The 55,828-nt window shown below is 64.0% G+C and carries 56 protein-coding genes and 1 tRNA gene (2 of these 57 running past the window's edge); 21 read left to right on the plus strand and 36 right to left on the minus strand.

Features of this window, described 5'->3' with window-relative positions:
- The 3 genes from plsY to topA all read left to right on the plus strand — a co-directional run.
- Positions 1-275: the 3' portion of a glycerol-3-phosphate 1-O-acyltransferase PlsY gene (gene plsY / locus ACODR8_RS13475; RefSeq protein WP_489007721.1), read on the plus strand. The gene continues 325 nt to the left of window position 1, outside the view; the window shows 275 of its 600 coding nt (coding positions 326-600); its start codon lies off the left edge, out of view; the stop codon is at positions 273-275.
- On the plus strand, positions 272-1,354 hold the full coding sequence (dprA, locus tag ACODR8_RS13480) for a DNA-processing protein DprA (protein ID WP_489007722.1): 1,083 nt from the start codon (positions 272-274) through the stop codon (positions 1,352-1,354). The genes plsY and dprA overlap by 4 nt, the downstream gene beginning before the upstream one ends.
- A 180-nt stretch (positions 1,355-1,534) precedes the next feature.
- A complete protein-coding gene (gene topA / locus ACODR8_RS13485) occupies positions 1,535-4,123 on the plus strand; it encodes a type I DNA topoisomerase (protein ID WP_489007723.1) in 2,589 nt (862 codons plus the stop codon).
- A 242-nt stretch (positions 4,124-4,365) separates the two neighbouring features.
- On the opposite strand, the gene era is transcribed toward topA, so the two are convergent.
- From era to lepB, 3 genes are all read right to left on the minus strand, one after another.
- Positions 4,366-5,274 (minus strand): GTPase Era, encoded by a 909-nt coding sequence (gene era, locus ACODR8_RS13490; protein WP_217672363.1) that lies wholly within the window; start codon positions 5,272-5,274, stop codon positions 4,366-4,368.
- A gap of 156 nt (positions 5,275-5,430) precedes the next feature.
- The gene (rnc, locus tag ACODR8_RS13495; protein ID WP_489007724.1) at positions 5,431-6,102 is read right to left on the minus strand and encodes a ribonuclease III; all 672 of its coding nucleotides are present in this window, start codon (positions 6,100-6,102) and stop codon (positions 5,431-5,433) included.
- Positions 6,099-6,938, minus strand: a complete 840-nt coding sequence (lepB, locus tag ACODR8_RS13500) for a signal peptidase I (protein ID WP_489007725.1) — start codon at positions 6,936-6,938, stop codon at positions 6,099-6,101. Before lepB ends, rnc begins: the two co-directional genes overlap by 4 nt.
- Before the next feature lie 176 nt (positions 6,939-7,114).
- Here lepB and pgi point away from each other — a divergent pair, with 176 nt between their 5' ends.
- Together pgi and gor are read left to right on the plus strand one after the other, a co-directional pair.
- Complete coding sequence (pgi, locus tag ACODR8_RS13505) at positions 7,115-8,620, plus strand: glucose-6-phosphate isomerase (protein WP_489007726.1); 1,506 nt, start codon at positions 7,115-7,117, stop codon at positions 8,618-8,620.
- A 170-nt stretch (positions 8,621-8,790) separates the two neighbouring features.
- Complete coding sequence (gene gor, locus ACODR8_RS13510) at positions 8,791-10,137, plus strand: glutathione-disulfide reductase (protein WP_489007727.1); 1,347 nt, start codon at positions 8,791-8,793, stop codon at positions 10,135-10,137.
- Positions 10,138-10,140: 3 nt separating this feature from the next.
- Here gor and ACODR8_RS13515 read toward each other — a convergent pair whose 3' ends face one another.
- From ACODR8_RS13515 to dapA, 9 genes are all read right to left on the minus strand, one after another.
- Entirely contained in the window at positions 10,141-10,611 is a 471-nt protein-coding gene (locus tag ACODR8_RS13515; RefSeq protein WP_489007728.1) for a response regulator, read from the minus strand.
- Between the two features lie 56 nt (positions 10,612-10,667).
- Positions 10,668-11,375, minus strand: coding sequence for a 2OG-Fe dioxygenase family protein (locus tag ACODR8_RS13520; protein WP_489007729.1), 708 nt, complete (start codon positions 11,373-11,375; stop codon positions 10,668-10,670).
- 58 nt (positions 11,376-11,433) lie between these two features.
- A complete protein-coding gene (locus ACODR8_RS13525; RefSeq protein WP_489007730.1) occupies positions 11,434-12,849 on the minus strand; it encodes a helix-turn-helix domain-containing protein in 1,416 nt (471 codons plus the stop codon).
- A 322-nt stretch (positions 12,850-13,171) separates the two neighbouring features.
- A complete protein-coding gene (gene recA, locus ACODR8_RS13530) occupies positions 13,172-14,245 on the minus strand; it encodes a recombinase RecA (RefSeq protein WP_006959190.1) in 1,074 nt (357 codons plus the stop codon).
- 99 nt (positions 14,246-14,344) lie between these two features.
- Positions 14,345-14,701: a response regulator gene (locus ACODR8_RS13535; protein WP_489007731.1), complete on the minus strand. Its 357-nt coding sequence runs from the start codon at positions 14,699-14,701 to the stop codon at positions 14,345-14,347.
- 96 nt (positions 14,702-14,797) lie between these two features.
- A complete protein-coding gene (locus ACODR8_RS13540) occupies positions 14,798-17,227 on the minus strand; it encodes a hybrid sensor histidine kinase/response regulator (RefSeq protein ID WP_489007732.1) in 2,430 nt (809 codons plus the stop codon).
- A gap of 45 nt (positions 17,228-17,272) precedes the next feature.
- On the minus strand, positions 17,273-17,869 hold the full coding sequence (locus ACODR8_RS13545; protein WP_489007733.1) for a DUF2062 domain-containing protein: 597 nt from the start codon (positions 17,867-17,869) through the stop codon (positions 17,273-17,275).
- Positions 17,869-18,351, minus strand: coding sequence for an SsrA-binding protein SmpB (gene smpB, locus ACODR8_RS13550; protein ID WP_489007734.1), 483 nt, complete (start codon positions 18,349-18,351; stop codon positions 17,869-17,871). The genes ACODR8_RS13545 and smpB overlap by 1 nt, the downstream gene beginning before the upstream one ends.
- A 180-nt stretch (positions 18,352-18,531) precedes the next feature.
- Positions 18,532-19,410: a 4-hydroxy-tetrahydrodipicolinate synthase gene (dapA, locus tag ACODR8_RS13555; RefSeq protein ID WP_489007735.1), complete on the minus strand. Its 879-nt coding sequence runs from the start codon at positions 19,408-19,410 to the stop codon at positions 18,532-18,534.
- A gap of 99 nt (positions 19,411-19,509) precedes the next feature.
- Between dapA and ACODR8_RS13560 the strand changes: the two genes are divergently transcribed.
- Positions 19,510-21,597: a lytic transglycosylase domain-containing protein gene (locus ACODR8_RS13560; RefSeq protein ID WP_489007736.1), complete on the plus strand. Its 2,088-nt coding sequence runs from the start codon at positions 19,510-19,512 to the stop codon at positions 21,595-21,597.
- A gap of 163 nt (positions 21,598-21,760) precedes the next feature.
- On the plus strand, positions 21,761-22,246 hold the full coding sequence (gene greB, locus ACODR8_RS13565; RefSeq protein ID WP_489007737.1) for a transcription elongation factor GreB: 486 nt from the start codon (positions 21,761-21,763) through the stop codon (positions 22,244-22,246).
- A gap of 102 nt (positions 22,247-22,348) precedes the next feature.
- Here greB and ACODR8_RS13570 read toward each other — a convergent pair whose 3' ends face one another.
- The 5 genes from ACODR8_RS13570 to aspS all read right to left on the minus strand — a co-directional run bounded on the left by ACODR8_RS13570 (position 22,349) and on the right by aspS (position 28,376).
- Entirely contained in the window at positions 22,349-23,953 is a 1,605-nt protein-coding gene (locus ACODR8_RS13570) for a GMC family oxidoreductase (RefSeq protein WP_489007738.1), read from the minus strand.
- A 76-nt stretch (positions 23,954-24,029) separates the two neighbouring features.
- A complete protein-coding gene (locus ACODR8_RS13575; protein ID WP_006957563.1) occupies positions 24,030-24,215 on the minus strand; it encodes a hypothetical protein in 186 nt (61 codons plus the stop codon).
- A 74-nt stretch (positions 24,216-24,289) separates the two neighbouring features.
- On the minus strand, positions 24,290-25,603 hold the full coding sequence (locus ACODR8_RS13580; RefSeq protein ID WP_489007739.1) for a methyl-accepting chemotaxis protein: 1,314 nt from the start codon (positions 25,601-25,603) through the stop codon (positions 24,290-24,292).
- An 84-nt stretch (positions 25,604-25,687) separates the two neighbouring features.
- Positions 25,688-26,479 (minus strand): polyphosphate kinase 2 family protein, encoded by a 792-nt coding sequence (locus tag ACODR8_RS13585; RefSeq protein WP_489007740.1) that lies wholly within the window; start codon positions 26,477-26,479, stop codon positions 25,688-25,690.
- Between the two features lie 112 nt (positions 26,480-26,591).
- The gene (gene aspS, locus ACODR8_RS13590) at positions 26,592-28,376 is read right to left on the minus strand and encodes an aspartate--tRNA ligase (RefSeq protein WP_489007741.1); all 1,785 of its coding nucleotides are present in this window, start codon (positions 28,374-28,376) and stop codon (positions 26,592-26,594) included.
- 125 nt (positions 28,377-28,501) lie between these two features.
- Here aspS and rnd point away from each other — a divergent pair, with 125 nt between their 5' ends.
- From rnd to ACODR8_RS13605, 3 genes are all read left to right on the plus strand, one after another.
- Positions 28,502-29,668 (plus strand): ribonuclease D, encoded by a 1,167-nt coding sequence (gene rnd, locus ACODR8_RS13595; protein ID WP_294137900.1) that lies wholly within the window; start codon positions 28,502-28,504, stop codon positions 29,666-29,668.
- 114 nt (positions 29,669-29,782) lie between these two features.
- The gene (locus ACODR8_RS13600) at positions 29,783-30,064 is read left to right on the plus strand and encodes an I78 family peptidase inhibitor (protein ID WP_489007742.1); all 282 of its coding nucleotides are present in this window, start codon (positions 29,783-29,785) and stop codon (positions 30,062-30,064) included.
- A gap of 100 nt (positions 30,065-30,164) precedes the next feature.
- Entirely contained in the window at positions 30,165-30,554 is a 390-nt protein-coding gene (locus tag ACODR8_RS13605) for a nuclear transport factor 2 family protein (RefSeq protein WP_489007743.1), read from the plus strand.
- 80 nt (positions 30,555-30,634) lie between these two features.
- Here the strand turns inward: ACODR8_RS13605 and ACODR8_RS13610 are convergent, their stop codons facing one another.
- Positions 30,635-31,420 (minus strand): TerC family protein, encoded by a 786-nt coding sequence (locus ACODR8_RS13610; RefSeq protein WP_489007744.1) that lies wholly within the window; start codon positions 31,418-31,420, stop codon positions 30,635-30,637.
- A gap of 217 nt (positions 31,421-31,637) precedes the next feature.
- Between ACODR8_RS13610 and ACODR8_RS13615 the strand changes: the two genes are divergently transcribed.
- The gene (locus tag ACODR8_RS13615) at positions 31,638-32,642 is read left to right on the plus strand and encodes a class 1 fructose-bisphosphatase (protein ID WP_489007745.1); all 1,005 of its coding nucleotides are present in this window, start codon (positions 31,638-31,640) and stop codon (positions 32,640-32,642) included.
- A 659-nt stretch (positions 32,643-33,301) separates the two neighbouring features.
- Entirely contained in the window at positions 33,302-35,149 is a 1,848-nt protein-coding gene (locus ACODR8_RS13620) for an acyltransferase family protein (protein ID WP_489007746.1), read from the plus strand.
- Between the two features lie 3 nt (positions 35,150-35,152).
- Here the strand turns inward: ACODR8_RS13620 and ACODR8_RS13625 are convergent, their stop codons facing one another.
- The gene (locus ACODR8_RS13625; protein ID WP_489007747.1) at positions 35,153-36,046 is read right to left on the minus strand and encodes an N-formylglutamate amidohydrolase; all 894 of its coding nucleotides are present in this window, start codon (positions 36,044-36,046) and stop codon (positions 35,153-35,155) included.
- A 142-nt stretch (positions 36,047-36,188) separates the two neighbouring features.
- On the opposite strand from ACODR8_RS13625, the gene cpdR reads away from it, so the two are divergent.
- Entirely contained in the window at positions 36,189-36,566 is a 378-nt protein-coding gene (gene cpdR / locus ACODR8_RS13630) for a cell cycle two-component system response regulator CpdR (RefSeq protein WP_017182848.1), read from the plus strand.
- Between the two features lie 10 nt (positions 36,567-36,576).
- Here the strand turns inward: cpdR and ACODR8_RS13635 are convergent, their stop codons facing one another.
- Complete coding sequence (locus tag ACODR8_RS13635) at positions 36,577-37,908, minus strand: dicarboxylate/amino acid:cation symporter (RefSeq protein WP_489007748.1); 1,332 nt, start codon at positions 37,906-37,908, stop codon at positions 36,577-36,579.
- A 128-nt stretch (positions 37,909-38,036) separates the two neighbouring features.
- On the opposite strand from ACODR8_RS13635, the gene ACODR8_RS13640 reads away from it, so the two are divergent.
- Together ACODR8_RS13640 and ACODR8_RS13645 are read left to right on the plus strand one after the other, a co-directional pair.
- A tRNA-Val gene (locus ACODR8_RS13640) sits at positions 38,037-38,111 on the plus strand.
- A 64-nt stretch (positions 38,112-38,175) separates the two neighbouring features.
- Complete coding sequence (locus ACODR8_RS13645; RefSeq protein WP_489007749.1) at positions 38,176-38,814, plus strand: 5'-methylthioadenosine/S-adenosylhomocysteine nucleosidase; 639 nt, start codon at positions 38,176-38,178, stop codon at positions 38,812-38,814.
- On the opposite strand, the gene ACODR8_RS13650 is transcribed toward ACODR8_RS13645, so the two are convergent.
- From ACODR8_RS13650 to petA, 5 genes are all read right to left on the minus strand, one after another.
- Positions 38,809-39,348 carry a P-loop nucleotide/nucleoside kinase family protein gene (locus ACODR8_RS13650; protein ID WP_489007750.1) on the minus strand — a complete coding sequence of 180 codons (540 nt, stop codon included), beginning with the start codon at positions 39,346-39,348 and terminating at the stop codon, positions 38,809-38,811. The genes ACODR8_RS13645 and ACODR8_RS13650 overlap by 6 nt on opposite strands.
- The gene (locus ACODR8_RS13655) at positions 39,338-39,871 is read right to left on the minus strand and encodes an adenine phosphoribosyltransferase (RefSeq protein ID WP_489007751.1); all 534 of its coding nucleotides are present in this window, start codon (positions 39,869-39,871) and stop codon (positions 39,338-39,340) included. The genes ACODR8_RS13650 and ACODR8_RS13655 overlap by 11 nt, the downstream gene beginning before the upstream one ends.
- Before the next feature lie 78 nt (positions 39,872-39,949).
- Complete coding sequence (locus ACODR8_RS13660) at positions 39,950-40,819, minus strand: cytochrome c1 (protein WP_489007752.1); 870 nt, start codon at positions 40,817-40,819, stop codon at positions 39,950-39,952.
- Between the two features lie 15 nt (positions 40,820-40,834).
- Positions 40,835-42,127, minus strand: coding sequence for a cytochrome b (locus ACODR8_RS13665; RefSeq protein WP_119749072.1), 1,293 nt, complete (start codon positions 42,125-42,127; stop codon positions 40,835-40,837).
- Positions 42,128-42,138: 11 nt separating this feature from the next.
- Positions 42,139-42,705: a ubiquinol-cytochrome c reductase iron-sulfur subunit gene (petA, locus tag ACODR8_RS13670; RefSeq protein WP_006957600.1), complete on the minus strand. Its 567-nt coding sequence runs from the start codon at positions 42,703-42,705 to the stop codon at positions 42,139-42,141.
- Between the two features lie 196 nt (positions 42,706-42,901).
- On the opposite strand from petA, the gene ACODR8_RS13675 reads away from it, so the two are divergent.
- Genes ACODR8_RS13675 through ACODR8_RS13685 form a run of 3 tightly spaced genes read left to right on the plus strand, consistent with a single transcriptional unit; the run spans position 42,902 to position 44,875 of the window.
- Positions 42,902-43,372: a tRNA (cytidine(34)-2'-O)-methyltransferase gene (locus ACODR8_RS13675; RefSeq protein WP_489007771.1), complete on the plus strand. Its 471-nt coding sequence runs from the start codon at positions 42,902-42,904 to the stop codon at positions 43,370-43,372.
- The gene (gene hemF / locus ACODR8_RS13680) at positions 43,369-44,271 is read left to right on the plus strand and encodes an oxygen-dependent coproporphyrinogen oxidase (protein ID WP_489007753.1); all 903 of its coding nucleotides are present in this window, start codon (positions 43,369-43,371) and stop codon (positions 44,269-44,271) included. The genes ACODR8_RS13675 and hemF overlap by 4 nt, the downstream gene beginning before the upstream one ends.
- A gap of 4 nt (positions 44,272-44,275) precedes the next feature.
- Positions 44,276-44,875 (plus strand): GNAT family N-acetyltransferase, encoded by a 600-nt coding sequence (locus ACODR8_RS13685; RefSeq protein WP_489007754.1) that lies wholly within the window; start codon positions 44,276-44,278, stop codon positions 44,873-44,875.
- On the opposite strand, the gene ACODR8_RS13690 is transcribed toward ACODR8_RS13685, so the two are convergent.
- A complete protein-coding gene (locus tag ACODR8_RS13690; RefSeq protein ID WP_489007755.1) occupies positions 44,857-45,651 on the minus strand; it encodes a DUF7847 domain-containing protein in 795 nt (264 codons plus the stop codon). The genes ACODR8_RS13685 and ACODR8_RS13690 overlap by 19 nt on opposite strands.
- An 80-nt stretch (positions 45,652-45,731) precedes the next feature.
- Here ACODR8_RS13690 and lipB point away from each other — a divergent pair, with 80 nt between their 5' ends.
- From lipB to ACODR8_RS13705, 3 genes are all read left to right on the plus strand, one after another.
- Positions 45,732-46,427, plus strand: coding sequence for a lipoyl(octanoyl) transferase LipB (gene lipB, locus ACODR8_RS13695; RefSeq protein ID WP_489007756.1), 696 nt, complete (start codon positions 45,732-45,734; stop codon positions 46,425-46,427).
- Positions 46,428-46,476: 49 nt separating this feature from the next.
- The gene (locus ACODR8_RS13700) at positions 46,477-46,755 is read left to right on the plus strand and encodes a hypothetical protein (protein ID WP_489007757.1); all 279 of its coding nucleotides are present in this window, start codon (positions 46,477-46,479) and stop codon (positions 46,753-46,755) included.
- Positions 46,756-46,829: 74 nt separating this feature from the next.
- Positions 46,830-47,525 carry a hypothetical protein gene (locus tag ACODR8_RS13705; protein ID WP_489007758.1) on the plus strand — a complete coding sequence of 232 codons (696 nt, stop codon included), beginning with the start codon at positions 46,830-46,832 and terminating at the stop codon, positions 47,523-47,525.
- 7 nt (positions 47,526-47,532) lie between these two features.
- Here ACODR8_RS13705 and queE read toward each other — a convergent pair whose 3' ends face one another.
- The 10 genes from queE to ACODR8_RS13755 all read right to left on the minus strand — a co-directional run.
- Entirely contained in the window at positions 47,533-48,180 is a 648-nt protein-coding gene (gene queE, locus ACODR8_RS13710; RefSeq protein ID WP_489007759.1) for a 7-carboxy-7-deazaguanine synthase, read from the minus strand.
- Positions 48,181-48,193: 13 nt separating this feature from the next.
- Positions 48,194-48,886, minus strand: coding sequence for a 7-cyano-7-deazaguanine synthase QueC (queC, locus tag ACODR8_RS13715; RefSeq protein ID WP_489007760.1), 693 nt, complete (start codon positions 48,884-48,886; stop codon positions 48,194-48,196).
- Positions 48,887-48,932: 46 nt separating this feature from the next.
- Positions 48,933-49,337 (minus strand): DUF3617 domain-containing protein, encoded by a 405-nt coding sequence (locus ACODR8_RS13720; RefSeq protein ID WP_489007761.1) that lies wholly within the window; start codon positions 49,335-49,337, stop codon positions 48,933-48,935.
- Between the two features lie 146 nt (positions 49,338-49,483).
- Complete coding sequence (hslO, locus tag ACODR8_RS13725; protein ID WP_489007772.1) at positions 49,484-50,386, minus strand: Hsp33 family molecular chaperone HslO; 903 nt, start codon at positions 50,384-50,386, stop codon at positions 49,484-49,486.
- A gap of 193 nt (positions 50,387-50,579) precedes the next feature.
- Entirely contained in the window at positions 50,580-51,506 is a 927-nt protein-coding gene (gene argF, locus ACODR8_RS13730) for an ornithine carbamoyltransferase (RefSeq protein ID WP_489007762.1), read from the minus strand.
- Between the two features lie 199 nt (positions 51,507-51,705).
- Positions 51,706-52,902, minus strand: coding sequence for an aspartate aminotransferase family protein (locus ACODR8_RS13735; protein WP_489007763.1), 1,197 nt, complete (start codon positions 52,900-52,902; stop codon positions 51,706-51,708).
- Between the two features lie 162 nt (positions 52,903-53,064).
- Positions 53,065-53,460: a flagellar export chaperone FliS gene (locus ACODR8_RS13740; protein ID WP_489007764.1), complete on the minus strand. Its 396-nt coding sequence runs from the start codon at positions 53,458-53,460 to the stop codon at positions 53,065-53,067.
- Between the two features lie 17 nt (positions 53,461-53,477).
- Complete coding sequence (gene fliD, locus ACODR8_RS13745) at positions 53,478-54,881, minus strand: flagellar filament capping protein FliD (RefSeq protein ID WP_489007765.1); 1,404 nt, start codon at positions 54,879-54,881, stop codon at positions 53,478-53,480.
- Positions 54,882-54,960: 79 nt separating this feature from the next.
- Positions 54,961-55,422: a hypothetical protein gene (locus ACODR8_RS13750; RefSeq protein ID WP_489007766.1), complete on the minus strand. Its 462-nt coding sequence runs from the start codon at positions 55,420-55,422 to the stop codon at positions 54,961-54,963.
- Between the two features lie 33 nt (positions 55,423-55,455).
- A protein-coding gene (locus ACODR8_RS13755; protein ID WP_489007767.1) for a glycosyltransferase 87 family protein crosses the window boundary here: on the minus strand, positions 55,456-55,828 show its 3' portion. The gene runs 194 nt beyond the window's last position; 373 of the gene's 567 nt are visible here — the last part of the coding sequence; its start codon lies off the right edge, out of view — the gene reads right to left on this strand; it ends in the stop codon at positions 55,456-55,458.

The following is a 55,828-nucleotide window of genomic DNA, read 5'->3' on the forward strand; positions in this document are numbered from 1 at the left end:
TGGCGACGATGATGGGCGTGGTGACGGCGCTCCATTGGCCCGCCGGGTGCATCTTTGCTGCGGTGTGGCTGGGCGCGCTGTTTGGTACCAAATGGTCGTCGGTTGGCGGGATGGCGGCGGCGGTGAGTGCGCCGGTCGCCCTTTGGTTCATGGGACGGATCGAGCTGGTCCCGGTGGCGCTGGCCATGGCGCTGATCCTGCTGTGGCGGCATCGCGCCAATATCGCGCGGCTGATGCAGGGGACTGAACCGAAGATCGGGTCCAGCAAAGAGTGAGCGAGCAGGAGCGGTTCGACCGGCTGCGGCTCATCCGATCGCCGCGGATCGGCCCGGTCAGCTACCGGCAGTTGCTGGCGCGTTTCGGCACGGCGGGCGCGGCGTTGCGCGCTATTCCCGATCTGGCGGCGCGCGGGGGTGGCACGGCTAGCGTGGCTGACGCGGGCGCAGTCGAGCGGGAGATTGCCGCGTCGCGGGCTTTGGGCGCGCGCTATTTGTTGATGGGCGACGCGGACTATCCCGCTCTGCTCGACCAGTTTGAAGGCGCGCCGCCTGCACTGATCGTGCGGGGCGACGCGGCGCTGGCGGCGGGGCAGTGCATCGCCATGGTCGGCGCGCGCAATGCGTCGGCGGCGGCGGTGCGGTTCGCGCGGACGCTGGCGCAGGATCTGGGGCAGCGGGGCGCGGTGGTCGTATCGGGGCTGGCGCGGGGGATCGATACGGCGGCGCATCAGGGATCAGTGGCCAGCGGGACGATCGGCGTCATCGCCTGCGGGCTGGACGTCGTGTTTCCGCCCGAAAATCGCGATTTGCAGGCGCAGATTGCAGAGGCGGGCCTGCTGGTAACCGAGCATCCACCCGGCGTGCAACCGCTGGCGCGCCATTTCCCCGCGCGTAACCGCATCATCGCCGGACTGGCGGTAGGCACGGTCGTGGTGGAGGCTGCGCCCAAATCGGGATCGCTCATCACCGCGCGGCTGGCTGGCGAGGCCGGGCGGGAGGTGATGGCCGTGCCGGGATCGCCGCTCGACCCACGCGCGCAGGGCTGCAACCAGCTGATCCGCGAAGGCGCGACGCTGATCCAGAATGCCGACGATGTGCTGGAGGCGGTGGGCAGCATCGACATCCGCATGGTGCGGCAGGGCAGTTTCGACTTTGCAGGCGAACCGGTGTCCAGCGACGTTGCGGCGAGTGAGCGTAGCGCGGTCATCGCGCTGCTGGGCCATGCGCCGGTGCCAGTGGATGAACTGATCCGACTGAGCGGGTTTAGTCCGGCGGTGGTGCAGACAGTGCTGCTGGAACTGGAACTGGCCGAGCGGCTGGACCGGCTGGCGGGTGGAAGGGTGAGTTTGCGGTGATCATCAATCCCGTCGTGCCAGCGAAGGCTGCAATGACGGGATAGAGGCTGGCATGACGGCAGAGCCAAGGGGCTGGCGCTTGTTTCACATCTCCCCTAATCACACGCACCGCTTGACGCCCGCCGTCATCGCCTTCCAGACTCGCGCGTACGTGTGAGGCATCAAAGTTCGGGGCCGTAAATGCAGCTTGTCATCGTCGAATCGCCTGCCAAGGCCAAGACCATCGAGAAATATCTGGGCGGGGATTTTCATGTTCTGGCCAGTTACGGCCATATCCGCGATCTGCCCGCCAAGGACGGGTCGGTGGACCCGAATGACGGCTTTGCGATGCAGTGGGAAAATTATGGCGACAAGGGCAAGCAGCTCAAAGCCATCAGCGACGCGGCCAAGCAGGCCACACGCCTGATCCTCGCGACTGACCCTGATCGCGAAGGGGAAGCGATCAGCTGGCATGTGCAAGAGGTGCTGCGCGCCAAGAAGGCGCTGCCTGCGGTGGTGGACCGGGTGACGTTCAACGCGATCACCAAGGCCGCCGTGCTGGACGCAATGGCCAAGCCGCGCGCGCTGGACGAGGATCTGATCGACGCCTATCGCGCGCGCCGGGCGCTCGACTATCTGGTGGGCTTTACCCTGTCGCCGGTGCTGTGGCGCAAGCTGCCCGGCGCCAAGTCGGCGGGCCGGGTGCAGTCGGTCGCGCTGCGGCTGGTGGTGGAGCGGGAGCGGGAGATTGAGAGCTTCACCCCCCAGGAATATTGGTCGGTCGCGGCCGATATGGAGCAGGACGGCACTGCCTTTACCGCGCGGCTCGTCCGCTGGAAGGGCGAGAAGATCGAGCGGCTGACGATCGGTCGCGAGGGCGACGCGATGGCGGCCAAGGCCGATGTCGAGGCCGGGCGCTTTACGGTCGAGAAGGTCGAGACCAAGCCGCTCACCCGCAACCCGCCGCCGCCCTTTACGACATCGACCATCCAGCAGGAAGCCGCGCGCAAGCTTGGCTTTTCCGCCAGCCATACGATGCGGATCGCGCAGCAACTCTATGAGGATGGCGCGATCACCTATATGCGGACTGACGGCGTGCAGATGGACAGCAGCGCCATTTCCGCCGCCCGCGCCGCGATCGCGCAGCGCTATGATGGCGGCTATGTGCCGGACAAGCCGCGCATCTACCAGACCAAGGCGAAGAATGCGCAGGAAGCGCATGAGGCCATCCGTCCGACCGATTTTTCGCGCGACAAGGTGGGCAGCGGCGATCATGCGCGGCTCTATGATCTGGTGTTCAAACGGGCGCTGGCCAGCCAGATGGCGTCGGCGCGGCTGGAACGCACGACCATCGACATGAACGACGCCACCGGCACGCATACGCTGCGCGCAACGGGGCAGGTGGTGATCTTCCCCGGCTTCCTGGCGCTATATGAGGAAGGTCGCGACGATAGCGATGACGAGGACGGCAAGCTGTTGCCGCGCATGAGCGAGGGCGATGCGCCCGCCAAGAAGAAGGTGAGCGCCGAGCAGCATTTCACCCAGCCGCCGCCGCGCTATTCCGAAGCCAGCCTCGTCAAGCGGCTGGAGGAATTGGGGATCGGGCGTCCGTCCACCTATGCCTCGACGTTGCAGGTGCTGAAAGACCGCGACTATGTGCGGATCGAAAAGAACCGCTTTTTCGCCGAGGAAAGCGGGCGGCTGGTGACGGCTTTCCTGGAGCGCTTCTTCGAGCGCTATGTCTCCTATGACTTCACGGCGGGGCTTGAGGACGAGCTGGACGATATTTCCGGTGGTCGCGCCCAGTGGCAGGCGGTGCTGGAAGCCTTCTGGAAGGATTTTAAGCCCAAGACTGCCGAGGTTATGGAGCAGAAGCCGAGCGACATTACCGCTGCGCTCGACAAGTTTCTGGAGCCGATGCTGTTTCCGCCCAAGGCCGACGGCAGCAATCCGCGCGCCTGCCCGCTCTGCGCGGAGGGGCAATTGTCGCTGCGGGGCGGACGGTTCGGGGCGTTCATCGCCTGCTCCAATTATCCCGAATGCAAATATACCCGCAAGTTCGGCCAGCCGGGTGGCAAGGATGGCGAGGATACGGGGCCGGAGGTGCTGGGCAAGCATCCCGAAACCGGGCAGGATATCGTCAAGAAGTCTGGCCGCTTTGGTCCCTATATTGAAATGGGCGAGGGCAAGGAGGCCAAGCGCGGGTCTATCCCCAAGGATCTGCCCGATGGCGAGTTGACGCTCGACTGGGGCGTCAAGCTGCTCAGCCTGCCGCGCGAAATTGGCCTGCACCCCGAAACGGGCAAGCCGATCGTGGCGAATATCGGGCGGTTCGGACCCTATCTGCTGCATGACGGCAAATATGGGCGGCTGTCATCCACCTCGGAGATTTTCGAGGTCGGGATGAACAGCGCGGTGGTGAAGCTCGCCGAGGCCGCCAACCGTGGGCCGCGCAGCGCCGGGCGGGAGCCGCTCAAGGTGCTGGGCGCGCATCCGCGCACGGAGCTGGAGATCAAGCTGATGGAGGGCCGCTATGGCGCTTACGTCACCGACGGCACGACCAATGCGACCCTGCCCAAGACGGTGGACAAGGATCAGCTGACGCTGGAGGAAGCCGCGCAACTGATCGACGCGCGCGCGGCGGCGGCGCCGGCCAAGAAGGGCGCGAAGAAGAAAGCCGCGCCCAAGAAGGCGGCGGCGAAGAAGGCCACATCCAAGGCCGATAGCGCAGCGAAAAAGCCTGCTGCGAAGAAGGCGCCTGCGAAGAAGAAGGTGGCGGCGGCGGAGTAGATTCCTCCGCAATCGTCATCCTGACGAACGTCAGGATCCAGGGCGGCACGCACTGCGCGAGCCACCCTGGATCCCGGATCAAGTGCGGGATGACGGCGGTGGTGGGCGGAGCGAAGCTTGCCAGCGCGCACTCCGTCATCCCGCATTTGGTGCGGGATCCATTCGGGGCAGCGCTACGAGAATAAGCAGCGTAGCGCCGAATGGATCCTGACTTTCGTCAGGATGACGGTGGTGGGGAACTCTTACTCCACCCAGTCCAGCCCAATATCGCGGTAGATGCCGCGGTCATTTTCCCAATCTTCCTTAACCTTTACGTGCAGGTAGAGGTGGACCTTCACCCCCAGCAGGTTCGCCAGCTCCTCGCGCGCTTTTGAGCCTATTTCCTTCAATCGCTGCCCGCCCTTGCCCAGCACGATGGCGCGCTGGGTCGGGCGGCCGACCAGGATTTGCTGGTGGATTTCGACCGATCCGTCCTGCCGTTCCTTATATTGTTCGGTATCGACAGCGGCGGCATAGGGCAGTTCCGCATGGAGTTGATGATACAGCTGCTCGCGGGTGATTTCCGCCGCCAGCATCCGGTCTGTCGCGTCCGAAACCTGATCTTCGGGAAAATGCCATGGTCCCTGCGGCATGGCGGCGGCGAAGGCTGCTTTCAGTTCAGGCAGGCCATCGCCGGTCGCGGCGGATACGAAGAAGATTTCGTCAAAACCCAGCGTGTCGTTCAGCACCTGGGTATGGGTCAGCAGCTTTTCCTTGATGGCGATATCCACCTTGTTGAGGATCAGCCATTTGCGTTCGGTGCGATGCTTGAGCGCTTCGATGATCGGTTCCAGCTTGGGGCCACGGCCCGCCTTGCCATCCACCACCATCGCAATCAGGTCCGCGCCCTGCGCGCCGCCCCAGGCCGCTTGCACCATGGCGCGGTCCAGCCGCCGCTTGGGCGCAAAAATGCCGGGCGTGTCCACCAGCACCAGTTGCGCGTCGCCCTCTATCGCGACGCCCATCACGCGGGTGCGCGTGGTCTGCGCCTTGGCACTGGTGATCGCCACCTTCTGTCCCACCAGCGCGTTGACCAGCGTGGACTTGCCCGCATTGGGCGCGCCGACAACGGCAATGACGCCGCAGCGCTGATTGGTTTCTGAAACTTCCAACAAATATACTCCGTTTGCCTACGGCAATTTCGTCATCCCGGCGAAAGCCGGGATCCCGCTTCTTCGGTCCGGCGTGGAAGAAGAAAAGCGGGATCCCGGCTTTCGCCGGGATGACGATGATGTGTAGGCCTATTATGCCTTAAGCGAAAGCTGGCACTACCCCGTCAGCTTCTCCAGCAACGCCGCCGCTGCCGCTGTCTCGGCTTCCTGTTTCGATCCGCCGCTCGCGCTGGCTTCGCCCGCGCCCTTTATCGTCACCGATACGACGAAGCGCAGCGCATGGTGGGGGCCGGAGCGGTCCTTGACTTCATATTCGGGGGGCTTGCGCTTGTTGGCGGCGGCCCATTCCTGCAAAGCGGATTTGGGATGGCGGGGGGCGGCGGTCTGGGTGTCCACCCGGTCGGCCCAGAGGCGGCGCACCAACGTGCGCGCTTCCTCCAGCCCCGCCTCCAGATAGAGCGCGCCGATCAGCGCCTCCATGACGTCGCCCAGCACATTGTCGCTATTGGCCGCGCCATCGTCGCGCGCCTGCTTGCCCAGCACCAGATGGGTGGGGACGCCCGCGGCCCGCGCCACCTCTGCGCAGGTTTCGCCTGATACCAGCGCATTGAAGCGGCGCGACAATTTACCTTCGGGTTCGCCAGAAAAGCGCTCGAACACCCATTCGGATACCAGCAGCCCCAGCACCCGGTCGCCCAGAAATTCCAGCCGCTCATAATTCAACGGATTGGCGCTGCCATGGGTGAGCGCCTGCTGGAACGGCGCAGGATCGCGTGGTGGACGCCCGATCAGCGCCGCCAGCCAGCCCGCCGTGTCGGGTTTAGTCAAAAGCCTTCCCCGATCCGGTTCCAGCGCGCAGCCGAGAACCAGGTCCAGGGCAGCAGCCAGTTGGCGCTGCCATCGGTCGAAAATACCGAGATCATCGCCTTACCCACCAGATTTTCTTCGGGAACGAGGCCAATACCACCGCCATCGACCGCCGGGAAGCGGCTGTCGGCGCTGCGATCGCGATTGTCGCCCATCATGAACAAATGGCCCTGCGGCACCAGCACCGTGTCGCGATCATCCGCCGCGCCGTCCGGCACGAGGTCGAGGACATTATAGCTTTTCGCGGGCGCATCCTTGGTCGCTGGCAGGGTTTCGCGATATTGCGGATAGCGGCACTGCTTGCCACCGCCGGGTGCGGCTTCCTCGAAATCGGGGCGATAGCAGGGGGATTCCGCGCCTTCCTTGGCCGCCGCATCGGTCATGTTCCGCGTCACCGGAATGACGAGGTCGGCTACCTTCTGCTTGGGGATGGCCGCGCCGTTGAGGTAAACGGTGCCGCCGCGCACGGCGATCATGTCACCGGGCAGGCCGATCACCCGCTTGATATAGTCGTTCCTCTGGCTCGGCGGTGCCTTAAACACCACAACATCGCCCCGGTTGGGGGTGGACGCGAAAATGCGGCCGGGGATCAGCGGGATACTGAAGGGCAGCGAATAGCGCGAATAGCCATAGGGCCATTTGGCGACCAGCAGATAATCGCCGATCAACAGGCGCGGCTGCATCGATTCCGACGGGATATTGAACGGCGAAATGATGAAACTGCGCAGCACAAAGACGAACAGGCCCAGCCTGGCGAGGAACCAGATAAAGTCCCGCGTTTCCGATTTTGCAGTCATGGGTGGTCGTTCTATCCCTGTGAAATCGCCGATAAGGCGGCCGTCGCGGCTTTTGAGGCTTGCGCCCTGACACGTCAAGCGCGTCCTGACCGATGCAATTGGTCGAAACATTGGCTAAAGAGGCCAAGAATCGGCAGGTGCAGCGCCGGTTTCGATTTCATCGAAGAGGATATTCCATGCCGAGTCCTGCACTGGCGGCCATCGCCGCCCTGCCGCAAGCCGACCTCAAGTCGATTTTCACGACCGATCCCGATCGCCTGTCCAAGCTGGTGCTGACCCAGGGACCGATCCGGTTCGACTGGTCCAAGACCCATTTGACCGATGATCTGATGACCGGATTTCTGGCGCTGGCGGACGAGCAGGGCTTTGCCCGGCGGCGCGACGCGCTGTTTGCGGGCGAGGCGGTGAACAACACCGAAGGCCGCGCCGCCGAACATCCCGCCGAGCGCGGAGAGGGGAACCCCGACAGCGTTGCCCATGCCAAGATGCTGCATAACCGGATGCGCGGCCTGATCGACGCGATCGAAGCCGGGGCGCTGGGCGAGATTCGCCATATATTGCATATCGGCATTGGCGGGTCGGCGCTTGGCCCCGACCTGATCGTCGATGCGCTGGACGGCGACGGGGTGCGTTATGACGTGGCGATCGTGTCCAATGTCGATGGCACCGCGCTGGAGCGGGCGATCGAGGGGTTCGATCCCCATGCGACGCTGATCGCGATCGCCTCCAAGACCTTCACCACCAGCGAAACCATGTTGAACGCGGCGAGCGCGATCAACTGGATGGTCGAGGGCGGGGTGGATGATCCCTATGGCCGCGTCGTCGCGCTGACTGCCGCGCCTGACCGGGCGATGGAATGGGGCGTCGATGAAACCCGCATCCTGCCCTTTGCCGAGTCCGTGGGCGGGCGTTATTCGCTCTGGTCCTCGATCGGCTTTCCCGCCGCGCTGGCGCTGGGCTGGGATGCGTTTGAAAGCCTGCTGGAGGGCGCGGCAGAGATGGACCGTCATTTCCGCCTGACCGATCCAGCCCAGAATATCCCGCTGATCGCGGCCTTTGCCGACCAATATTATGCGCGTGTGCTGGGCTGCCAGACCCGCGCCGTATTCGCCTATGACGAGCGGCTGGCGCTGCTGCCATCCTATCTCCAGCAGCTTGAGATGGAGAGCAATGGCAAGGCGGTGAAGCTGGACGGATCGCCGGTCGATGGCCCGACCGCGCCGATCACCTGGGGCGGGGTAGGGACGGACGCGCAACATGCCGTGTTCCAGCTGCTGCATCAGGGGACGATCATCACGCCGGTCGAGTTTATCGCGTCGATCGAGCCGGGCCATGCGCTGGACCCGGCGCATCACCGCGCCCTGCTGGTCAACTGCTTCGCGCAGGGGGCGGCGCTGATGCGCGGCAAGGATAATGCTGCCGATCCCGCGCGCGCCTATCCCGGCAATCGTCCGTCCACCACCATCCTGATGGGTGATGTGACCCCGCACGCGCTGGGCGCGCTGATCGCCTTTTACGAGCATCGCACCTTTGCCAATGCGGTGCTGATGGGGATCAACCCGTTCGACCAGTTCGGCGTGGAGCTAGGCAAGGAGATTGCCAAGTCGATCGAGACCGACGGGGCGGTAGGCTTTGATCCATCGACCATGGCGCTGATCGAGATTGCGCTGGGGGCGGAATAAATCATTACAGCCGTTCGTTTCGAGCGCAGTCGAGAAACACTGAAGCGGCGCTGCACGCTTCTCGACACGCTCGAAGCGAACGGAGGTGGTTTGGCTACCAGCAGCAAGATTCCCGTTTGTAACTCCCGCGCCCAACCGCCATATCCCCCGCACCCAATCGGAGGCCAGGCATGAGCGAGTTTGATTTCGACCTTTTCGTCATCGGTGCAGGATCGGGCGGCGTGCGTGCGTCGCGCGTGGCGGCGGCGCATGGGGCGAAGGTTGCGGTGGCCGAGGAATTTCGCGTCGGCGGCACCTGCGTCATTCGCGGCTGCGTGCCAAAAAAGCTGCTCATCTACGGCGCGCATTTCGCCGAGGATCTGAAGGATGCGCGCCGCTTTGGCTGGAATGTCCCCGACTGCGGCTTTGAATGGACCACGCTGCGCGACAATGTGCTGGGCGAGGTCGATCGGCTGGAGGGTCTCTACAAGAATACGCTCAATAGCCATAAGGTCGAGATGATCCCCGAACGCGCGGTCGTGACCGGACCGCACAGCGTGAAGCTGGCGAGCGGGCGGGAAGTCACCGCCAAATATATCCTCGTCGCGACCGGCGCCTGGCCGATCATGCCGGAGATTGAAGGCGCGGAACATGGCATCACCTCCAACGAGGTGTTTCATCTGGACGAATGTCCCAAGCGCATCGTCATCGTCGGCGGCGGCTATATCGCCAATGAATTTGCCGGTATCTTCCACCAGTTCGGCAGCCATGTGACGATCGTCAACCGGTCCGGCACTTTGCTGCGCGGCTATGACGAACAGATACGCGACCGGCTGCTCCAGATTTCGATGAGCAAGGGCATCAATTTCCGCTTCAATGCGCAGATGGAGCGGATCGAAAAGACCGAGGATGGCACGCTGTGCGTCCACTTCCAGTCGGGTGATCCGGTGGCCGCCGATGTCATCCTGTTCGCGACCGGGCGCAAGCCCAATGTCGACGGGCTGGGGCTGGACAGCGCAGGCGTCGATCTGGACGACAAGGGCGCGATCAAGGTCGATGACTATAACAAGACCAGTTGCGAAAGCATCTATGCCGTGGGCGACGTCACCGACCGGCTGCAACTGACCCCGGTGGCGATCCGTGAGGGCCATGCCTTTGCCGACACGGTGTTTGGGGGGAACCCGCGCACGGTCGATTATGACTGCGTGCCGTCCGCCGTGTTCAGCCACCCGCCTCTCGCCGGTGTCGGCATGACCGAGGCTCAGGCGAAGAACAAGCTGGGGACGGTGAAAGTCTATACGTCCGACTTCCGCCCGATGAAATATGTGCTGGCGGGGCGCGAGGAGCGGGCGCTTTACAAGATGATCGTGGATGCGACGACCGACCGGGTGGTGGGCCTGCACATGATCGGTCCCGACGCGCCGGAGATATTGCAGGCCGCCGCCATCGCGGTGAAGGCGGGACTGACCAAGCAGGATTTCGATGACACGGTGGCGCTGCATCCGAGCATGGCGGAAGAGCTGGTGCTGCTCAAATAGGCGTTATTGTGGCGTGGTGGATTCGGTCGTCGCGGTCACGCGCGGTGGCAGCGTGACCGCGTCGCCCTTGTGACTGTTGCGACGAAAACGCTCCCTGGCGACTTCTTCGATCAGGGCGGTGAGTTCCGAACTTGCCTGGACGATCCGCGCCTTGTTGAAGCAGGCTTCCGCGCCATGGTCGAACGCTTCCTGACACTGGGTCGAATTTTTCACGGCGGACGACGACACCACGATCACATGCATTTTGTGCCAATGGTCATGGATCGCATCGAGAAATTCGATGCCATTTATCCCCGGAAGGCCCAGATCCAGGAGGATGACATCGGGCAGGGTACGATTGGCCATGGCCAGCGCTTCGTCGCCGCTGGACGCCATGCCGCAAATCTCGAAATGCACATCACGCGCCAGTATTTCCTCCAGCATCGCCCGGATGGTGAGGGAATCATCGACGATCAGTATCTTGAGCGTTTCCATATCTCGCCATCGCAGGTCGGACTCAATCAGCCGTTTCCAAACATGGTTAATCCCGGCTATCCGACAGCCGCAAAGGTCACCACCAGCGCATCGCGCCAGGCCGGTTGTGCGACATCCACCGCGTGGATTTCCGTAACCCCATGCAATATCCGCCGATCGTCGATCAGCATCGCGTCACCCGCCTGCGCCAGCATGAATTCACCCTGGGCCGTGCCGTCGGGCGCGCCGATGCGGGTCACGCCTTCGCGCACATTGCGCCGCTCGATCAGCATCACGAACACATGATCCACCCCGTCGCGGTGCAGGCCTTCGGGTGTCGGGCGACCGACTTCGCCGGGCTTTGCCTCGATACGGAATTGATGCATTTCGACATGAGCGGGGCCGCTCATCGGGAAATGGGCGGCGCAAAAGGCGAAGATCGCTTGGCAGACCGGATTGTCGACCGTGGCCTGCTCGACCGGATCGAACCAGCGCTGCACATCGCCATTCAGCGCATTATAGTCGCGGCTCTGATAATGGGGCTGGTGCGGCTGGCGCGTGAAGGCACCATCCTCACAGCGAAAGGTCGCATGGCGGCGGCGGCGATAGCGTCCGCCATCGGCCATATAGAGGTCCGGCCCCAGATCGTTCCAGCTGTCGGCGAAAGCGCGCCAGTCCGCCGCATCGATGCCCAGTTGCGCGAAACTTTCTTCGCCCGACAGGCGTGCATAGCCAGTCGTCGCGAGGGCGTCAGTTACCGGGTCGATCAGCGCGCTATCGGTCATCGTGCCTCCCTAATGCCCATCCGAAACGAGCGACAGGGCCGCTTTCCGCAGGCTGGCTTCACCCGATCCAGTAGGGGACGATCTGACGATTGTCCGGGTCGACATGGATCGGCCGGTCGGCGGGCGGGAAGGCGCGCTGGTCACAGCTTTGGCGCGAACAGAGGCGGCAGGTGATGCCGATCGGTGTCGCCGCACCCTCATCCTCCAGCCGCAGCCCGTCGGCATAGACGAAGTTGGCGGCATGGGCGGTCTCGCACCCCAGCACCACGGCAAAGCGGCGCGGGGTGCGGCTGTAGCTGCCCGATGGTTTCACCAGCCCCTTAGCCATCGACACATAGCGCACGCCATCGGGCGTTTCGCCCAGTTGCACGTTGATCCGGTCGGGGATGGCGACGGCTTCATGAACATTCCACAGCGGGCAGGCTCCGCCGAAGCGGGCGAATTGCAGCCGGGTGGCGCTGTGGCGCTTGGTGATGTTACCCGCCATATCGACGCGGCAGAAGAAGAAGGGAATGCCGCGCAAGCCGGGCCGTTGCAGGGTGGAGAGGCGATGGCAGGCCTGCTCGAAACTTACGCCGAACGTGCGCGCGAGCCGGTCGATATCGTGACGCATCACTCGCGCTGCTTCCCGAAACGGCGCATAGGGCATCAGCAGCGCGCCGGCCGCATAATTGCCAAGGCCGATCGCCAGAAGCCGGTCCGCGCCGGGAACGGGCAGGGCGGCCTTGGTCACGACATCGGCGATCACCGCCTGTCCCTCCAGCATCATCAACTGGTGGGCGAGCATGAATTTGCGACTTTCGGTCGGCAGCGCCGCGTTGACGAACAGCTTGCGCGTGACGCTGCTATAGGATCGCAGCGCGCTATCGGGCGTGTCGGCGATCAGCGTTTCGATGCCGTGTCGCCGCGCCAGCGCCTCGACCAGCATCCCTTCGTCCAGCGCCTGACCGGCGGTGAAGCTGGCGGCCATATCCTCGGCCAGGCAGTCGATGATATGGACATAATTGCCCGCCTCATGAAACCAGTCGCGCGCAGCCTCCCACGGCAGCCGCGCCTGCACCGTGCTGTCATTGGCGATCGCTTCCTCGATCATGTTGATGCGTTCATTGGCGCGGATATGGGCGTTGTAGAGGTCGAGATAGCGGGCCGCGAATTCGGGGAATTGCAGGTGCAATTTCTCGATCCGCTCCGGCTCCAGCGCGACGCCGGGCAGTTCGGGATGGCTGAGCGCGAAGGTGAAGGCGCCGAGCATCTGCTCATCCTCCCGCGCGTCGAAACTCGCCCAGTCGGTCGGAAAGGCATTGGCGAGCGCGGCCTTGACCTTGGCGGTCAGGGGGCGATCGTCATTTTCCATCTGGGACAGGTAGGACACGGATATGCCCAGCGCCTGCGCCATCGTCGCCTGGTCCATGCGATGGTCCAGCCGCAACTGGCGCAGCCTTGGTCCTGCAAAGATACGATTGCCGCGTGCCATGGTGGTTGCCTGTCTTTTGTCTAACCCAACCGCCGTTCGTTTCGAGCGAAGTCGAGAAACCGGTGTGGCACGTTTCTCGACTTCGCTCGAAACGAACGGATCAAGCTGACATGATCACGCTTAACTTCGCATATTTCCCGGTAAATCGGATATAATCTTGCGCTAGCCTGATCCTATCGGAAAGTCCTTGGCGCTGGACCAGGACGGTAAAAGGCCCGCTGCGCAAGGGTTACGCGGCGGGCCTTTTCAGTGCGTGAAGCGAGAGGCGGACGAGCCGCGTCAGAGGCTGTTCCGGCTGATCCGGCCGGACAGGCGTCTGCGCTTATTCGTCATCATCCTCCGCTTCGGGTCCGGCCATCAACGCTTCGGCGACCACATCGGTCTTGCCCCGGATCGCCTTTTCGAGACGGTCCGCCATTTCAGGATGCGTTTTCAGAAATGTCTTGGCGTTTTCACGACCCTGGCCGATGCGGACCGAGTCGTAGGAGAACCAGGCGCCCGACTTCTCGACGATCCCGGCCTTGACGCCCAGGTCGAGAATCTCGCCGATCTTGGAGATACCCTCACCATACATGATGTCGAATTCGACCTGCTTGAACGGCGGGGCGACCTTGTTCTTGACCACCTTCACGCGGGTCGCGTTGCCGACAATATCCTCGCGATCCTTGATCTGACCGGTGCGGCGAATGTCGAGGCGAACCGAAGCATAGAATTTGAGCGCGTTGCCGCCGGTCGTGGTTTCCGGGTTACCGTACATCACGCCGATCTTCATGCGCACCTGGTTGATGAAGATCACCATGCATTTGGAGCGCGAGATCGAGCCGGTCAGCTTGCGCAGCGCCTGGCTCATGAGGCGCGCCTGAAGGCCGACATGGCTGTCGCCCATCTCGCCTTCAATTTCCGCGCGCGGCACCAGCGCGGCGACCGAGTCGATCACCAGCACGTCGATGGCGTTGGAGCGCACCAGCGTATCGACGATTTCCAGCGCCTGTTCGCCCGTGTCGGGCTGCGACACGATCAGTTCGTCAATGTCGACGCCCAATTTCTTGGCATAGCCCGGATCGAGCGCATGTTCGGCGTCCACGAAGGCCGCGGTGCCGCCGCCCTTCTGCGCTTCGGCGATGACATGGAGCGCCAGCGTCGTCTTGCCTGAGCTTTCCGGGCCGTAAATCTCGATGATCCGCCCCTTGGGCAGGCCGCCAATGCCCAGCGCAATGTCGAGGCCCAGCGATCCGCTGGAGATGGCTTCAATCTCCAGCTTCTCCCGGCTGCCCAGCTTCATCGCAGAGCCTTTGCCAAATGCCCGGTCGATCTGGGCGAGCGCGGCGTCCAATGCTTTTTGTCTGTCCATAGTCCCGTTCTTCTTGGAATCGATGAGTGTGAGCATAGCGGACATCGGCCTATTCCCTGTCAAGCGGACTGCGCCGATTCTCTCGACGCCTGGCGATGATGTATCCTGTTTGTTCTAGTAGAACAAGGGGGGAACGGAAATTTCCTATTCGCCCAATATTTTTCCCAAGGCCCGCTCGACCGCGCCGATCGTGAAGGGCTTGGCCAGCGTCGGCCGATCGGCATGATGGGATGGCAGATCGTCGGCCATGCCGCCGGTCGCAAAGACGAAAGGCACGCCCTTCTGCACCAATATGTCGGCGACGGGCCAGCTTTTCTCGCCCTGCAAATTGCAGTCGAGCAGGGCCGCGTCAAAGCCACCGTCGCGGGCATGGGCGCAGGCTTCGTCGACCGAGGCGGCGACCGCGTGCAAGCGGTAACCCAGCGCGTCGAGATAATCCTCCAGCATCATGCCGATCATCGCTTCATCTTCGACGATCAAAATGCTCTTGCCACCCGACATGCCCTGGCGATCCCCTGTTGATACGCGCCTGCGCTAACCCATCGTTACGGGAATGGACAGGATAATCACCTTGATCGAGCGCAAGTTATTGGGGGGTCATTCCGCCACGGGCCGCATAGCCAGCGCGTCGCGCGCCGCTTCGGCCAGCTGGTTGACCGAGAAAGGCTTGGGCAGGAAGGCGACGTTGGCGATGTCGATCGACTTGCGCAGCTGCTCCTCGGCATAGCCGGACATGAACAGGACCGGCAGGTCGGGGAAAGCGCGACGCGCTTGCGCCACCATGGCGGGACCGTCCATATTGGGCATCACCACGTCAGAGATCAGCAGGTCGATCGCGACGTTCCCGGCCAGCACCTCCAGCCCCTGTTCGCCGTCGCTGGCGGTCAGCACGGTGTAGCCCTGCCGCACCAGCGCCCGTTCGGCGACGGCGCGGACCATATCCTCATCCTCCACCAGCAGCACCGTGCCGGTCCCCCATGTCTCGCTGCGCTTGACCGGCGGCTTGACCGGGGCGACATCCTTCGCATCGGACCCGGCATAGACCGGCAGGTAGATGACGAAGCTGGCCCCGCGCCCCGTTTCGGATTCGGCGAAGATATAGCCGCCCGATTGCTTGACGATGCCATAGACGGTGGAAAGGCCAAGGCCCGTCCCCTTGCCCAGTTCCTTGGTCGTGAAGAAGGGCTCGAAAATCTTGGCCAATATGTCGGGCGGGATGCCAAGCCCGGTGTCTGACACGCGCAGTGCGGTATAGTCGCCCACGGGCAATATCTGCTGGCGCATTTCGCGCACCTTGATCGCGGGGACGCCATAGGTCTGGATATTGAGCGTGCCGCCTTCGGGCATGGCGTCGCGGGCATTGACCGCCAGATTGACGATCACCTGCTCCAGCTGGCCGGGATCCGCGCGCACCGCGCCCAGATTGCGGCCATGGCTGACGTCCAGCTTCACATTTTCGCCGAGCAGGCGCTTCAAAAGATTGGAGACGTCCGCGACAATGTCCGGCAGCTGCAATATCTGCGGCCGCAATGTCTGCTGGCGCGAGAAGGCGAGCAATTGCCGGGTCAGCCCCGCGGCGCGATTGCTGTTCGACTTGATCTGCTGGATGTCGTCATAATCGCTGTCGCCCGGCGTATGGCGCATCAGCATCAGGTCGCAATGGCCGATGATCGCGGTCAGGATATTGTTGAAATCATGCGCGACGCCGCCGGCCAGCTGGCCGATCGCCTGCATCTTGGTCGCCTGCGCCACCTGCCGCTTGAGCTTGGATTCCTCGCTATTATCCTTGAGGGAGAGCAGCACCGCCGCCTCGCCAAGGCCGCGCACGCCCGCCAGGCTCAGCGCGATCGGTTCGTCGGGCTGGTCGCGCATCCTGACTGCAATGTCGCCCGACATTTGCGGGCCGACGGCAAAGCGCCGCACCGCGTCGGCGACCGCCGCCTGATCCTCCCGCACGACCAGATCGCCGGGATAGCTGGGCTTGTCGCCGGGTTTCAGGCCCGCCACCCGCGCAAAGGCATTGTTGACGAACAGCACCCGCCCGTCGCGGTCGGCCATGGCGAGGCCAAAGGGCAGCAGCGAGAGCAGCGTTTCGATATAGGAGAGCGCCGACGTGCCGCCGCCGCCCGCCGGTTCGTCGATCAGCAGCAGCAGCATCGGGCCGTCCTGCGCGCTGGCCTGCGCCGATACGCCATTGCCCTGGCTCGCGCGCTTCAACGGCACCTGCAACAGACGCAGCGGCAGGCCGCCCTGCTCCTCGCGCGCCAGGAACAGCCGCCCCTTGTCATCCACCCGCATATGGCTGGCGAAATCCCGGCCGGTAATGTTGGCGTCGATCCGCCCGGCGGCGCGCAGCAGGAAGGCGCCATTGGCGGCGCGGATGCGGCCCTCGCCCCCGATCATCACCGCCATCACGCCCGCCTCGCCCATCTGGCGACCTGCTTCGCCGGTCAGGAAGCGGTTGACGTCGTCCAGCGCGCTGGGCTGGCGCACCGGGGTGAAGCGCCAGAGCAGATAATCCTCCGCCCGGCCGGTGCGCACCACTTCGACGTCCAGTCGGAGCGCGCCCTGTACGAGCCCGCCCACCTTCGCCTCCCCATCGCGCCAGGCGGCACGGGCGGCGACGGACAGGCTTTCGGTCAGCGCTGCGTCGCCAGTGATGCCGGGGGGCGTGGGATAGCCGGGGAACCATTCGCCAAACAGATCGCTGGCGCAGACCAGCCGCCCGGCGCGATCGGTCACCGCAATCGCCATGCTGGAGGCGTCGGCGGCGGCGCGGGCGACGGTCCAGTCGGGAATCGCTTCCTTGTCAGAGAGTTGCGGCGGATAGAGCCGGCGATACCAGGCCATAAGCGCCGCGATGGTCAATATGGTCGCGGCGAATCCGCCAGCCAGCAACCAGTTGCCAATCGCATAGAAAACCAGCCCGGCCGACAGGGCCGCCGCCAGCAGCAGGAGCGGCAGGACCAGCCCCGATCGCGATTGGGTCAGCCACGCATCCCCATTGCTGTTTACCCGCGCGGCCATGGACGGCCTTCCCCCTGCATCGACACTGAATAGACCTAGCCTGCCTTAAAGGACAGAAGCGGCTTTCTCCAATGCGCTGCTTTCATGGACCTTGCCAATCCTCAATTTGCGCGCCTGCCATTTGCGGCCCATGCGGTGACGCCAGAACCAGTCGGCGATGACATAGCCGATGATCGCCGCCCCGACCGAGATGATCGATAGGCCAAGCAGCATGGCGGGCGCGGCTTCGGACACCAGCCAGGCGGTCCACTGGCCGATCGTGGCATGATGATCGACCAGCGTCATGAAGCCCGATGCGTCGGCGCTGCGGCCCAGCATCCAGTTGCCGATATAGACCGACAGCCACAGGATCAGCGGGGTAGTGGCCGGGTTGGACAGGAAGGTCATGGCGGCGGCGACCGGGATATTGGCGCGGAACGGCAGCGCCAGCAGCGCGGCCCCCGCAATCTGCACGCCGGGGATCAGCAGGAAGATGCCGACCAGCAGCCCCAGCGCCACGCCGCGCGGCACAGAGCGACGGGTAAAGCGCCACAGCGACGGCTCCAGCACGCGGTGGGCGACGGGGGCGAGGAACTTGTTATGCTCCAGGCTTTCGCGCGTCGGCGCATTGGCGTGCCACCAGCGGCTGAGGCGGTTGTCCATCAGCCCTTGTCCCGCATGATGCGCTGCTGGTCGCGCTTCCAGTCGCGATCCTTGATCGTCTCGCGCTTGTCGTGATTCTGCTTGCCCTTGGCCAGCGCCAGCTCGATCTTGGCGCGACCCTGGCTGTTGAAATAGACCATCAGCGGCACCAGCGTCATGCCCTGGCGCGACACGGCGCTGTGCATCTTGTGGATCTCCCGCTCATGCAGCAACAGCTTGCGGGGGCGTTTGGGCTCGTGATTTTCGCGGTTGCCATGGCTATATTCGGGGATGTTGCTGTTCACCAGAAACACCTGATTGCCCTTCACCTCGGCATAGCTTTCGGCGATGGAGCCTTCGCCGCCGCGCAGCGCCTTCACCTCTGTCCCCTGCAGGGCGATGCCTGCCTCGAACACATCTTCGATAAAATAGTCAAAGCGCGCGCGCCGGTTTTCGGCGACGATCTTTTTCTTGTCGAAGGTTATGGGACGAGGGCGGGCCATAAATTAATCTAACACCAAATATCTAAATTGCCGTTCGTGCTGAGTAGGGGCTGAGCGAAGTCGAAATGCCGTATCGAAGCATTGGCACGCCACTCAGTCCTTCGATACGGCATTTCGACAAGCTCAATGCCTACTCAGGACGAACGGAAGATGGGGTATGCACAGGCAATAACCAAATCCTCAAACCAGCCCCGCAATTTCCAGCGCGCGATCGACCGCGGCCCGGCTGGATTCCGACGGCCAGGTGATCGGCAGGCGGACGTCACCGGGCATGTCGGGCCGCACGCGCGTGAGCGCATATTTAACCGGGCCGGGTGAAGAATCGCTGAACAGGGCATCATGCAAGGGATAGAGACGATCCTGCAACGCCAAGGCACCATCCCAATCGTGGCGCGCGCAGGCCGTCTGGAAATCGGCGACCAGGCGCGGCGCGACATTGGCGGTGACGGAGATGCACCCCTTGCCGCCCATGGCGTTGAATCCCAGCGCGGTTTCGTCATTGCCCGACAGCTGGCAGAAATCCGGGCGGCAGGCGAGACGCTGTGCGGTGACGCGCCCCAGATTTCCGGTGGCGTCCTTGATCCCCACGATCGTCTGATATTCTTCGGACAGGCGGTGGATCACCGGCACGCCGATATCGGTGATGGTACGGCTGGGGACGTTATAGAGGATGATCGGCAGGTCGCAGCGTTCGGCCAGATAGGCGAAATGCTGATAGACGCCGTCCTGATTGGGCTTGTTATAATAAGGCGCAACCACCAGCGCGGCGTCCGCCCCCGCCCCTTGCGCAGCATACATATGTTCCAGCGCGATTCGGGTGTCGTTGGAGCCGCAGCCCGCAATCACCGGCACGCGCCCGGCGGCCTGATCGACACAGATGGCGATGACGCGATTATGCTCCTCGACCGTCATGGTCGCGCTTTCGCCGGTGGTGCCGCAGGGGACGAGCGCGCTCGATCCTTCGGCGATTTGCCAGTCGACCAGCGCGCGAAACGCCGCCTCATCCACCGATCCGTCGCGAAACGGGGTCACCAGAGCCGGAATCGAGCCGGAAAACATGATTAAACTCCTTCAATTCTCCGGCCGGCCGGGGCATGATCGGTCAAGCGGCGCGCTATAGCGCGTCATTCAGGCGCTGATAAGGATGCATTTGCGATAATGTCCAGCATGGCGACGCCCCGCATTGTCGAAAGTTATTGGATCCGTATGCCTCTTATTGCCCTTTTGCTGTTCACCGCTGGCGCGAGCGCCCAGACCGAAGGGCAGGCTCCTGCGGCCGCGCCTGCCTATCCGCCCGGTGCGGTGGTCCAGCCATTGCCGGGACAGGGTGCGCCGTCTGACCAGTGGAATCAGGTCGCCAGCCGCGTGGGCATGGCCAGCGATTCGGCGATCGGCGCGACCATCAGCCAGTGGCGCACGCTCCAGCAGAGCGATGGGCTGGGTTTTGCCACTTACGCCAATTTCATCACCGCCAATCCCGGCTGGCCGGGCGAGGACCGGATGCGGCGGCTGGCGGAAACCGGGATCAATCCCGACAGCTATGATCCGCGGCAGGTCAGCGCCTTCTTCGCCCGCTTCCCGCCGCGCACCGCGACCGGCCATGCCCGCAACGCCACGGCGTTGGTGCAGATGGGCCGGATGGACGAGGCGCGAGTCGCCGCGCGCAAGGCCTGGATCGGTGGATCGCTCAGCGTCGCGGACGAAGCGCGGTTGCTGTCCCTGTTCAGCTCCAGCCTGACGCCCGCCGATCATGACCAGCGCGCCGACATGCTGCTGTGGGGCAATGATACGACCGGCGCGGCGCGGATGCTGGCTTATGTCTCGCCCGGCAGGCGCGCCGTCTATCAGGCGCGCATCGCCTTCCGCCGCAAGGCACCCGACGCCGCGATGCTGATGCAGGCCGCCGAAGCGGTGGGCGCGAATGATGGTGGCTTCGTCGCCGACAAGGCGCTGTGGCTGCGCGACAGCGGCAACTGGGTCGCGGCGCGCCAATATCTGGCGAATCGCACTCCGCTCACCTACCGCCCCGCCAACGCGGAGAAATTCTACGAGGTGCTGCTGGGGCAGGCGCGCGCTGCCGCCAATGACAGCCAGTGGAGCTTTGCCTACGGCATTTCCAGCAAGATTGACGACGCCGTACCGCCGGGCATCGACCTGTCCGATCAGCCGATCGGCGTGCGCGATGATTATACGAGCCTCGCCTGGCTGGCCGGGTCCACGGCCTTCTACAACCTCAATCGTCCGACCGACGCGGTGACGATGTTCCGCCGCTATGCCGATGCGGCGAAATCGCCCCAGACCAAGTCGAAGGGCTATTATTGGGCCGGTCGCGCGGCGCTCCAGTCGGGCGATGCGGCGACGGCCAACAGCTATTTTGCGCAGGCCGGGGTCTATCCCGACCAGTTTTACGGCCAGTTGGCGCTCGAACGGCTGGGTCGCGCGATCCCGCCGCCCGCCACCGTCGAGCGCCCGGTGCCGATTTCCGCCGCCGAGCGGGCCGCGTTCGAGCAGCGGTCGGTCGTCCGCGCGGTCAAGGCGCTGGGGCAGATGGGTTATTGGGAGGATCAGGGCAAATTCGCCCGCGCGATTGCCAATGGAGCCGACAGCGACACCGACCATTATCTCGCCGCGGAACTGGCCGAACGGATCGGCCGCACCGACATGAGCGTGATGGTCGGTCGGCGCGCCGTGTCCAGCGGACTGACCGGCTATGGCACCAGCGCCTTCCCGCGCGTTCCCGTGCCGCCCACCGCGCAATATAATTGGACCATGGTCCACGCGATCGCCCGGCAGGAAAGCCAGTTCGACAAACAGATCGTCAGCCATGCAGGCGCACGCGGCCTGATGCAGCTGATGCCCGGCACCGCGCGCGAACAGGCGGGCAAGCTGGGCCTCAGCTACAATCCCGCCTCGCTCAATGAACCCAGTTACAATATCATGCTGGGCTCGGGCTATTTTCAGCGGATGCTCGATTATTATGGCGGCAGCTATCCGCTGGCGGTGGCGGCCTATAATGCCGGGCCGGGCAATGTGAACAAATGGATCGCCGCCAATGGCGACCCGCGCCTGCCAGGGGCCGACATGCTCCGCTGGATCGAACAGATCCCGATTTTCGAGACCCGCAACTATGTGCAGCGGGTGCTGGAAAATGCCGTCGTCTATGAAGCGATGAACCCGGAACGCGCGAAATTTCGCGGGACCAGCGCGGTGCTGAGCCGCTATCTGGGGAAACAGACGCCGGGGTAATCCAATATGTTCGCGCAGAGGCGCAGAGGCCGCCGAGGGTTTGGAGAGCCGCTGCGCGGCGGGTCACGCAAGACGACCGGAGGTCATCAAAAATCTCTGCGCTCTTTGCGTCTCTGCGCGAACAAAATTGCCTGACCCATAAAGCACAGGATAAGGGGATAGCATGACCATCCCCTATCCCAATTATATCTCGCCCGAAGGCTTTGCGAAGCTGCGCGCGGAATATGACCATCTGCTGGGTGTCGAGCGGCCCGCGATCGTCGAGGTGGTGAGCTGGGCGGCGGGCAATGGCGACCGGTCGGAAAATGGCGACTATCTTTATGGCCGCAAGCGGATGCGGGAGATCGACTTCCAGTTGAAGCGCCTGTCGAAGAAGATGAAGGACGCCAAGGTGGTCGATGCCCGCGCTCAGCCGGACAAAGCCCGCGTCTATTTCGGTGCGACCGTCACGATCGCCGACGAGGATGACAATCATCGCACCGTCACGCTGGTCGGCAATGACGAAACCGATATCGAAGCAGGCCGGATCGGCTGGTCCTCCCCCATCGCCCGCGCGCTGCGTGGCGCGGCGGTGGGCGATCTGCGCCGTGTGATGCTGCCGTCGGGCGAGAAGGAGTATGAGGTGATGGGGATTACATATCCGGGGTGAGAGTGTCCGTCATCCCAGCGAAGGCTGGGATCTCTCTTCTTCTGACGCAACACTCGCAAAGAAAAGAGAGATGCCAGCATTCGCTGGCATGACGGTGATATATCAGCCTCGCCCCAGCACCATCGCCGCTGCCTTTTCCGCGATCATCATCACCGGCGCGTTGGTGTTGCCGGACGTGATCGTGGGCATCACCGACGCATCGACCACGCGCAGGCCGTCAATGCCATGCACCCGCAACTGCGCGTCCACGACAGCGCGCGATCCGGCGCCCATCGCGGCGGTGCCGACGGGATGGAAGATGCTGCTGGCGATTGCGCCGACGCCTTCCAGTATCGCCGCGTCATCCTGCCGATCCGGGCCGGGGCGGAATTCGCGCGGGGCGTAGGGGGCCAGCGCCGCCTGGCCCACGATGGCGCGCGTTACCCACACCGCCTCCACCGCGACCTGTTGGTCCTCGGCTGCCGAGAGATAATTGGGCCGGATCGCGGGCGCGGCCATCGGGTCTGCTGACCCCACCCACACGCTCCCCCGGCTTTGCGGTCGTAAATTGCAGACGCTGGCGGTGAAGGCGGGAAAGGGATCGAGCGCGCCGCCGAACGCGGCCAGGCTGAGCGGCTGGACATGATATTGCAGGTTGGCCGTTTCAAAGCGCGGGCTGGATTTCACGAACAGCCCCAGCTGGCTTGGCGCCATCGCCATCGGGCCGGATCGGCGGGCGAGATATTCCATCCCCATCCATGCCTTGCCCAGCAATGACGACGCCCGCGCATTGAGCGTCACCGCGCCGGTGACAGCCCAGGCGCAGCGTATCTGGAGATGGTCCTGCAAATTCTCGCCCACGCCGGGCAGATGGTGGACGCTATCGATGCCCAGCGCGGCGAGTTTGCTGCCGTCGCCAATGCCCGACCGCTGGAGGATGGCGGGCGATCCGATCGCGCCTGAACTGAGCAATATTTCGCCCTCGGCCCGCGCCTCGCACACTCCACCGTCCAGCAGGAACCGCACGCCGGTTGCGCGCCGTTGCTCGATCATCACCCGGTCAATGCTCGCCCCGGTGACGACGCGCAGATTGGGTCGCTGCATTGCCGGGCGCAGGAAAGCATCCGCCGCGCTCCAGCGCCGCCCGCGCCGCTGCGTCACCTCGAAATAGCCCGACCCCAGATTATCGCCGCCGTTGAAATCGTCGCTATGCGGCACGCCATATTGCCGCGCGGCTTCGCGGAATTTTTCCAGCAAGTCCCAGCGCAGCCTTTGCCGTTCGACCCGTATCTCACCGCCTGCGCCATGCGCGTCGCTTGGCCCGCCGAAATGATCCTGCGCGCGCTTGAAATAGGGCAGCACATCGTCCCAGCCCCAGCCGATATTGCCCGCCTGCCGCCAGCCATCATAGTCGCGCGCCTGACCGCGCATATAGATCATGCCGTTGATCGATGAGGAGCCGCCCAGCACCCGGCCACGCGGATAGCCGATCGACCGGCCACCCAGCCCCGCCTCATTTTCGGTCTTGAGGCACCAGTCGGTGCGCGGATTGCCGATGCAATAGAGATAGCCGACCGGCACCCTGATCCACAGCCAGTCATCCTTGCCGCCCGCCTCCAGCAGCAGGACGCGGGTCGACGGGTTGGCGCTCAGCCGGTTGGCCAGCACGCACCCCGCGCTGCCCGCGCCCAGGATGATATAGTCATAGGCACCGAAATCGCGGGGCATCGCATCTCCCTCTCCGCCAGCGACCATGGCGCGAAAAGGTCGCCCGCCGCAAACCGGGCGGGCGATATGTCGCCCGCTAATCGTGCGGGCGCAGCGACCGGTTGAGGCTGTCCAGCACTTCGGCGATCGGTTCGGTCACTGTCACGCTGCGGCCTTCGCCAAAGCGGATGCGGGTGCCGTCATTGACCGACGAGACGAAGGTGACTTGCGACGCGTTGACGGCGGTTTCGGTGCGGTCAGTGCCCACGAACATGACGAGCATGGCTTCCTCTCCTTTTTATGGATGCACAGCCTATCGCCATTTGCGCGCGATGCCAGAGGGATTTCTGCCGATCGTCAGGTTGCGCGGATCGCCATGATGAAACCGCCCGCGCGCGCCTCCAGCCGATGGGCTTCCCCGGCCAGCCTCTGCGCGACCGATTGCATGGCCCGCGCGCCCAGCACGGTCGCATCCGCATTTCCGCTGATCGCCTGCGCCCCGGTACGGATATGATCGCTGGAGGACCCTGCCTCCGCCACGCTGTCGGCAATGGCGCGGCTGAAGGCCGCCTGCCGGGCAACCGCGTCGAACAGGGCGGCGGACAGTCGGTCGGCACGGGTCATGGCCGCGTCCATATGCATATGCCCCGCCGCCACATCGGCCACGGTCGCGCGGACATGCGCGATCCGCCCGGCAATGCCCGCGGCGGCATCGCGCGTCTGTTGCGCCAGCGACTTTACCTCGCGCGCGACGACGGCAAAGCCCTGCCCCGCCTCGCCCGCGCGCGCCGCCTCGATGCTGGCGTTGAGCGCCAGCATCGCCGTTGCGCCCGCAATGCTGTCGATCAGGGCGACGACCTCGCCAATATTCTCTGTCTCGGTTCGCAGCGCCTCACCCTGCGCCATGCCTGCGCGGCTGCGCGCGGCGGCATCGCGCATTGCCGCGCCTGCGTCGCGCGCCTCGCTCTCCATCGCCTGGAATATCTGGCCCAGTTCGACCCCGCCCGCTGCGATGCCCGCCAGACGATCGGCCGTCTGCGCAGCGGCCACCGCCATCGCCGTGCTGTCCGCGCCATCGCCCGCCGCGCGCTCGGCCGCCTGTGTCGCGAGCGCCGACAACTGGTCGGCCATCGCCACCATGTCCGCGATCAGCAGGGCGACATCGCCCTGAAAGCTGGCGCTTTCCCGCCGGATCTGTTCGATCCGTTCCGACCGCGCCAGCGCCACCCGCGTGTCGCGCTGCGCGGTCAGTCGCAGCAGCAGGGTGCCGTCCAATACCCCGGCATAGCGGCCATCATCGGTCACGATCAGCCCCTCGCACGCGGTCCCCTGCGCGGCATAGAGATCGACCAGCCTGTCCACGCTCGCGCGCCGGTCCACATGAGCGCAAGGGCGAACATGATCATCCAGCCGCCCGCCGAAACTCGGGTTGCGCAGCAGGGCATGGCCGAAGGGATTGAACAGGATGCGGCGCATGTCGCGCTCATAAATTGCGCCGACCGGCCTGTTGCGTGCGTCCAGCACCGGCAGCAGGCGCAGGGCGGAATCCTGCTGGAAACAATCCACCGCCTCACTGAGCGGACGCCCCAGCCGGATCATCGGCTTGTCCTGCGCCAATGGCAGCTCGGCCAGACCGGGTGCATCAGGTGGGGGCAAGGGGGCGTGAAACATGGCCAGAGCCTTAGCCGCCCAATGGTAAACGAGCCGTTAGAATTTCATGACACTTTTGTTACAAGTATCTGTTTTTGCTGTATTTTATTCGGACTCGCCGGGTCGGTAGCCAAAGGCCTGTTTCGCCAGTTTCACGACCGTTGGATCAGCGACCGGGAAATCCATCGGCACCAGCGCCTCCAGCCGCTCCGCCACATAGGTGAGCGCGGCGATGCGGCCGCCCTTGCGGTGATTATTGTCGATGACGTGCCAGGGCGCATGTTTCGTGTCGGTCTTTTTGAACATGGCGTGCATCGCGTCCAGATAGTCCGCGCGCTTGGCCCGATTGCGATAATCGTCCGCGCCGGTTTTCCAGCGCTTCCACGGCACATCAAGCCGCTCGGCCAGTTGTTTGTCCTGCGTTTCCTGGGTGATGTGGACGAAGAGTTTGACGATGTTCATGCCCGCGTCGATCTGCTGCTTTTCAAAGGCATTGATCTCGTCATAGCCGCGTTTCCAGTCGGCCTTTTTGGCAAAGCCCTCGACCCGCTCGACCAGCACCCGGCCATACCAGCTACGGTCGAAGATCGCGATATTGCCGCTAGCGGGCAGGCGGGTCCAGAAGCGCCAGAGGAAATGATGATCCCGCTCCACCTCATTGGGGGCGGCGATGGGATGAACCTGATAGTAGCGCGGATCCCAGTCGGCGGACATACGCTTGATGATGCCGCCCTTCCCCGCCGCGTCCCAGCCCTCCAGCAAGATGACGCTGCGGCGCTTGTGCAGGATATGCGCGACCTGAATCTTGGCGAGGCGCTGCTGGAGCGCGGCCAGCGTGGCGTCATAATCGCCGTCATATTTCGGCGCGGATTCGTGGGTCGCAAGGTCGATGGTCATGGGCAGCAATCCTCAATCGTCATGCCGGACCAGATCCGGCATCCAGGGCGACAGAGACTGTGTCCGACACCCTGGATGCTGAAGCAAGTTCAGCATGACGAAAAAGGAAAACTCACCCCTTGGCCTGTGGCTCCACCACGCGGACATGCAGTTCGCGCAGCTGCTTGAATTCGGCGGCGCTGGGCGCGCCCATCAGTAGGTCCTCCGCCTTCTGGTTCATCGGGAACAGCGTGATTTCGCGCAGGTTCTGCGCGCCGCACAGCAGCATCACGATGCGGTCGACGCCAGCGGCCATACCGCCATGGGGCGGCGCGCCATATTGGAACGCGCGATAGAGGCCGCCGAAGCGATCCTCGACATCCTGCTGCGACAGGCCGACCAGCTCGAACGCCTTGACCATCAACTCTGGCGACTGGTTGCGGATCGAACCCGACGCGATCTCGAAGCCGTTGCAGACCATGTCATATTGGAAGGCGTTGATGGTCAGCGGGTCCTGGTTGTTTAGCGCGTCAAGGCCACCCTGCGGCATGGAGAAGGGGTTGTGCGCGAAATCGACCGACTTTGTGTCCTCATCATACTCGTAAAAGGGGAAGTCGACGATCCAGCACAGGTCGAACCGGTCCTTGTCGATGAGGTCCAGCGTCTCGGCCACGCGGGTGCGGGCGAGGCCAGCCAGCTTGGCAGCCTGCGATTCCTTGCCAGCGGCGAAGAATACGCCGTCATTGGCGCCCAGGCCCAGCGCCGCGACCAGCTTGGCGGTCGCTTCCTCGCCATGGTTCTTGGCGATCGGACCGCCGGGAACGCCATCCTTGATGTTGATATAGCCAAGGCCCGAATAGCCCTCGCCCCGTGCCCAATTGTTCATCTCGTCGAAGAATTTGCGGCTGCCAGCGCCAGCGCCCGGCGCCGGGATGGCGCGGATCACGCTGCCGCTTTCGACCAGGCTGGCGAAGATGCCGAAACCGGACCCCACAAAATGGTCGGTCACGTCCTGAATGATGATCGGGTTGCGCAGGTCCGGCTTGTCGCTGCCATATTTCAGCAGCGCCTCGGCGTGCCGGATGCGCGGGAAGCTGCCTGCGGGCGTCACCGGCTTGCCGTCGGCAAACTGTTCGAACACCTGGGCGATCACCGGCTCCATGGTGTCCCAGACTTCTTCCTGGGTGACGAAGCTCATTTCCAGATCGAGCTGGTAGAATTCGCCCGGCAGCCGATCGGCGCGTGGATCCTCATCGCGGAAGCAGGGGGCGATCTGGAAATAGCGGTCGAAACCCGCGACCATCAGAAGCTGCTTATATTGCTGCGGTGCCTGCGGCAGGGCGTAGAATTTGCCCGGATGGATGCGGCTGGGGACCAGAAAGTCGCGCGCGCCTTCCGGGCTGGACGCGGTCAGGATCGGCGTCGAATATTCGGTAAAGCCTGCGCCTTCCATGCGGCGGCGCATGTCGGAGATGATCTTGGTGCGCTTGACGATATTGGCGTGCAGCGTCTCGCGCCGCAGGTCGAGGAAGCGGTAACGCAGGCGGATATCTTCGGGATAATCCTGCTCCCCAGCAACCGGCAGCGGCAGTTCGGCGGCGGTCGACAGCACGGTGACGGCGTCGGCGACGACCTCGATCGTGCCGGTTTCCATCTTGGGATTGGTCGCTTCGGGACCGCGCGCCACGACCGCGCCGTCGATCGTCACCACCGATTCGAGCCGCAGCCCCTCCAGCACGCGCAGCGCCTCGCTGTCCGCCTTCGCCACCACCTGGGTAATGCCATAATGGTCCCGCAGATCGACGAACAGCACCCCGCCATGGTCGCGCTTGCGATGCACCCAGCCGGACAGGCGCACGGTCGCGGCGACATCAGCTTCACGAAGGGCGCCGCAAGTATGGGTGCGATAGGCGTGCATGGCGTTTTGGTCTTTCAGCTTCGTTTTACGGAAATGACAAAGCCCTGACGGCAGGCTATGGGCATAAGGTCACTACGACCAGCCCGCCAGGGAGCGGGCCTGCCCATAATAAGATCGATGACCATATGCAAATCCATCCGCTGATTACCGACAGCAAGACACTTTCCGATTTTTGCGCCCGCATCGCCAAATCCCCCTACGTCGCCATCGACACGGAATTCATGCGCGAAAACAGCTATTGGCCCGAACTCTGCCTGATCCAGGTGGCCGACGCGGACGAAGCCGCCGCCATCGACCCAAAGGCACCGGGTATCGACCTGAAGCCTCTGCTCGACCTGATGGTCGATAATGAGGATGTGCTGAAAATCTTTCATGCCGGCGGGCAGGACATCGAGATTGTCCACAATCTGACCGGCAAGACCCCGCACCCAATGTTCGATACGCAGATCGCGGCGATGGCGTTGGGCCTTGGCGAGCAGATTGGCTATGGCAATCTGGTCGAGGCATGGCTGGGCGTGCAGCTGGACAAGGGCGCGCGCTTTACCGACTGGGCGCGCCGCCCGCTCGACAAGCGCCAGATCGACTATGCGATTGGCGACGTCACCTACCTCATCCAGATTTTCCCCAAGATGTTGGAAGAATTGCGCAAGACCGGGCGCGGCGACTGGCTGGACCAGGAAATGGAGCGGATCAGCGATCCCAGCCATTATGAAACGCTGCCCGAAGATGCGTGGAAGCGGGTCCGCATCGCCAGCAAGAAGGCCGACGTGCTGGGTCGCCTGAAAGCGCTGGCGGCGTGGCGCGAGATTGAGGCGCAGGAGAAGAATCTGCCGCGCGGCCGCATCGTCAAGGATGAGACGCTGGCCGACATCGCCAGCCATCCGCCGCGTAGCCAAGAGGATCTGGGCAAGGTGCGCGGCCTGTCCGCGACCTGGCGCACCAATGATATCGGCGCGCGGCTGATGGCGGCGCTGGGCAAGCAGCAGCCGCTGGCCAAGGACGAAATGCCCGACCGCGAGCCGCGCCGTCCGGGTCTGGGCAAGGATGGCGCGCTGGTCGCGGACCTGCTGAAGCTGCTGCTCAAGATCCGGTCGCGCGACATCAACGTCGCGTCGCGGTTGCTGGCGCGCAGCGACGATATCGAAGCATTGGCGGCGGGGGTGCGCAGCGACCTCTCGATTCTGGAAGGCTGGCGCTACGAACAATATGGTCGTGATGCGGTCGATCTGGTCGAGGGGCGGCTGGCCTTCGCGGTCAAGGGTGGGCGGCTGAAGATGACGCGGACGGAGTGATCCCCCACAGCCGTTCGGGCTGAGCCTGTCGAAGCCCTGCTCTTTACGTCAAGAAGAACAGCCCTTCGACAAGCTCAGGGCGAACGGGTTTTTATATGTTCGGAGAGAAGTCCCATGTACCGCATCCTGTCCCTGATCGGCGTGCTTGCGCTCACCGCCTGCGCCACCACCACTCCGCCCCCGGTCGCCATTGGCCAGTGCAGCCACGATGCCCTCGCCCGCTTCGTCGGGCAGAAGGCGAGCGCGGAAACCGGCGCGGCGCTGCTGACCGCATCGGGCGCCAGGACGCTGCGCTGGGGCGGCCCCGGCATGGCGATGACGATGGACTTCCGCCCCGACCGGCTGACCGTCAGCTATGACGAGGCGATGGTCATCACATCGGCGCGCTGCGGCTGAACCTGAGGGTGTTCCCGCGCAGGCGGGAACCCAGTCCCACGCTCCGAACTGGGCTCCCGCCTGCGCGGGAACACAATGTGATGACATCGAAAGCCTTGCCATGACCGCGACCGCCGACCTTGCCATCCGCATGACGCGCGCGACCTTCAACCGCGCGCTGGCCGATGCGAACCTCAGCGCGATCGGTCCGCTGCTTGCCCCCAATGCCGTGCTGGTCGCCGGCACCGACAGCGCCCTTATCACCGGACGCAAGGCGCAACTGATCGCCTGGAAAAGCGAATTCGCGGCCAAAGAGCGGCTGATCTACACCCGCACGCCCGACACGATCCTTGTCTCTCCGGTGGAGCCGATCGCGATGGAACAGGGCCATTGGCAGGGCGTGGCGACGGGCAGCGGCGCGATGCTGGCTTCCGGCACCTATAGTGCGAAGTGGCGCGAGACGGGTGGCGCGTGGATGATCGAGGCGGAGATTTTCCTGACGCTGGCCTGACCAGGATAGTGCATCTGCCCTTCTGTTCCCCGCCTACTTGCAGGACGGGGAACAGCGCGGCTCAAGAGCGCCCCATCCCCTTATTGCGCAGACTTTCGCGCCTGCGCCCGGCGGGCAAAGATGTTGAGGCACTCCACCAGCGTGGAGAAAGCCATCGCCGCATAGATATAGCCCTTTGGCACATGCACCCCGAACCCGTCGGCGATCAGCACCGCGCCGATCATCAGCAGGAAGCCGAGCGCCAGCATCACCACGGTGGGGTTGCGGGCGATGAAATTGGCGAGCGGGTCGGCCGCCAGCACCATCGCGCCCACCGCGACCAGCACGGCGATGACCATCACCGCCAGATTGTCGGTCATGCCGACGGCGGTCAGGATCGAATCGAGCGAGAAGATCATGTCGAGCAGGATGATCTGCACGATCGCGCTGCCGAAGGTGATCGTGGCCACGCTTTTCTTGTCCAGCACATCGTCACCGCCCGCCGGATCGACGCTGTGGTGGATTTCCTTGGTCGCCTTCCAGATCAGGAACAGGCCGCCCGCGATGAGGATCAGGTCGCGCCAGGAAAATTCCGTCTCGAACGTCGGCGCGCCATATTGGTTGGGCGGGCCGCTGAACCCCAGATCAAACACTGGCGCAGTCAGGCCGACGATCCAGGCGATCATCGACAGCAGGACGAGGCGCATACCGAGCGCCAGACCTATGCCGATGCGGCGTGCCCTTTGCCGTTGATGTTCGGGCAGCTTGTTGGTCAGGATCGAAATGAACACCAGATTGTCGATGCCCAGCACCACTTCCATCACCACCAGCGCGACGAGCGCGGCCAATGCGGTGGGATCGGTAAAGGCGGTAAGCAGGCTGTCCATGGTGATCCTTCTGTCCGGGTTTTCGGCACGCCATCGCAACGACAGGAAGGTCCGCCGGTTCCCGCTGACACACTTTGTCACATGGGCGCGCTATCATCGGCAAAACTGTCGCCCAATCGACTGGACGCGGCGGGTCCAGTCGCTTAGCGAAGGCGCGTTCTCCTTTTCATGCTGCGGCGATGGCTGCGGCGCTCCAGTCCCAAGCGAAAGGCAGCCCATGGCCAGAACCACCCTCACCCGTTTCCTGATCGAACAGCAGCGGCTGGCCAATGCGCTGCCCGCTGAATTGCGCCTGCTGATCGAAACCGTGGCGCGCGCGTGCAAGACGATCAGCCATTCGGTCAGCAAGGGAGCGCTGGGTGAAGTGCTAGGCAGTCTGGACAGCGAAAATGTGCAGGGCGAGGTGCAGAAGAAGCTGGACGTGATCGCCAATGAACTGCTGCTCGACGCCAATGAATGGGGCGGGCATCTGGCCGCCATGGCGTCCGAGGAGATGGAGACGATCCACCGCATCCCCAACCGCTATCCCAAGGGCGAATATCTGCTGCTGTTCGATCCGATCGACGGGTCCAGCAATATCGACGTCGACCTGTCGGTCGGCACCATCTTCTCCGTGCTGAAAGCGCCCGACGAATGTGCCGGACGCGAAGTGACGGAGGAGGATTTCCTCCAGAACGGCCGGGCGCAGGTCGCAGCGGGCTATGCCATTTACGGGCCGCAGACGCTGCTGGTGCTGAGCGTTGGCACCGGCGTGCATGAATTCACGCTGGACCGCGAAGTCGGCAGCTGGGTCATGACCGATCGCGACATGAAGATGCCGCAGGGCAAGTGCGAATTTGCCATCAACATGTCCAACCGCCGCCAATGGTCGCCGGGCGTTGCGCGCTATATCGAGGAGCGCGTGATGGGGGCCGAAGGGCCGTGCGGGGTGGATTACAACATGCGCTGGACCGCCTCCATGGTCGCGGACGTCCACCGCATCCTCAAGCGCGGGGGCATTTTCATGTATCCCGCCGACCATCGCACGCCAGGCAAGGCGCGGCTGCGCCTGATGTATGAAGCCAATCCGATGAGCTATCTGATCGAGCAGGCGGGCGGCGCGGCCACCGACGGCTTCATACCGATCATGGACGTGGACGCCACCAGCCTGCACCAGCGCGTCGGCGTGGTGCTGGGCGACAAGGCGGAAGTGGCAATGGTCACCGCCTATGGACGGGAGTAGCCGCCTGGCGGCATTCCTGTTCGGCGAAAGCCTTAGTCAGAAGCGTTTAAATCTGCACGTCACGGGAACATCCTCCCGTTTAAGGAAGGGTTATCGCATATGAACCCGCTCCCTCATTCACCGTCACCCTGAACTTGTTTCAGGGTCCATTTCTCCAGCTCAAGCGGCTGTTCATGACGAGAAATGGATGCTGAAATAAATTCAGCATGACGGTGAAAGGATAACTGAAAGTCATATGCGATAGCCCTGCCCTTAAAGGGGAGGACCAGGAACAGTGCAAAGCAGATCGATTGCGATTTGGGTAGAGAAAGTGGGGGAGAGCGAAGTGTCGCTCGATCCCCCTTGCTATGGCCTCGCCTTGCCGGTCTTACCGGCGGCCCCTCTCCAGAAACATGTTATATGGCGCGGCTGTAGCCCAGTCGGCCTAGCCCAAGCCGGCGCCAAAAAAAAGGGCTGATCCGCAGACCAGCCCAAAAAGTTTAGGAGAGGATGCCTGAAAGGCACAGTTCTTTTGTCCGCTGGCGATATTTTTCGCAAATGCGAAGGGTGGAAGCGCGATTGCACAAACTGCAATCGCTTGCCGACACTTTAACCATCCGCAGGCCGAATCGAGTCGCGGGTAAAGCAAATGTCAGGGCTTTGTCCCTAAGCGGGGGCCAATGCATTATCGCCGCGACATTGACGGACTGCGAGCCTTGGCGATTCTGCCAGTCCTGCTATTCCATGCCCATGTGCCGGGCTTTGGCGGCGGTTATGTCGGCGTCGACATTTTTTTCGTCATATCGGGCTATCTGATCACCGGCATCATCGCCCGCGAAGTCGATGAAGGCCGCTTCTCGCTGGCGCGCTTCTACGAGCGGCGCTTCCGGCGGATCGTCCCGGCACTGGGGCTGATGATCCTGGTGGTGCTGGGCCTAAGCGCCTTGCTCTATCTGCCCGGCGACCTGGAGGGGGTGCCGCGATCGGCGCTGGCCGCGACCCTGTTTGCGTCCAACCTGTGGTTCTTCACCGACACCGGCTATTTTGCGGGGGGCGCGGACGTCAAGCCGCTGCTCCACACATGGTCGCTGGCGGTGGAGGAACAATATTATATCGGCTTCCCGATCCTGCTGATGGCGATAGCCCGCTTCTTCCCGCGCTGGCGCACGGGGGTGGTAATGGCCATCGCGGCAGGATCGCTGCTGCTGTCGATCGCGATGCAGCGCGATACCAGCGGGTTCGCTTTCTACCTGCTGCCGACCCGCGCGTGGGAGTTATTTGCCGGGGCTTTATTGGCGCTGGGGGCTGTGCCAGCGTTGCGGGTCCGCTGGTTGCGCGAGGGGGTGGCATGGGGCGGGATCGCCGCGATTGCTCTGGCGGTGGCATGCTATGATCGCGACACTTTGTTTCCCGGCATCGCCGCCCTCGCCCCGGTACTGGGCGCGGCTGCGCTGATCCATAGCGCGCCGGGGACCAGCGCCGGGCGGTTGCTCGGCTGGCCGCCGCTTGTGGGCGTGGGGCTTGTCTCCTACTCGCTCTATCTGTGGCACTGGCCGGTCATCGTGTTCACCGAATATGCGACCGACATGGCGGTGGCGGGCTGGACGTGCGTGGCGGTGATCGCCGGGTCGCTCATCGCGGCGATCCTGTCCTGGCGCTTTGTCGAACGCCCGTTTCGCGATTCGCAGGCGATGCCGGCGCGGACGATCTTTCGCTTCACCGGCGCGACGATGGCTCTGCTGTGCGGCCTGTCGCTGGCCCTGCTGGCGGCGGGACCATGGCCGTCGCGATTTGCGCCGACGGTGCTGGCGCAGGCGGCGGGACGTAACGACATCAGCCCGGAGCGCAAACGCTGCCACGACATATTAGCCCGCGGCGCGCGCACCTGCGTGCTGGGCGCTGCGGCCCCGCCCGATGCGATGCTGTGGGGCGACAGCCATGGGGTGGAACTCGCCTATGCGCTGGCGCTGGAGGCGAAGGCGCAAGGGCGGGCGCTGGTGCAGCGCACGACGTCGAGCTGCCCGCCGGTGCTGGGCTATGATGCGCCCAAGGATGCGCGCTGCGCGGCGGCCAATCGCGCCGCCTTTGCGGCGTTGCGCGCCGATCCGGCCATCCGCCGCGTCTATCTGGCGGCCTTCTGGGCCAATGGTGATTTTGACGATCCGGCCTTTGTCGCCAAACTGGACCGCACCATCGCCGCGATCCGGGCGGAGGGGCGGGAGGTCGTGCTGATCGGCCCGGTGCCGCCGCAGCCCTTCGACGTGCCGCGCCGCCTCGCCCATCTGGCGCGCGCGGGGCAACTGGCACAGGCGGAGGGTGTGGCGCGATCCTGGGTGGACGGACGCACCGTCCATTTGCGCGCGCTATTTACGCGATGGCAGGCGCGCGGCGTCCGGCTGATCGATCCGGTCGCGGCGCTGTGCGATGCCCGGCACTGCGCGATCGAGCGCGACGGCAAGCCGCTCTACTTCGATTCGCACCATCTGAGCGTAGCGGGCGCGCGGCTGGTGATTGCACGCGGCGGCTGAACCCTATTCAGCGGCCATCGCATAATTCGCGCGCGGCAACTCGTTCGCCAGCGCTTGGGCGATCGCCGTGACGATCCCCTGCATCCGGGCCAGCCCCGGTCCCGGCTGGTCCAGCGCGTCATCCAGATAAAGGCTGCGATCCACCTCTATCTGAATCGCGTGCAGCCCGCTCGCAGGCCGACCATGGCGTTCGATCAGATGGTCGCCCGCATAGGGATGATTTTGCGCCGCGACGATACCATGGCCAGCGGCGACATCGGCTGCCAGCGTCATCAGCCGGGTGGAGGCGCTGCGTCCGAAACGATCGCCCAGCACGATGCTCGGCGCGGCCTGCCCGGCGGCAGGTGGCGGCAAAGGTGGCATGGAATGGAGGTCGATCAGGATCGCATGACCATGGGCGTCACGCGCCGCCGTCATCAACCGGGCCAGTTCGGCATGATAGGGCCGGTGGATCGTTTCGATCCGGCGTTGCGCCTCGCTCCAGGCCACCGGCTTGTGCCATAATTCATGCGCGCCGACCATGCGGCGTGGGATAAGGCCCAGTCCGCCGCGCAGCTTTACGCTGCTCTGAAGCGCGGCATCGCGCGGCACGCCGACCAGCATGGCAGGGTCGATTTCACGCTCATGGCGATTGAGGTCGATCAGCGCACGCGGGGCGCTGGCAACGACCACGGTAAAGCCCTGCACGATCAGCGGATGGACCAGCAGGTCGGCCCAGCGATCCTCCAGCCGCTGCAATTGTTGCCGCCGCACCCGTGCCTGCGCCAGCAGTTCGGACGGATATTCGCGCCCGGCATGGGGCACTGAAAGGATGATGGGTCGGTCAGGAATGGCGGAGCCAAATCGGTCGAAACCCGCCTCAGTCCGGGCGGGAGGATGCGGCGCGGGACGATCCAACGAGGCTCCTTTCACCAGCTTGCCCAAAAATGGTTACTCGGCTGGATAATATTTACACCTTGTCGCATATATCGGTCAGGGACGCCACCCTGACGGGGGCATGGGGGACAAGCCGGAAACGGCAACAAGAGTAGCTGGCGCAATGGTTCGCATATTACTGGCCGAAGATGATGAGAGTATGCGGGTCTATCTGGCGCGCGCGCTGGAACGGTCCGGCTATGAGGTCGTGGCCGTGGCGACCGGCACGGAAGCCCTGCCCCATATCGCGTCGGACCGGTTCGACCTGTTGCTGACCGATATTGTGATGCCCGAAATGGACGGGATCGAACTGGCGCAGCACGCCGCGTCCGTCGCCCCGGACATGCGGATCATGTTCATCACCGGTTTTGCCGCCGTGACGCTGAAAGCCGGGAAAGCGGTGCCGCAGGCCAAGGTGCTGTCCAAGCCGTTCCACCTGCGCGATCTGGTGCTGGAGGTCGAACGGATGTTCGGCAGCGAGAGCCTGACCGGGCTGAACTGAACCCCGCCCCTCAATCCTCGATCACTTCCTCCATATCGGGCGTGGGGTTGAGCGGGATGCCGGCCATGGCGGCGGCGAACCGCTCGCGGTCCAGCCCTTTCTCCCAGGCCGATACAACCACGGTCGCCACGGCATTGCCAACGAAGTTGGTGAGCGCGCGGACCTCGCTCATGAAGCGATCGACGCCCAATATCAGCGCCATGCCCGCCACCGGCACCGAAGGGACGATCGACAGCGTCGCTGCCAGCGTGATGAAGCCCGCGCCGGTCACGCCCGCCGCCCCCTTGGACGAGATCATCGCCACCAGCAGCAGCAAGACCTGCTGTTGCAGGGTCAGGTCGACATTGCACGCCTGCGCGATGAACAGGGCCGCCAGCGTCATATAGATATTGGTGCCGTCCAAATTGAAGCTGTAGCCGGTCGGCACGACCAACCCGACCACCGACTTGCGGCACCCGGCCCGCTCCATCTTCTCGATCAGGCTGGGCAGCGCCGCTTCGGAGGAGGATGTCCCCAGCACGAGCAGCAATTCGGCCTTGAGATAGCGGATGAGGTGCAGGATGTTGAAGCCCGCCAGCCGGGCGACGGTGCCCAGCACCACCAGCACGAACAGCAGCGAGGTCAGGTAGAAGGTCGCGACCAGCCCGGCCAGATTGGCAAGCGTGCCAACGCCATATTCGCCAATGGTGAAGGCCATCGCCCCGAACGCCCCGACCGGCGCCGCCTTCATCAGGAAGGCGACCAGCTTGAACACCGCATGGCTGGCCGATTCGAGGACCGCCATCAGCGGCGCAGCCTTGTCGCCGATCATGGTGAGCGCAATGCCGAACAATATGGCGACGAACAGGACTTGCAGGATATTGCCGTCCGCGACCGCCGACACCATGGTCGAAGGGATGATACTCATCAGGAAGCCGGTGAGCGTGGTTTCATGCGCCTTGTGTGCGAAGTCGGCGACCTTGCCCGCGTCAAGGCTGGCCGGATCGATATTGAGACCTGCGCCCGGCTGCACCAGATTGGCGACGATCAGCCCGACAATGAGCGCGAGCGTCGAAAAGGTCAGGAAATAGGCGAACGCCTTGGCCGCGACCCTGCCGATCGCGCCCAGCTCCTTCATCCCGGCAATGCCGGTGACGATGGTCAGGAAAATGACCGGGGCGATGATCATCTTCACCAGTTTGATGAAGGCGTCGCCCAGCGGCTTTAGCTGCACACCCATATCGGGGAAGAAATGGCCGATCGCCACGCCCAGCGCGATCGCGATCAGCACCTGGACATAGAGCTGGCGATACCATGGCAGACGCAGCGTCGTCTGGATCGGCGAGGATGGCGATGGCAGCATATGTCTTAGCGTCCCCCTGTTTGCACCGCAACATATGGGCCGTCCCCGCGCTGTCCAGAAGAATGTCGCACCCCTGCAATTTCCCGCTTGCGCAGGTCCAGTCCCCCGGCTATTGGCCCAACTCCCGTGGGCGTATAGCTCAGTGGTAGAGCACTGTGTTGACATCGCAGGGGTCGCAAGTTCAATCCTTGCTACGCCCACCATGACAAAGCCCGTCGCCTGTTTTCAGGTGGCGGGCTTTCTCTTTTGTCACAGGCGGAGGACCAGATGATCCCGGTTTGCGAGACGATTTCGAACCAGCGCCTGTTGTTCGTGATGGCGGCGGAGGCGGAATATGGGCCGCAGTTGCGCGCCCGATTCGCGCCGCTGATGACGGGCGTGGGTCCGATCGAGGCGGCACTGGCGACCGGCATAGCGCTGCACGACATGGCGCGGGCGGATGCCCTGCCCGATCTGGTCGTGTGCCTGGGTTCGGCAGGATCGCGCATGTGTGGGCTGGGCGAGGTGGTGCAGGTCGCCAGCGTGTCCTGGCGCGACATGGATGCGTCGCGACTGGGGTTCGTGAAGGGGGTGACGCCCTTCGTCGATCATCCGGTCGATCTGCCGCTGGTGACGCCATTGACGTTGCCGACCGCGCGACTGTCGACCGGTGCCAATATCGTGGGCGGCGATGACTATGCCGCGATCGACGCCGACATGGTGGATATGGAGACTTTCGCGGTGGCCCGCGCCTGCGCCCGTTATGGCGTGCCGCTGATGGGGCTGCGCGGCATTTCCGACGGGCCGGGCGAGCTGGCGCATATCCATGGCTGGACGGCGTTGCTGGGCCTGCTGGACGAACGGCTGGCGGTTGCGGTGGACGGACTGGAGACGGCGCTGCGTTCGCACGCGGGCCGCAACCTATAGCAGGGCGACAATACGCTCGGCAGCTTGTTCGGGCGACATCAGGCCGGTGTCGAGGGTCAGTGACGGCGCTGGCATGGCGGCCATGCAGCGATCGCAATCGGCGCGAATGGTGTGCAGCAGGTCGAGCGAGCGCAACTTGCCAAATGCAGCGCGGCCCGGATCGGCAATCCGCGCGTCCTGCACATCAGCGGCAACGGTTAGCGCGATGAAGCGCATTTCCCCGCCTGCCGCCTCCACCAGCGTTCGCAGGCGCTGCGGGAAATCCGGGGCAACGCTGGGTTCGGGCGCAAAGGTAAAGATCAACGAACGCCCCGCATCAATGGCGGCTACCATCGCCTCTATCCAGAATCGTTCCCGTAGCCGCACAAACTCCGGCGATCCGAACGGAAAGAGGGCCGCGACCGCGTCCACGACCAGATGGTTGTGAAACAGCGCAAGGCCGGTGCGGTCAGCAACGATCCGCGCAATCGTCAGCTTGCCGGCCGCTGCGGGGCCATAGAGAAAGACCAGGGTCGGGGTCGTCTCAATGGCCATCGAACGTCATGACCGCCTGTGCGACGATGCCGTCCGCTTCCAGCGCCGCCATGCCGCCGAGATCGGGCAGGTCGATCGCAAACAGCGCCATCAGGACGCTGGCCCCCTGTTCGCGCAACAATTGCGCCGCGGCCAGCGCCGTGCCGCCAGTGGCGATCAGATCGTCGACCAGCAGCACGCGCGCGCCCTGCGGCACCTGGCCCTCATGCAGTTCCAGCCGGTCGGTGCCATATTCCAGAACATAGTCGATGCCGACGGTCTTGCCGGGCAGCTTGCCCTTCTTGCGCACCGGCACGAAGCCTTTGCCCAGCGCAAGCGCCAGTGCCGCGCCCAGGATGAAGCCCCGCGCCTCGATACCGACGATCAGGTCCGGGTCGAGTGGCCGGGCGATATCGGCCAGCCGTGCGGTCAGGTCGCGCAGCCCTTCCCCGTCGGCCAGCAGCGTCGTGATGTCGCGAAACTGGATGCCCGGCTTGGGAAAGTCGGGGATGGTGCGGATGAGGTCGGTCAGGTCGCTGGTCATGGCGTCCCTATAGAGAAAGGGCGCGGCTTCCTCAAGAAACCGCGCCCTTTGCTATGCTTGTCCTGTCGGACGTGCCGGTCAGGCGGCCTTTTTCTTGTCCGCCCAGATATTCTGGTAGGACATATAGGCCAGGCCCGTGGCGATCAGCAGGAAGATCAGCGTCGCCAGGCCCGCACGGTGGCGGTTTTCCAGCTTGGGTTCGGCGGTCCAGGTCAGGAAGGCCGCGACGTCCTGCGCCATCTGGTCGACCGTCGGCTTCGTGCCGTCGCCATAGGTCACCTGACCGTCCGCCGTCAGCGGCGGCGCCATGGCGAGGTTCAGGTTGGCGAAATAGGGGTTGAAGTGCAGCCCCTCCGGCGTCTTGGCGTCCGGGAATTCCTTGAGAATTTCCATGCCCTTGTCGTTTTTATAGCCTGCCTGACTCGTGTAGCCGGTCAGCAGCGAATAGACATAGGCGCTGCCATGATGGCGAGCCTTGGTCATCAGCGACAGGTCTGGCGGGATCGCGTTGTTGTTCGCCGCCGCCGCCGCGACATTGTTCGCGAAGGGCTTGGGGAAATAATCCGACGGCACAGGTTCGCGCGTGGAGGCTTCACCCGTAGCTGGATCGACCGACGGGGTCTTGATCGCCCACTGCTTGGCGATCGCCTTCACTTCGGCTTCGTTATAGCCAAGCGCTTCGAGATCGCGGAACGCCACGAACTTCAGGCTGTGGCAGGCCGAGCAGACTTCCTTGAATACCTGGAAGCCGCGCTGCAGCTGCTGCTTGTCATAATGACCCAGCGGCCCGTCGAACGAATAGGCCACATGCTTGGGCAACTTGTGGAAAGCCTTTTCCACGGTCGGTACTGGCGGTTCGGAGACATAAGCCACCGCACCGATCAGGAAGGAGATGAACAGCCAGCCTGCAAAGAAGAGGCCGACGAGGAATGCGCCAATGCGAACCATGGTCTTATCTACCCCTTATTCGGCCGGGACCGCGACGGTTGCGCCGTCGGTCTTGCCATATTTTGCCAGCACGGCCTCAGTGATCGAGCCGGGCAGCGGCAGCGGCTTTTCAAAGCGCGAGATCAGCGGAAGGATGATCAGGAAGTGGGCGAAATAATAGGCCGCCGCGACCTGGCTCATCATCACGAACGGCTCTTCTGCCGGCGCGCCGCCCAACCAGCCCAGGATCAGCACGTCGATGACGAGGATCCAGAAGAATTTGTTGAAGGTCGGCCGATATTTGCCCGACCGCACCGGCGAGGTGTCGAGCCAGGGCAGGAAGAAGAGCAGCAGGATCGATGCGAACATCGCCAGCACGCCCAAAAGCTTTGCGGGGACGAAGAAGAAGTCCACGGTGAAGGCGCGCAGGATGGCGTAGAAGGGCCAGAAATACCATTCCGGCACGATGTGCGCGGGGGTCGAGAGCGGGTTCGCCTCGATATAGTTATCCGGGTGGCCCAGGAAGTTGGGGGCGAAGAACAGCAGCGCGCAGAAGGCGATCAGGAACACGCCCGCGCCGAAGCCATCCTTGGCGGTGTAATAAGGGTGGAAGGGTACAGTGTCCTGCGGTCCCTTCACTTCCACGCCGGTCGGGTTCGAGGAGCCCGGAATATGCAGCGCCCAGATGTGCAGGATGATGACACCGGCAATCACGAAGGGCAGCAGGAAGTGGAGCGAGAAGAAGCGGTTGAGCGAGGCGTTGCCGGGGGCAAAACCGCCCAGCAGCCAGGTCTGGATCGGTTCGCCAACCACGGGGATCGCGCCGAACAGGCCGGTGATCACCTTCGCACCCCAGTAGGACATCTGGCCCCAGGGGAGGACATAGCCCATGAAGGCGGTCGCCATCATCAGCAGGAAGATGACGAGGCCGAGCAGCCACACCATTTCGCGGGGCGCCTTGTAGGAGCCGAAATAGAGGCCGCGGAAGATGTGGAGATAGACGACGATGAAGAAGAAGCTGGCGCCGTTGGCGTGGGCGTAGCGCATCAGCCAGCCCGCATTCACGTCGCGCATCGTCTGTTCGACGGTGCTGAACGCGACGAGATCGTTCGCGCCATAATGCATCGCCATGATCACGCCGGTGACGATCTGGATCATCAGCGCCAGACCGGCCAATACGCCGAAGTTCCAGAAATAGTTGAGGTTGCGCGGCACGGGATAGCCCGCACCCACAGCGTTATAGGCGAGACGCGGAAGCGGCAGCTTCTCGTCGATCCACACCATCACCGGATTTTTCGGCGTATATTGCTCAGCCCAGGGAAAGCTCATCGTTTCTTACCTCAGCCTACGAGAATGGCGGTGTCGGAAGTGAAGCTGAACTTCGGCACTTCCAGGTTCTTGGGCGCGGGGCCTTTGCGGATGCGCGCAGCGGTGTCGTAGGACGAACCATGGCATGGGCAGAAATAGCCGCCATATTCGCCCTTATTCTCACCTTCGCCCGCGCCCAGCGGCACGCAGCCCAGATGGGTGCAGACACCCATGGTCACCAGCCACTGCTTCTTGCCGTCGACGGTGCGCTCTTCCAGCGTCTGCGGATCGCGCAGCGTGGAGGCGTCCACCTTGTCGGCTTCGGCGATTTCCTTTTCCGTCAGCTGGCGCACGAAGAGCGGCTGGCTGCGGAAGGTGGTCTTGATCGCCTGACCCGGCTGGATCGCCGAAAGATCGACTTCGGTCGATGCGAGCGCCAGCACGTCGGCGCTGGGGTTCATCTGGTCGATCAACGGCAGGACGACGGCAACAGCGCCGACTCCTGCAAAACTCACCGCAGCGATGTTGATGAAATCGCGACGACGCACCCCATCATCGCCGGATAGACCCGTGCTGTCTGTATGTTCAACGATCGCCATGCACCTTAACCCTTGCAAGAACGTCCCTGATCCCGCCGCAGCGCCGTTGCCGGCACCTTTATGTCAAGGAATTCGGATAGCCATGCGAAATGGCCCCGCCTTCCCCCCGGCGTGGTTCGCGGGCCTGATAACCTCAGTGCGCGCTCTTTGCCAACAGCAAAGTCACGCACCCTATGACAATTTGCCGCGCTGCATTATGGCGCGGGTCATGCGTATAGCCCTTTACCAACCCGAAATAGCGGGCAATGTCGGCGCGATCCTGCGTCTGGCGGCCTGTTTCGCCGTGCCGGTGGACATCATCATGCCGACCGGATTCGCCTTCTCCGACGCCCGCCTCAAGCGCGCCGCCATGGATTATGGCGCGTCGGCCGATGTCACGCGCCACGCCAATTTCGCGGCGTTCGACGCGGAACGGCGGGCGCAGGGCCGCCGTCTGCTGCTGATGAGCGCCCATGCGTCCCAGCGCCTGCCCGACGTCGAATTCCGCGCCGACGATGTGTTGTTGATGGGATCGGAAAGCGCGGGCGTGCCGGTCGATGTGCGCGATATCGCCGATATTCGCATCCGCATCCCCATGGCGGAGGGGTTTCGATCCTTGAACATCGCCGTTTCCACGGGCATCGCCGTCGCCGAAGCCCTGCGCCAGACCGGAAAGTTCCCGCAATGACCCCTGCCCCAATAACCCCAGCTCCCGTGCCAACCGTTCCCTTTGCCCTCGATTCCCGGCAGCAGGCCGCGCGCGCCTGGTTCGAATCGCTGCGCGACCGAATCTGCGCCGCGTTCGAGGCGATCGAGCGGGAGGCGGGCAGCGATGCCAGCTTTGCCTATACCCATTGGGACAGGGAGGCCGAGGGGCAGGCACCGGGCGAAGGCGGCGGCGGCGTTCGCGGCGTGATGAAGGGCAAGATATTCGAGAAGGTCGGGGTCAATGTCTCCACCGTCGGCGGCGAATTTGCCCCCGGATTCGCGCAGACCATCCATGGCGCGGACGAAAATCCCGCCTTCTTCGCCACTGGCATCAGCCTGGTCGCGCATATGGCCAATCCGCATGTCCCCGCCGTGCATATGAATACGCGCTATCTGGTCACGACCAAAAGCTGGTTCGGCGGCGGCGCGGACCTGAACCCGCCCTTGCCGCGCGAGGAAGATACCGACTATTTCCATGATGTGCTGAAAAGCGCCTGCGACGCGCATGACGCGGACCATTATCCGCGCTTCAAGGCCTGGGCGGACGAGTATTTCTACATCCCCCATCGCGGCGTGCATCGCGGGGTCGGCGGGATTTTCTACGATCATCTCGAATGTGCCGACGATGCAGGGTTCGACGCGAATTTCGCCTTTACCCGCGCGGTGGGCGATGCGTTTCTGGACGCCTATCCGCCGATCGTGCGGCGGCGCATGGGCGACGCTTGGAGCGAGGCGGACTATGCACAGATGCTGGAATGGCGCGGTCGCTATGCCGAATTCAATCTGGTGCATGACCGGGGGACGCTGTTCGGCCTCAAGACCGGGGGCAATATCGACGCGATCCTGATGAGCCTGCCGCCGATGGCCAGCTGGAGTTGAAGTCGTGGCGCTGATTCCGGTCGAACCGGGGATGGTGGCGGCGGTCGTCACCCATTTGGAGATGCGGGCGCGTCCCCGCCCCGCGCCGATCCCGCCTGCGCCGCTGCAACTGGTGCGGTGGAAGGCGCCGAAACTCGACACCTATCGCGCACTGTTCCGCCGGGTGGGCGAGCCATGGCTGTGGTTTTCGCGGCTGGTGATGAGCGACGAATCGCTCGCTACGATCATCCATGATCCGATGGTGGAGATTTACGCGGTCACCAATCCGCGCGGGATAGAGGTTGGGCTGTTGGAACTGGATTTCCGGGCGATGCCTGACTGCGAACTGGGCTTTTTCGGGCTGGTGCCGCAATTGAACGGCAAGGGGCATGGCCAATGGCTGATGGCGCAGGCCAAGGCGCTGGCGTGGCGCAAGGGGGTGGAGCGATTCTGGGTCCACACCTGCACGCTCGATAGTCCGGCGGCGCTGGGATTTTACATCAAGGCCGGGTTTGTGCCGACCAGGCGCGAGATCGAGACTTTTGCCGACCCGCGCCTGGCCGGGATTTTACCGCGCGACTGTGCGCCGCATGTGCCGCTGCTGGATCAGGCCGCCGACGCTTGACGATAGAGGCGGGCGATCATGACGAGCATATAGACCTGCAACACCGTCGAGATGGCAGCCCCCGCAACGCTGCCAGCCAGCCGCGCGACATCAGCGCCGCCAATCACACTGCCGAGCAGGCCGAATATCGCCTGCGCCGCCGCGCTGGTGATCGCCGACAAAATGGTGATGATCAGGATGAAGGCCAGCAACCGCCAGAAATGGCCGCGGGTGAGCGCCCAGGCCTGCCGCAATGAGGGCATGACGCCCGAACTGCCATCGATCACCACTGGGTTCAGCAGCATCAGGCGGATACTCGCAAACAGCGCCACCCCGGCGACCGCGAATCCAAGCAGAACGGCGAGCCCCGCCGCCAGCGCCTTCGACACGAGCGACAACAGGACCATCACGATCACGACGGCCAGAACCACCACCATCAGCACGCCGATGACGGCCAAGGCCGTGCCGATCAGCACGGGCAGGCGGTGGAAGCTGAGGCGCAGCGCTTCGCCGACGCTGATGCCAGGACGCAGGGCCAGCGCAAACAAAGTGAGCGACCCGAACCAGACGAGGAGGACCGCCACTATCAGCCCCAGCCAATAGCTGGCCGGAACCGCTGGCATGGTCGATGCGGTGGGCGCAAGTGACCAGGCGGCCAGTTCCGGCGGGGTCATTTCCTGAAGGATCAGGCCCGGCAGCGCCACGAACAGCAGCGCAACGGGAAAAAGCAGCGTGGCTTCGCGGGCGACGAAGGCCACTGCCTCCTCCCATGCCTTGCCGATCGACATCGTCGCCATATCTTGAATTGCCTGCCTGATAGCTGCGTAAAATCGGGTGGAGACTTGATCGCTCGCCCGGCCCAAGTCAAGGAAGCGTCATGAGCCAAACTCCTCCCTTTCCCGCTGACGTCGAATGGCGCGTGGATGCCGCGCCGGTAGCTTACCCGGAGGCGCTGGCAGAGATGGAGGCGCGGGCGGCGGCGATCCATGCGGGTGAAGCGGGCGAGCGGGTCTGGCTGATCGAGCATCCGCCGCTCTACACCGCCGGGACCAGCTCCGATCCCGCAGAACTGATCGACCCGCGCTTTCCCGTGTATGATGCTGGGCGCGGCGGGCGCTATACCTATCATGGGCCGGGACAGCGGATCGGCTATCTCAACATCGACCTGGGCAAACGCGGCAAGGATGTCCGCAATTTCGTCCATCATCTGGAAGGCTGGATGATCGCGGCACTGGGCGATCTGGGCGTTGCCGCGCGGCGGGCGGAAGGGCGGATCGGCATCTGGACCGACGACGCGCAGGGGCGGGAGGCGAAGATCGGCGCGCTGGGCATCCGGGTGCGGCGCTGGGTCACGCTCCATGGCTTTTCGATCAATGTCGATCCTGACCTCACCCATTTTACCGGCATCGTGCCGTGCGGGATCAGCGAATATCCGGTCACCAGCATCGCGGCGCTGGGCGGCACGGCCTCCATGGCCGCGCTGGACGGTGCGCTGCACGCGCATTTCCCTGCTTTTCTCAATCGCTTGGGTCGATGCGGCACGGGGGTTGAGCAATGTGGAACGGACCGCTAGGGTCTGGCCTTTCGCCGGGCGGAGGCTGCCGGGCCTGAAGGAGACCCGGATGCGCCGCAACGCAATGACCGTAGCTTTCGCCATGCTGTTCGCGCTTGCCGCCTGTGGCAGTGCCGACAAGGGCGGCAACAAGGTCGAGATGAAGGATATGGAAGTGGTGGATGGCACCGCGACCGACGCCATGACCGATCTGGACGGGGTGCAGAGCGAAGGCACGGCGGTCGCGCTGCCGAGCGGCAATGCCGCCGACAATGCGGGCGCTGCGGTGGTCAAGCCCGCTGCCGAAAAGGCGCAGGGTGAGGATGCCGAGGTTCTGGCCGATCAGTAACGGTTCAGGTCTGATAGAGTTGATTGAGAGAATATGAGGGGGACATATACCGTCCCGTTGGAGAGTATCGTTTCATGAGCTTCCGTTCCCCGTTGCGCCCTATCCTTGCGGGTATGGCGCTGGCCATCGCGCCAATGATGGCGCAGCCTGCCGCCGCACAATTTTTCTGGTCGCCGCCCGACCTGTCCGCCCCGCCGCTGACCGATGCGGCCGCCGCGACGGCGATGGGCCTACCAGGCGCCAATGCCGCCGAAATCAAGGCCGGGCTGGTGTGGAATCTGCGCGCCGCGCTCAATATCGCCGCGCTGCAATGCCAGTTCGAGCCGACCCTGCTGGCGATCAGCAATTATAACGCGATGATCGCCCATCATGATGCGGAGCTTGATTCGGCGCAAACGGTGCTGCTGGGCTATTTCCAGCGCACCGTGGGCAAGGGACGGCCGGGGCAGGCCGCGTCCGACCAATATGGCACGCGCATCTATTCGGGTTATTCGACGGTGCAGGCGCAAAAGGGCTTTTGCCAGGCGGCCACGGTCGTCGGGCGGCAGGCGATCTTCGCCGATCGCGGCACGCTGCACGAAGTGGCGCGCAACGGCCTTGCCTCGATCAAAAAGTCGCTCGTGGTCGCTGGCGAGCAATATTATGGATCGCCGGGCTATGACTATCGGGTCGCTATGCCCTCCTTCTCTCCCCAATGCTGGAAGAAGGGCGTCCTGTTGCCCGCTTGCCAGCAGCAATGGAATGCGCAGACTGGCGTGACGCAGCCTTAGAGCGGCGTTACCGCAGGCCCAGATATTTATGGGCCTGCACCGTCAGGCGCCATCGCGGGCGGTCCATGACCAGCGCGATCGCGGCGCGGGCATTGTCCTGCGCATGGGGGTCATCGAGCGGCTGGAGCAGATGATGGGCAAAGGCCCATTGCTCCATTGCCGCGACGTCGGCGAGCGAGTGACCGTCGCCGGGCTGGGGCCAGACCAGCTTCAACTCATGGCCTTCGCGCTGCACGACCTGGCTGCCCGCCTTGGGGCTGATGCAGATCCAGTCGATTCCGGGATGGACCGGCAGCGTGCCGTTGCTTTCGATCGCGATGGTGAAGCCGCGGGCGTGGAGCGCATCGACCAGCGCATCGTCGACCTGCAACATCGGCTCTCCGCCGGTCAGGACGATATAGCGGCCCGGCTCACCCTCGCCCCAGAAGGCCAGCGCAGCATCCGCGAGCGCGTCGGCATCGGCGAATTTGCCGCCGCCATCGCCATCTGTCCCGACGAAATCAGTGTCGCAAAAGCTGCAGATCGCCTGCGCCCGGTCCTGTTCGCGCCCGCTCCACAGGTTGCAGCCGGCAAAGCGCAGGAATACGGCGCGCCGCCCAGCCTGCACCCCTTCTCCCTGAAGGGTCAGGAACATTTCCTTGACGGCATAGCTCATCGTCGGCCGCCGTTCAGGGCCGAGTGGCGTAGATGGTGGGGTCGGGCAGGCCCGCTTCCTCAAACCCCTTCGACCGCAGGCGGCAGCTGTCGCACAGGCCGCAATGCTTGCCGTCGGGGGTTGGGTCATAGCAGGACCAGCTAACCCCGGCATCCAGCCCCAGCCGATGCGCCTCCCGCACAATGTCCGCCTTGCTCATATGTTGCAGCGGGGCGTTGATGCGAATCGGGTGACCCTCCACCCCCGCCTTGGTGGCGAGGGCAGCCATGGTCTGGAAGGCGTCGATAAATTCGGGGCGGCAATCGGGATAGCCCGAATAATCGAGCGCGTTGACGCCGATGAAAATGTCCCTGGCCCCCGCCACTTCGGCCAACCCCAGCGTCAGCGACAGGAAGATGGTGTTGCGGGCGGGCACATAGGTGACGGGAATATCGTCGCCCACCCCACCCTTCGGCACGGCGATATCGGCGGTCAGCGCCGATCCGCCAAAGGCGGTCAGGTCGAGCGGAAGGACGATATGGCGCATGGCATTAAGCGCCTGCGCCACCCGCCCGGCCGCGCGCAGTTCGACGCGATGACGCTGGTTATAGTCGATCGACAGGGCCAGCAGATGATAGCCAGCCTCACGCGCCAGACCGCCCGCGACCATCGAATCAAGGCCGCCCGATAGCAGGACGACGGCGAATTTTCCTTCATTGGCACCCATGGCCCCGCGCTACCGCCCGCGACGCGCCAGTGCAAGCATGGTGCGCTTATTGGCAGGCACCTATGCGCCGGGCTTCCATCGCAAAGGCAAAGGGCGCGCCATCGGCAATCCCCTGCGAATTGATCTGGACCAGCCGGGGGGTTTCGACGCGCAGGTCAGTGCGGCCATTGCCCGCCGCCGCGCAATCATAAGTGACGGTCGCCATGGTGGCGGCGTCGCTGACGACGAAGCTGCGGCACAGCGTGCGGCCATGGCGAATCTGGAGCAACTGGCGCAGGTCGGTGACGCACAGCTTGCGTATTTCCCCGCCATCGCCGCGTTCGTGCAATTCCCATTGCCCGGTTTGCAGCGGGCGCAGGGCCGCGAGCGTCGGGACATGCGCTGCCCCGGCCCAACTCGCCATCATCATCGCTGCCGCGACGGCCAGCGTCCGCAGTCCGTTACTTGCCATGATCCTAACCTGTGTCCCGCCATGGGTCGCGCGCCGGGTGAGCCGCAATCCAGTCACCCGACGCATGACGCGCAATTACGGCATTTTGATAGCGCGAACGGACGGCCTTGCCCAAATTACAAATATCGTTAGCGAAATGATTGCGCTCAATGGGTCGTGAAACTGTCGAGCGCCAGCGGGAAGATGCGCGAGCAAAAGGCGCAATCGACGCCGATAATGCCGTCGCTGTCCGCCATGTCGATCCGCTCCTCCGCCGGGAAGCGGCCGATGACATCACGAATATGGGCGATATCGCAGCGGCACCCCTTGGCCAGTGGCGACGGATCAGTAACGCGCACTTCCGGTTCCTCATGGAACAGGCGCCAGACGATGTCGGTCAGCGGCAGCGTCTCATCGGTCAGTTCCGCCTTGCCCAGCGTGATGCCCAGCGCCTGGATATGCTCCCATTCCGGGTGATCGTGGCGGACATGCAGCCGCTCCCGCCCTACTTCGCCTTCGGGCAGATGCTGGATCAGCATTCCCCCGGCAATGCAGCCCTGCCCGGCATCATGACGGGTGCCCATGCGGATGATGCTGGGGATTTGTTCGGACTGGAAGAAATATTGCTCCGCCGCATCGGCCAGCGTTTCGCCATCCAGCGGGACGATGCCCTGATAGCGTTCGCCGGTGACGGACTGGTCGAAGGTTATCGCCAGATAGCCCTTGCCGAACAGGCCGAACAGCGTGGGATCAGGACCAAGCTCGGCCAGCCGGTCGGCATCGAACTTGGCATAGCCGCGCAGCTCGCCATTTTTATAGTCCGCGACCAGCAGCCGGACGACACCATTTTCGGTCTGCGCCTGCAGCGTCAGCTGGCCGCCCGCCTGTTTGAGCGTGCTGCCCAGCAGCGCCGCCAGCACCAGCGCGGACGCCAGCAACCGCTCGATCGGCGGGGGGTAAGCGTGGGCGGCCAATACCTGATCCAGCACCGGACCCAGCCGCACGATTCGCCCGCGCGCATGACGCGACGGGATGGTGAAGCCGATGGCGTGGTCGATAGGGGGAGGCATCGTCACTAAGCTGCTTTCTCCCCTCCCGATTGCGAGAGGGTGATTTGGGAACGATCAAGCCCCCGGCTTCATCTGAACAGCGCGGGGCGCTGTTCACCCAAATCGGGGGAGGGTCTGTCAATCAACGGGACGGACATGCCCTCCCCTAACCCCTCCCGCAAGCGGGAGGGGGATTTTTGGATATAGGGCGGCTCTAAAGCTTTCCAAGCGCCCAGAGCAGGACCGACTTCTGGCCATGGATGCGGTTTTCGGCCTCGTCCCAGATCAGTGACTGGGGACCGTCGATAACCTCGGCGACGACCTCCTCGCCACGATGGGCGGGCAAGCAGTGGAGGAATTTGGCCTGTGGCCTGGCCGCGGCCATCAGCGCGGGCGTGACCTGATAGGGCATCATCGCCGCCAGTTTTTCTTCCGCATGGGACTGGCCCATCGAAATCCAGGTGTCGGTGACGACGACGTCGGCGCCCGCCACCGCGGCGACCGGATCGCGGGTCAGGGTAATGCGTGCGCCCCGTTTTTCCGCCGCAGCCGCGAAGGCGGGGTCGGGATCATAGCCCTGCGGCACGCCGATGCGGACGTCGAACTTCAACAGGCCCGCCGCCTCGATGATCGAATGGAGGACGTTGTTGCCATCGCCCAGCCAAGCCCATTGGCTGCCGGGAAGCGCCAGCCCATGTTCCACCACGGTCAACAGGTCCGCGACGATCTGGCAGGGATGCGACAGGTCGGTCAGGCCGTTGATGACCGGAACGGTGGCGTAATGGGCCATCTCCTCGATCTTGGCATGATCGTCGGTGCGGATCATGATCGCGTCGCACATGCGGCTCAGCACGCGGGCGGTGTCCGCCACCGTCTCGCCCCGGCCCAGCTGGCTGGTCGCGCCGTCGAGGATCAGTGAGGTGCCGCCGAGCTGGCGGATCGCCATGTCGAAGGAGACGCGGGTGCGGGTCGAGTTTTTCTCGAAGATCATCGCCAGCGTGTGACCCGCGAGTGGCGCGTCAGCGTCGACGCGGCCCTTGGGCCAGCTGGCCCGTGCAGCCTTGCGGTCGATGGCGTCGGCAATCATCGCGGCGATGGCGTCACCGCCTGCGTCGGACAGGTTCAGGAAATGTCTGGTCATTGGAAGTTTTCTCCGCTTCCAACCACCGTTCGTCCTGAGTAGCCATTGAGCGAAGTCGAAATGGCGTATCGAAGGATGCTTCGATACTTAAACAGGTGAACATGCCCCCGGCATGTTCAGGACCATCCGGGGGATGGTCCGACCTGTTTAACTTCGACAAGCTCAGCCCCTACTCAGCACGAACGGGGTGAATATAAGTTCAGGCCGCCTGGGCCTCCGCATAGCTGCGCGCGCCGGCGGACAGCTTTTCGATACATTCGGCGATATGGCTTTCGTCAATCACCAGCGGCGGCAGGATTCGGACGACATTCTGCCCCGCCGACACGGTCAGCAGGCCATGATGGTCGCGCAGATGAGCGACGAAGCTGCGCGCCTCGACATTGTCGTTGAGCTTCACGCCCAGCATCAGCCCCATGCCGCGCACGTCCTGGAACAGGCCGTCATGGTTGGGGATCAGCTGTTCCAGCGCAGCGCGCAGGCGCGCGCCGATCGCCTTCACATGATCCATGAACCCGTCGGACATGACTTCTTCCAGCACGGCCAGACCCGCCGCCATGGCGAGCGGATTGCCGCCATAGGTGGTGCCATGGGTGCCGAACACCATGCCCTTGGCCGCTTCCTCGGTCGCCAGGCACGCACCCAGCGGGAAGCCTGCGCCAATGCCCTTGGCGACGGCCATGATATCGGGCGTGATGCCAAATTGTTCATGCGCAAAGAAGGTGCCGGTACGGGCATAGCCGCACTGGACCTCATCGAGGATGAGCAGCAGGCCATGCTCGTCGCACGCCTTGCGCAGACCGGTCAGGAATGCGTGGGTGGCGGGTGTCACGCCGCCTTCGCCCTGCACCGGCTCCAGCAGGAAACCGGCGGTGTTGTCGTCGATCGCGGCCAGCGCGGCGTCGAGATCGTTGAACGGCACCACGGTAAATCCGGGCAGCAACGGTTCGAACCCGTCACGCATCTTGGGCTGGCTGGTGGCCGAAATCGTCCCCAGCGTCCGCCCGTGAAAGGCGTTGTCGAAGCTGATGATCTTGTGCCGGTGCGGCTGCCCATTCACATAATGATAGCGGCGCGCGGTCTTGATCGCGCACTCTACCGCTTCGGCGCCCGAATTGGTGAAGAACACGGTGTCGGCAAAGGTCGTGTCGACCAGCTTTTGCGCGAATTTTTCGCCCAGCGGCATTCCGTAGAGGTTGGACACATGCATCAGGGTCGCTGCCTGATCGGCAATCGCCTTCACCAGCTTGGGATGGCCATGACCCAGCAGGTTCACCGCGATACCGCTGGCAAAGTCGAGATAGCGCTCACCGCGCTCGCCGATCAGATGGCACCCCTCGCCTCGCACCGGACGAACATCGCACCGGGGGTAAACGGGCATGAGCGGCGTAATCGACATGAGCCTTCCCTTTCTGGGCTTGATGCGCGTCCTTGCACGAAGGACTGGTGGTACAACGCAAAAAGGCGGCCCCCGCCGGGCCGCCCTTTGCGAGCATCGCCTATACAGACGCCATGTTGGGGGTGCAACCCCGCAACACAGGCCATTCGGGTAGCTGTGGCCTTACCCGATCTGGTTCCAGGCGTCGGCGATTTCCGCGACCAGTTCGCGCGCCTGATCGACGGGCTCTGCCGACCGTTCCTTGGCCCCTACCAGCAGCAGGCGGCGCGCTTCGCGATAGATTTGCGCGAGGCCCACGGAAATGTCGCCGCCCTTGTCGAAGTCGAGGCTCGATTCGAGCGCGAAGAGGATCGACATGGCGCGCGCCTGCTTGTCGGACACTTTCATCCGGTCGCCCTGGCGTTCGGCCAGCGCCGCCGCGTCCATCGCGATCAGCAGTTCGTCGAAGAGGATCTTGACCAGTGCATGCGGGGTCGCGCCTTCGGTCCGGCTGCCCGAATGGACCGCCGCATAGCGCCGTGCCGCCGTGTTGCCTGCATAACCCTGATTGTAGAACATCGTCTTGGCGTCCCCGATTAATTGTCGCTGTTGTTCCAGATTTCAATCTGCTGATCGAGATAGCTCTGCGTCGCCTTGAGTGCGGTGAGCCGCGTTTCCATCTTGGAATAGACGCTGGTCAGCTGCGCTTCGTAGCTCGCCATTTGCGTGTCGAGCTTTTCCAGCTGCTGCGTCAGCGTTTCGGCCAAAGCCTTATATTTGGCCTGGGACTGCACAAATGCGCCATCCTTGAGCTGGATCTTGTCTCTGACACTGTCCATCAGCCCTGCCAGACCCGGATTGGTCGCCGACGCGACCGTGGGGTTCAGCAATTGCGTAATCGCGGAAGGATCGGCCGCGATGGCCTTGTCCAGCGTGTCGGTATCAAGCTTGAGCGTGCCGTCGCGATTGGTGGCCACGCCAATGTCGGACAGCGTCTTGTAGGTGCCGGTGGCGGACAGCGCGGTGGAGGTCATTGCCGAGAGCTGGCGGCGCATGTCGCGGATCGACGCTTCGCCGTTCAACACACCTGCGGACGAGGAGTCTGCTCCGGTGGCCGTTGCCGTGTTCAGCGCCTTGACCAGCGTATTATAGGCATCGACAAATTCGACCATCAGGTCGCGCATCGACGTGGTCGGCTCGGTCGTCGCCAGCGTGACGGTGGTACCAGGCGCGGCCTTGTTGAGGTCGATCCGCAGACTGGCGATCGCGGTGTCGATGGTGTTGGTGGCATAATGCTGCTCCACACCATCAAGCTTGATGATCGCATTTTGCGGGCTGGCCTTCGACACCATGGTCGCGCTGTCGGTGCCAGCCCAGGCGAAGGCGGCAAGATCGACGCCGCTGACCGATGTCAGCGAGAAATCATTGGCAGCGCCGGTCGCGCCTTTCATCACCAGCCGCGTCCCCTGCACATCGGTGACGACCGATGCGGTGACGCCCAGCCCCGATGCGTTGATGGCAGCGGCAAGGCCGGTATAGCTGTTGTTGGAGGCCGTGATGGTGATGGCGGCGGTCGAACCGCCAACCGTCAGGGTCAATTCACCCTCTCCGACCGTGCTGGCCGCCGTCGCGCCCGACACCGGGGTCGAGGCCAGGGTGCGGGCGGACGCGAGTTGCTGCACTTCCAGCTGCGCGGGCAATCCCTTGGGCACGCCGCCGGGCAGAAGGCTGACCGAGGCGATGCTGGTGTCGTTGGACGCAGGCGTGCCCGCATAGCCGGTGCCGGACAAGAGGGTGGTCAGCGCATCGGCAAAAGTATCAAGCGAGCTGGAGGCCGACGCCAGCGCGGAAATCCGCGCGCTGTTCAGGCTCTGGCGATCGGTGATCACCTTTTCCTTGGGATCGCGCGTGGCGGCAACCAGGCTGGAAACGAGCGACTTGGTGTCGATGCCCGATCCGATGCCAAGCGCGGTAGTGATACTGGAGGTGACCGATGCCATTGCGCCGTCCTTTCAGAGGAAAGAACGGCGCTAGCGGCAAGACCTTTAGGAATGATTTTCGCGGGATGACCCGCGCGGATTATCCGTTGGCGGAGGCGAGCAACTGGTCAACCGTGCCACGACCGGGCGAACCCTGGGCGAGATGGGCATAGGCGGCCTTTTCGACCATGCGCCGGGCGATGACGGCGGCATGTTCGACCGCTTCCTTGCTGGCAGGCGGCAGAGGCACCAGGATGATCGGCACCGGCATCATCGCCTGGATGGCGCCGGCGGCGGCTTCGACGCTGGGCGGATTGGTGGCCGATCGCAGGTCGGCCAATATGTCGGCAATTTCGACATGGACCTTGGCATATTCGGCAGCGCTGGCGACATCTTCGTCGATCGACGCACGGTCGATCTGCGGCGCGGCGCTACGCGCGCCGGGCGCTTCGCGATCCGATCGACCCGACGATGCAGGCGGGACGGCCTGCACCGTGGACAGCGCACGCGATGCGGCCCTGTCTATCGGCGATACTTCGCTGCGTGAACCATAGTCGCTCATGACGCACCATCATAATGCGTCCCCATGAAGAGATTACGGACAAAAGCGGCTAAACTTTAGTTCACCAAGTCGGTTTTTTTGCGCGCGCGACAGATGGAGCGCGAGGAGGATGGGGATAAGGCCCGGTCCCGGCACGCCGACCATGCCCGCGACGATCTGAAGCAGGGGCAGGAAAAAGGCGAGCAAAGGACCGATCAGCCCCTGCCCCGCGGCCAGCGCCAGCACCGCCATGGTGGCAAGCGCCAGCGTGTCATAGGAGAGCATATAGGGAGTGGCCGAGACGGCGCAGGCGAGGAACAGGAGATTGGCGCGCAGGTCGTCGGGCGCGGGGCGCTGACGGAAGCGGTGCCAGACCAGCAGGGCGGCGATCAGCGCTAGCGCCATCTGGAGCGCAGTGGCGACGGGG

Source organism: Sphingobium sp. FG58 (assembly GCF_057809055.1).

Excerpts from the sequence above, each read along its gene's own strand:
- dapA (WP_489007735.1), bottom strand. The coding sequence starts at position 19,410 with ATGTTTTCCGGCTCGATTCCGGCTCTGGTGACCCCGTTTCGCGACGGA.
- argF (WP_489007762.1), bottom strand. The coding sequence starts at position 51,506 with ATGACCAGACATTTCCTGAACCTGTCCGACGCAGGCGGTGACGCCATC.
- ACODR8_RS13735 (WP_489007763.1), bottom strand. The coding sequence starts at position 52,902 with ATGTCGATTACGCCGCTCATGCCCGTTTACCCCCGGTGCGATGTTCGT.
- ACODR8_RS13515 (WP_489007728.1), bottom strand. The coding sequence starts at position 10,611 with ATGGAAACGCTCAAGATACTGATCGTCGATGATTCCCTCACCATCCGG.
- fliD (WP_489007765.1), bottom strand. The coding sequence starts at position 54,881 with ATGGCATCGGTCACCTCCAGTATCACTACCGCGCTTGGCATCGGATCG.
- rnd (WP_294137900.1), top strand. The coding sequence starts at position 28,502 with ATGCAAATCCATCCGCTGATTACCGACAGCAAGACACTTTCCGATTTT.
- ACODR8_RS13700 (WP_489007757.1), top strand. The coding sequence starts at position 46,477 with ATGCGCCGCAACGCAATGACCGTAGCTTTCGCCATGCTGTTCGCGCTT.
- ACODR8_RS13545 (WP_489007733.1), bottom strand. The coding sequence starts at position 17,869 with ATGGACAACCGCCTCAGCCGCTGGTGGCACGCCAATGCGCCGACGCGC.
- ACODR8_RS13660 (WP_489007752.1), bottom strand. The coding sequence starts at position 40,819 with ATGGTTCGCATTGGCGCATTCCTCGTCGGCCTCTTCTTTGCAGGCTGG.
- petA (WP_006957600.1), bottom strand. The coding sequence starts at position 42,705 with ATGGCGATCGTTGAACATACAGACAGCACGGGTCTATCCGGCGATGAT.
- ACODR8_RS13610 (WP_489007744.1), bottom strand. The coding sequence starts at position 31,420 with ATGGACAGCCTGCTTACCGCCTTTACCGATCCCACCGCATTGGCCGCG.
- ACODR8_RS13615 (WP_489007745.1), top strand. The coding sequence starts at position 31,638 with ATGGCCAGAACCACCCTCACCCGTTTCCTGATCGAACAGCAGCGGCTG.
- ACODR8_RS13575 (WP_006957563.1), bottom strand. The coding sequence starts at position 24,215 with ATGCTCGTCATGTTCGTGGGCACTGACCGCACCGAAACCGCCGTCAAC.
- ACODR8_RS13635 (WP_489007748.1), bottom strand. The coding sequence starts at position 37,908 with ATGCTGCCATCGCCATCCTCGCCGATCCAGACGACGCTGCGTCTGCCA.
- topA (WP_489007723.1), top strand. The coding sequence starts at position 1,535 with ATGCAGCTTGTCATCGTCGAATCGCCTGCCAAGGCCAAGACCATCGAG.
- cpdR (WP_017182848.1), top strand. The coding sequence starts at position 36,189 with ATGGTTCGCATATTACTGGCCGAAGATGATGAGAGTATGCGGGTCTAT.
- ACODR8_RS13645 (WP_489007749.1), top strand. The coding sequence starts at position 38,176 with ATGATCCCGGTTTGCGAGACGATTTCGAACCAGCGCCTGTTGTTCGTG.
- queE (WP_489007759.1), bottom strand. The coding sequence starts at position 48,180 with ATGAGCTATGCCGTCAAGGAAATGTTCCTGACCCTTCAGGGAGAAGGG.
- ACODR8_RS13600 (WP_489007742.1), top strand. The coding sequence starts at position 29,783 with ATGTACCGCATCCTGTCCCTGATCGGCGTGCTTGCGCTCACCGCCTGC.
- hslO (WP_489007772.1), bottom strand. The coding sequence starts at position 50,386 with ATGCCTCCCCCTATCGACCACGCCATCGGCTTCACCATCCCGTCGCGT.
- greB (WP_489007737.1), top strand. The coding sequence starts at position 21,761 with ATGACCATCCCCTATCCCAATTATATCTCGCCCGAAGGCTTTGCGAAG.
- ACODR8_RS13705 (WP_489007758.1), top strand. The coding sequence starts at position 46,830 with ATGAGCTTCCGTTCCCCGTTGCGCCCTATCCTTGCGGGTATGGCGCTG.
- ACODR8_RS13570 (WP_489007738.1), bottom strand. The coding sequence starts at position 23,953 with ATGCCCCGCGATTTCGGTGCCTATGACTATATCATCCTGGGCGCGGGC.
- recA (WP_006959190.1), bottom strand. The coding sequence starts at position 14,245 with ATGTCCGCTATGCTCACACTCATCGATTCCAAGAAGAACGGGACTATG.
- ACODR8_RS13580 (WP_489007739.1), bottom strand. The coding sequence starts at position 25,603 with ATGTTTCACGCCCCCTTGCCCCCACCTGATGCACCCGGTCTGGCCGAG.
- ACODR8_RS13740 (WP_489007764.1), bottom strand. The coding sequence starts at position 53,460 with ATGTTCTACAATCAGGGTTATGCAGGCAACACGGCGGCACGGCGCTAT.
- queC (WP_489007760.1), bottom strand. The coding sequence starts at position 48,886 with ATGGGTGCCAATGAAGGAAAATTCGCCGTCGTCCTGCTATCGGGCGGC.
- ACODR8_RS13675 (WP_489007771.1), top strand. The coding sequence starts at position 42,902 with ATGGCGCGGGTCATGCGTATAGCCCTTTACCAACCCGAAATAGCGGGC.
- pgi (WP_489007726.1), top strand. The coding sequence starts at position 7,115 with ATGCCGAGTCCTGCACTGGCGGCCATCGCCGCCCTGCCGCAAGCCGAC.
- ACODR8_RS13520 (WP_489007729.1), bottom strand. The coding sequence starts at position 11,375 with ATGACCGATAGCGCGCTGATCGACCCGGTAACTGACGCCCTCGCGACG.
- ACODR8_RS13585 (WP_489007740.1), bottom strand. The coding sequence starts at position 26,479 with ATGACCATCGACCTTGCGACCCACGAATCCGCGCCGAAATATGACGGC.
- smpB (WP_489007734.1), bottom strand. The coding sequence starts at position 18,351 with ATGGCCCGCCCTCGTCCCATAACCTTCGACAAGAAAAAGATCGTCGCC.
- lipB (WP_489007756.1), top strand. The coding sequence starts at position 45,732 with ATGAGCCAAACTCCTCCCTTTCCCGCTGACGTCGAATGGCGCGTGGAT.
- ACODR8_RS13690 (WP_489007755.1), bottom strand. The coding sequence starts at position 45,651 with ATGGCGACGATGTCGATCGGCAAGGCATGGGAGGAGGCAGTGGCCTTC.
- ACODR8_RS13535 (WP_489007731.1), bottom strand. The coding sequence starts at position 14,701 with ATGTCGGGTGGCAAGAGCATTTTGATCGTCGAAGATGAAGCGATGATC.
- ACODR8_RS13650 (WP_489007750.1), bottom strand. The coding sequence starts at position 39,348 with ATGGCCATTGAGACGACCCCGACCCTGGTCTTTCTCTATGGCCCCGCA.
- ACODR8_RS13720 (WP_489007761.1), bottom strand. The coding sequence starts at position 49,337 with ATGGCAAGTAACGGACTGCGGACGCTGGCCGTCGCGGCAGCGATGATG.
- ACODR8_RS13605 (WP_489007743.1), top strand. The coding sequence starts at position 30,165 with ATGACCGCGACCGCCGACCTTGCCATCCGCATGACGCGCGCGACCTTC.
- ACODR8_RS13750 (WP_489007766.1), bottom strand. The coding sequence starts at position 55,422 with ATGAGCGACTATGGTTCACGCAGCGAAGTATCGCCGATAGACAGGGCC.
- ACODR8_RS13620 (WP_489007746.1), top strand. The coding sequence starts at position 33,302 with ATGCATTATCGCCGCGACATTGACGGACTGCGAGCCTTGGCGATTCTG.
- ACODR8_RS13540 (WP_489007732.1), bottom strand. The coding sequence starts at position 17,227 with ATGGCCGCGCGGGTAAACAGCAATGGGGATGCGTGGCTGACCCAATCG.
- ACODR8_RS13560 (WP_489007736.1), top strand. The coding sequence starts at position 19,510 with ATGTCCAGCATGGCGACGCCCCGCATTGTCGAAAGTTATTGGATCCGT.
- ACODR8_RS13665 (WP_119749072.1), bottom strand. The coding sequence starts at position 42,127 with ATGAGCTTTCCCTGGGCTGAGCAATATACGCCGAAAAATCCGGTGATG.
- ACODR8_RS13525 (WP_489007730.1), bottom strand. The coding sequence starts at position 12,849 with ATGGCACGCGGCAATCGTATCTTTGCAGGACCAAGGCTGCGCCAGTTG.
- aspS (WP_489007741.1), bottom strand. The coding sequence starts at position 28,376 with ATGCACGCCTATCGCACCCATACTTGCGGCGCCCTTCGTGAAGCTGAT.
- hemF (WP_489007753.1), top strand. The coding sequence starts at position 43,369 with ATGACCCCTGCCCCAATAACCCCAGCTCCCGTGCCAACCGTTCCCTTT.
- ACODR8_RS13655 (WP_489007751.1), bottom strand. The coding sequence starts at position 39,871 with ATGACCAGCGACCTGACCGACCTCATCCGCACCATCCCCGACTTTCCC.
- gor (WP_489007727.1), top strand. The coding sequence starts at position 8,791 with ATGAGCGAGTTTGATTTCGACCTTTTCGTCATCGGTGCAGGATCGGGC.
- lepB (WP_489007725.1), bottom strand. The coding sequence starts at position 6,938 with ATGACTGCAAAATCGGAAACGCGGGACTTTATCTGGTTCCTCGCCAGG.